The sequence below is a fragment of the Enterococcus sp. RTP21361st1_A6_RTP21361_211029 genome, from assembly GCF_040910045.1.
GTDB classification, from domain to species: domain Bacteria; phylum Bacillota; class Bacilli; order Lactobacillales; family Enterococcaceae; genus Enterococcus_D; species Enterococcus_D gallinarum.
The window spans coordinates 1-51,117 of record NZ_JBDGBK010000012.1 but is presented as its reverse complement, the minus strand read 5'-3'; the positions used below and the strand labels follow the sequence as shown (position 1 = coordinate 51,117).

General features: G+C 39.9%; 59 protein-coding genes, 1 tRNA gene and 1 pseudogene. 45 read left to right on the top strand and 16 right to left on the bottom strand.

What is annotated here, in order from left to right:
* The first annotated feature begins 149 nt into the window (after nucleotides 1-149).
* The 37 genes and pseudogenes from AB5Z52_RS03715 to AB5Z52_RS03535 all read left to right on the top strand — a co-directional run bounded on the left by AB5Z52_RS03715 (nucleotide 150) and on the right by AB5Z52_RS03535 (nucleotide 24,516).
* Complete coding sequence (locus AB5Z52_RS03715) at nucleotides 150-491, top strand: hypothetical protein (RefSeq protein ID WP_368243255.1); 342 nt, start codon at nucleotides 150-152, stop codon at nucleotides 489-491.
* 2 nt (nucleotides 492-493) lie between these two features.
* Nucleotides 494-865 (top strand): hypothetical protein, encoded by a 372-nt coding sequence (locus AB5Z52_RS03710; RefSeq protein ID WP_368243256.1) that lies wholly within the window; start codon nucleotides 494-496, stop codon nucleotides 863-865.
* Nucleotides 865-1,068 carry a hypothetical protein gene (locus tag AB5Z52_RS03705; RefSeq protein WP_368243257.1) on the top strand — a complete coding sequence of 68 codons (204 nt, stop codon included), beginning with the start codon at nucleotides 865-867 and terminating at the stop codon, nucleotides 1,066-1,068. The genes AB5Z52_RS03710 and AB5Z52_RS03705 overlap by 1 nt, the downstream gene beginning before the upstream one ends.
* Before the next feature lie 38 nt (nucleotides 1,069-1,106).
* Complete coding sequence (locus tag AB5Z52_RS03700) at nucleotides 1,107-1,301, top strand: hypothetical protein (protein WP_368243258.1); 195 nt, start codon at nucleotides 1,107-1,109, stop codon at nucleotides 1,299-1,301.
* 1 nt (nucleotide 1,302) lies between these two features.
* A pseudogene (locus AB5Z52_RS03695) lies at nucleotides 1,303-1,482 on the top strand (YopX family protein); the annotation flags it as partial.
* Nucleotides 1,483-1,543: 61 nt separating this feature from the next.
* Nucleotides 1,544-1,708 carry a YopX family protein gene (locus tag AB5Z52_RS03690; RefSeq protein WP_368266832.1) on the top strand — a complete coding sequence of 55 codons (165 nt, stop codon included), beginning with the start codon at nucleotides 1,544-1,546 and terminating at the stop codon, nucleotides 1,706-1,708.
* Nucleotides 1,698-1,886 carry a hypothetical protein gene (locus AB5Z52_RS03685; RefSeq protein ID WP_368243260.1) on the top strand — a complete coding sequence of 63 codons (189 nt, stop codon included), beginning with the start codon at nucleotides 1,698-1,700 and terminating at the stop codon, nucleotides 1,884-1,886. The genes AB5Z52_RS03690 and AB5Z52_RS03685 overlap by 11 nt, the downstream gene beginning before the upstream one ends.
* A 2-nt stretch (nucleotides 1,887-1,888) precedes the next feature.
* On the top strand, nucleotides 1,889-2,068 hold the full coding sequence (locus AB5Z52_RS03680) for a hypothetical protein (protein WP_368243263.1): 180 nt from the start codon (nucleotides 1,889-1,891) through the stop codon (nucleotides 2,066-2,068).
* Nucleotides 2,069-2,091: 23 nt separating this feature from the next.
* Nucleotides 2,092-2,808, top strand: a complete 717-nt coding sequence (locus tag AB5Z52_RS03675) for an ORF6C domain-containing protein (protein WP_368243266.1) — start codon at nucleotides 2,092-2,094, stop codon at nucleotides 2,806-2,808.
* A 257-nt stretch (nucleotides 2,809-3,065) separates the two neighbouring features.
* Complete coding sequence (locus AB5Z52_RS03670; RefSeq protein ID WP_368243267.1) at nucleotides 3,066-3,464, top strand: ArpU family phage packaging/lysis transcriptional regulator; 399 nt, start codon at nucleotides 3,066-3,068, stop codon at nucleotides 3,462-3,464.
* A gap of 600 nt (nucleotides 3,465-4,064) precedes the next feature.
* Nucleotides 4,065-4,151 (top strand): putative holin-like toxin, encoded by an 87-nt coding sequence (locus AB5Z52_RS03665; protein ID WP_221180308.1) that lies wholly within the window; start codon nucleotides 4,065-4,067, stop codon nucleotides 4,149-4,151.
* 206 nt (nucleotides 4,152-4,357) lie between these two features.
* Entirely contained in the window at nucleotides 4,358-4,711 is a 354-nt protein-coding gene (locus tag AB5Z52_RS03660) for a phBC6A51 family helix-turn-helix protein (protein WP_317738656.1), read from the top strand.
* The gene (locus tag AB5Z52_RS03655) at nucleotides 4,704-5,957 is read left to right on the top strand and encodes a PBSX family phage terminase large subunit (protein WP_368243302.1); all 1,254 of its coding nucleotides are present in this window, start codon (nucleotides 4,704-4,706) and stop codon (nucleotides 5,955-5,957) included. The genes AB5Z52_RS03660 and AB5Z52_RS03655 overlap by 8 nt, the downstream gene beginning before the upstream one ends.
* A 20-nt stretch (nucleotides 5,958-5,977) precedes the next feature.
* Nucleotides 5,978-7,477, top strand: coding sequence for a phage portal protein (locus AB5Z52_RS03650; protein ID WP_368243269.1), 1,500 nt, complete (start codon nucleotides 5,978-5,980; stop codon nucleotides 7,475-7,477).
* On the top strand, nucleotides 7,437-8,342 hold the full coding sequence (locus AB5Z52_RS03645; RefSeq protein WP_368243270.1) for a phage minor head protein: 906 nt from the start codon (nucleotides 7,437-7,439) through the stop codon (nucleotides 8,340-8,342). Before AB5Z52_RS03650 ends, AB5Z52_RS03645 begins: the two co-directional genes overlap by 41 nt.
* 2 nt (nucleotides 8,343-8,344) lie before the next feature.
* Nucleotides 8,345-8,668, top strand: a complete 324-nt coding sequence (locus AB5Z52_RS03640) for a hypothetical protein (RefSeq protein ID WP_368243271.1) — start codon at nucleotides 8,345-8,347, stop codon at nucleotides 8,666-8,668.
* Entirely contained in the window at nucleotides 8,665-8,859 is a 195-nt protein-coding gene (locus AB5Z52_RS03635) for a hypothetical protein (RefSeq protein WP_060792013.1), read from the top strand. The genes AB5Z52_RS03640 and AB5Z52_RS03635 overlap by 4 nt, the downstream gene beginning before the upstream one ends.
* 129 nt (nucleotides 8,860-8,988) lie before the next feature.
* Nucleotides 8,989-9,576 carry a phage scaffolding protein gene (locus tag AB5Z52_RS03630; RefSeq protein WP_208788034.1) on the top strand — a complete coding sequence of 196 codons (588 nt, stop codon included), beginning with the start codon at nucleotides 8,989-8,991 and terminating at the stop codon, nucleotides 9,574-9,576.
* A gap of 19 nt (nucleotides 9,577-9,595) precedes the next feature.
* Complete coding sequence (locus tag AB5Z52_RS03625; RefSeq protein WP_368243274.1) at nucleotides 9,596-10,576, top strand: major capsid protein; 981 nt, start codon at nucleotides 9,596-9,598, stop codon at nucleotides 10,574-10,576.
* A gap of 11 nt (nucleotides 10,577-10,587) precedes the next feature.
* A complete protein-coding gene (locus AB5Z52_RS03620; protein ID WP_368243276.1) occupies nucleotides 10,588-10,860 on the top strand; it encodes a hypothetical protein in 273 nt (90 codons plus the stop codon).
* 33 nt (nucleotides 10,861-10,893) lie between these two features.
* Complete coding sequence (locus tag AB5Z52_RS03615; RefSeq protein ID WP_368243278.1) at nucleotides 10,894-11,427, top strand: hypothetical protein; 534 nt, start codon at nucleotides 10,894-10,896, stop codon at nucleotides 11,425-11,427.
* A gap of 8 nt (nucleotides 11,428-11,435) precedes the next feature.
* On the top strand, nucleotides 11,436-11,753 hold the full coding sequence (locus tag AB5Z52_RS03610) for a phage head-tail adapter protein (RefSeq protein WP_368243279.1): 318 nt from the start codon (nucleotides 11,436-11,438) through the stop codon (nucleotides 11,751-11,753).
* On the top strand, nucleotides 11,753-12,151 hold the full coding sequence (locus tag AB5Z52_RS03605) for an HK97-gp10 family putative phage morphogenesis protein (RefSeq protein ID WP_368243280.1): 399 nt from the start codon (nucleotides 11,753-11,755) through the stop codon (nucleotides 12,149-12,151). Before AB5Z52_RS03610 ends, AB5Z52_RS03605 begins: the two co-directional genes overlap by 1 nt.
* A gap of 3 nt (nucleotides 12,152-12,154) precedes the next feature.
* On the top strand, nucleotides 12,155-12,535 hold the full coding sequence (locus AB5Z52_RS03600; protein ID WP_368243281.1) for a hypothetical protein: 381 nt from the start codon (nucleotides 12,155-12,157) through the stop codon (nucleotides 12,533-12,535).
* Nucleotide 12,536: 1 nt separating this feature from the next.
* Complete coding sequence (locus AB5Z52_RS03595; protein WP_242387752.1) at nucleotides 12,537-13,226, top strand: hypothetical protein; 690 nt, start codon at nucleotides 12,537-12,539, stop codon at nucleotides 13,224-13,226.
* Complete coding sequence (locus tag AB5Z52_RS03590) at nucleotides 13,219-13,755, top strand: hypothetical protein (protein WP_221686096.1); 537 nt, start codon at nucleotides 13,219-13,221, stop codon at nucleotides 13,753-13,755. The genes AB5Z52_RS03595 and AB5Z52_RS03590 overlap by 8 nt, the downstream gene beginning before the upstream one ends.
* 113 nt (nucleotides 13,756-13,868) lie before the next feature.
* Nucleotides 13,869-14,072 (top strand): hypothetical protein, encoded by a 204-nt coding sequence (locus tag AB5Z52_RS03585; protein ID WP_368266831.1) that lies wholly within the window; start codon nucleotides 13,869-13,871, stop codon nucleotides 14,070-14,072.
* Nucleotides 14,062-16,221 carry a phage tail protein gene (locus AB5Z52_RS03580; RefSeq protein WP_368243283.1) on the top strand — a complete coding sequence of 720 codons (2,160 nt, stop codon included), beginning with the start codon at nucleotides 14,062-14,064 and terminating at the stop codon, nucleotides 16,219-16,221. Before AB5Z52_RS03585 ends, AB5Z52_RS03580 begins: the two co-directional genes overlap by 11 nt.
* Nucleotides 16,211-16,945 carry a phage tail protein gene (locus tag AB5Z52_RS03575; RefSeq protein ID WP_368243285.1) on the top strand — a complete coding sequence of 245 codons (735 nt, stop codon included), beginning with the start codon at nucleotides 16,211-16,213 and terminating at the stop codon, nucleotides 16,943-16,945. Before AB5Z52_RS03580 ends, AB5Z52_RS03575 begins: the two co-directional genes overlap by 11 nt.
* Nucleotides 16,942-19,839 (top strand): phage tail spike protein, encoded by a 2,898-nt coding sequence (locus AB5Z52_RS03570; protein ID WP_368243287.1) that lies wholly within the window; start codon nucleotides 16,942-16,944, stop codon nucleotides 19,837-19,839. The genes AB5Z52_RS03575 and AB5Z52_RS03570 overlap by 4 nt, the downstream gene beginning before the upstream one ends.
* A gap of 11 nt (nucleotides 19,840-19,850) precedes the next feature.
* The gene (locus AB5Z52_RS03565) at nucleotides 19,851-21,911 is read left to right on the top strand and encodes a hypothetical protein (RefSeq protein WP_368243288.1); all 2,061 of its coding nucleotides are present in this window, start codon (nucleotides 19,851-19,853) and stop codon (nucleotides 21,909-21,911) included.
* 19 nt (nucleotides 21,912-21,930) lie between these two features.
* The gene (locus tag AB5Z52_RS03560; protein ID WP_156137044.1) at nucleotides 21,931-22,119 is read left to right on the top strand and encodes a hypothetical protein; all 189 of its coding nucleotides are present in this window, start codon (nucleotides 21,931-21,933) and stop codon (nucleotides 22,117-22,119) included.
* The gene (locus AB5Z52_RS03555; RefSeq protein WP_368266829.1) at nucleotides 22,055-22,561 is read left to right on the top strand and encodes a hypothetical protein; all 507 of its coding nucleotides are present in this window, start codon (nucleotides 22,055-22,057) and stop codon (nucleotides 22,559-22,561) included. The genes AB5Z52_RS03560 and AB5Z52_RS03555 overlap by 65 nt, the downstream gene beginning before the upstream one ends.
* Before the next feature lie 74 nt (nucleotides 22,562-22,635).
* Nucleotides 22,636-23,103 (top strand): hypothetical protein, encoded by a 468-nt coding sequence (locus tag AB5Z52_RS03550; RefSeq protein ID WP_317738675.1) that lies wholly within the window; start codon nucleotides 22,636-22,638, stop codon nucleotides 23,101-23,103.
* Nucleotides 23,104-23,115: 12 nt separating this feature from the next.
* The gene (locus tag AB5Z52_RS03545) at nucleotides 23,116-23,418 is read left to right on the top strand and encodes a holin (protein ID WP_317738676.1); all 303 of its coding nucleotides are present in this window, start codon (nucleotides 23,116-23,118) and stop codon (nucleotides 23,416-23,418) included.
* 43 nt (nucleotides 23,419-23,461) lie between these two features.
* Nucleotides 23,462-23,593, top strand: a complete 132-nt coding sequence (locus tag AB5Z52_RS03540) for a hypothetical protein (protein WP_368243290.1) — start codon at nucleotides 23,462-23,464, stop codon at nucleotides 23,591-23,593.
* Nucleotides 23,594-23,805: 212 nt separating this feature from the next.
* Nucleotides 23,806-24,516: an NlpC/P60 family protein gene (locus tag AB5Z52_RS03535; RefSeq protein ID WP_368243291.1), complete on the top strand. Its 711-nt coding sequence runs from the start codon at nucleotides 23,806-23,808 to the stop codon at nucleotides 24,514-24,516.
* A 45-nt stretch (nucleotides 24,517-24,561) separates the two neighbouring features.
* Here AB5Z52_RS03535 and AB5Z52_RS03530 read toward each other — a convergent pair whose 3' ends face one another.
* From AB5Z52_RS03530 to AB5Z52_RS03510, 5 genes are all read right to left on the bottom strand, one after another.
* A complete protein-coding gene (locus AB5Z52_RS03530) occupies nucleotides 24,562-25,038 on the bottom strand; it encodes a DUF3139 domain-containing protein (protein WP_368243292.1) in 477 nt (158 codons plus the stop codon).
* Nucleotides 25,039-25,052: 14 nt separating this feature from the next.
* Nucleotides 25,053-26,015, bottom strand: a complete 963-nt coding sequence (locus tag AB5Z52_RS03525) for a hypothetical protein (protein ID WP_368243294.1) — start codon at nucleotides 26,013-26,015, stop codon at nucleotides 25,053-25,055.
* Between the two features lie 265 nt (nucleotides 26,016-26,280).
* Entirely contained in the window at nucleotides 26,281-26,838 is a 558-nt protein-coding gene (locus AB5Z52_RS03520) for a GNAT family N-acetyltransferase (protein ID WP_137264352.1), read from the bottom strand.
* A gap of 17 nt (nucleotides 26,839-26,855) precedes the next feature.
* Nucleotides 26,856-27,038, bottom strand: a complete 183-nt coding sequence (locus AB5Z52_RS03515) for a hypothetical protein (protein ID WP_137264353.1) — start codon at nucleotides 27,036-27,038, stop codon at nucleotides 26,856-26,858.
* A 640-nt stretch (nucleotides 27,039-27,678) separates the two neighbouring features.
* A complete protein-coding gene (locus AB5Z52_RS03510) occupies nucleotides 27,679-28,188 on the bottom strand; it encodes a Panacea domain-containing protein (RefSeq protein ID WP_113849467.1) in 510 nt (169 codons plus the stop codon).
* Between the two features lie 289 nt (nucleotides 28,189-28,477).
* Between AB5Z52_RS03510 and AB5Z52_RS03505 the strand changes: the two genes are divergently transcribed.
* Both AB5Z52_RS03505 and AB5Z52_RS03500 read left to right on the top strand, forming a co-directional pair.
* Entirely contained in the window at nucleotides 28,478-28,729 is a 252-nt protein-coding gene (locus AB5Z52_RS03505) for a hypothetical protein (protein ID WP_113849468.1), read from the top strand.
* Nucleotides 28,730-28,994: 265 nt separating this feature from the next.
* A tRNA-Ile gene (locus AB5Z52_RS03500) sits at nucleotides 28,995-29,068 on the top strand.
* Between the two features lie 79 nt (nucleotides 29,069-29,147).
* Here AB5Z52_RS03500 and AB5Z52_RS03495 read toward each other — a convergent pair.
* Both AB5Z52_RS03495 and AB5Z52_RS03490 read right to left on the bottom strand, forming a co-directional pair.
* Entirely contained in the window at nucleotides 29,148-29,306 is a 159-nt protein-coding gene (locus AB5Z52_RS03495) for a hypothetical protein (protein ID WP_162787467.1), read from the bottom strand.
* Between the two features lie 545 nt (nucleotides 29,307-29,851).
* Complete coding sequence (locus AB5Z52_RS03490; protein WP_003125932.1) at nucleotides 29,852-30,586, bottom strand: NADPH-dependent oxidoreductase; 735 nt, start codon at nucleotides 30,584-30,586, stop codon at nucleotides 29,852-29,854.
* A 348-nt stretch (nucleotides 30,587-30,934) separates the two neighbouring features.
* Between AB5Z52_RS03490 and AB5Z52_RS03485 the strand changes: the two genes are divergently transcribed.
* A complete protein-coding gene (locus AB5Z52_RS03485) occupies nucleotides 30,935-33,592 on the top strand; it encodes a cation-translocating P-type ATPase (RefSeq protein WP_040013690.1) in 2,658 nt (885 codons plus the stop codon).
* 96 nt (nucleotides 33,593-33,688) lie between these two features.
* On the opposite strand, the gene AB5Z52_RS03480 is transcribed toward AB5Z52_RS03485, so the two are convergent.
* From AB5Z52_RS03480 to AB5Z52_RS03460, 5 genes are read right to left on the bottom strand one after another with little or no spacing between them, the layout of a single operon-like run.
* Nucleotides 33,689-34,714, bottom strand: coding sequence for a transglutaminase domain-containing protein (locus AB5Z52_RS03480; protein WP_288551639.1), 1,026 nt, complete (start codon nucleotides 34,712-34,714; stop codon nucleotides 33,689-33,691).
* A complete protein-coding gene (locus AB5Z52_RS03475) occupies nucleotides 34,659-35,843 on the bottom strand; it encodes a transglutaminaseTgpA domain-containing protein (protein ID WP_368243296.1) in 1,185 nt (394 codons plus the stop codon). Before AB5Z52_RS03475 ends, AB5Z52_RS03480 begins: the two co-directional genes overlap by 56 nt.
* On the bottom strand, nucleotides 35,840-36,868 hold the full coding sequence (locus AB5Z52_RS03470; RefSeq protein ID WP_368243297.1) for a DUF58 domain-containing protein: 1,029 nt from the start codon (nucleotides 36,866-36,868) through the stop codon (nucleotides 35,840-35,842). The genes AB5Z52_RS03475 and AB5Z52_RS03470 overlap by 4 nt, the downstream gene beginning before the upstream one ends.
* Nucleotides 36,868-37,806: a MoxR family ATPase gene (locus tag AB5Z52_RS03465; RefSeq protein WP_003125938.1), complete on the bottom strand. Its 939-nt coding sequence runs from the start codon at nucleotides 37,804-37,806 to the stop codon at nucleotides 36,868-36,870. Before AB5Z52_RS03465 ends, AB5Z52_RS03470 begins: the two co-directional genes overlap by 1 nt.
* A gap of 58 nt (nucleotides 37,807-37,864) precedes the next feature.
* Nucleotides 37,865-39,709 (bottom strand): FAD/NAD(P)-binding protein, encoded by a 1,845-nt coding sequence (locus AB5Z52_RS03460; RefSeq protein ID WP_005470862.1) that lies wholly within the window; start codon nucleotides 39,707-39,709, stop codon nucleotides 37,865-37,867.
* 292 nt (nucleotides 39,710-40,001) lie between these two features.
* Between AB5Z52_RS03460 and AB5Z52_RS03455 the strand changes: the two genes are divergently transcribed.
* Nucleotides 40,002-40,382 carry a VOC family protein gene (locus AB5Z52_RS03455; protein WP_003125943.1) on the top strand — a complete coding sequence of 127 codons (381 nt, stop codon included), beginning with the start codon at nucleotides 40,002-40,004 and terminating at the stop codon, nucleotides 40,380-40,382.
* A gap of 109 nt (nucleotides 40,383-40,491) precedes the next feature.
* On the opposite strand, the gene AB5Z52_RS03450 is transcribed toward AB5Z52_RS03455, so the two are convergent.
* On the bottom strand, nucleotides 40,492-41,487 hold the full coding sequence (locus AB5Z52_RS03450; protein ID WP_137264356.1) for an ROK family protein: 996 nt from the start codon (nucleotides 41,485-41,487) through the stop codon (nucleotides 40,492-40,494).
* Nucleotides 41,488-41,653: 166 nt separating this feature from the next.
* Here AB5Z52_RS03450 and AB5Z52_RS03445 point away from each other — a divergent pair, with 166 nt between their 5' ends.
* Entirely contained in the window at nucleotides 41,654-42,463 is an 810-nt protein-coding gene (locus tag AB5Z52_RS03445; RefSeq protein ID WP_086269078.1) for an HAD-IIB family hydrolase, read from the top strand.
* 23 nt (nucleotides 42,464-42,486) lie between these two features.
* Here the strand turns inward: AB5Z52_RS03445 and AB5Z52_RS03440 are convergent, their stop codons facing one another.
* The 3 genes from AB5Z52_RS03440 to AB5Z52_RS03430 all read right to left on the bottom strand — a co-directional run bounded on the left by AB5Z52_RS03440 (nucleotide 42,487) and on the right by AB5Z52_RS03430 (nucleotide 45,987).
* A complete protein-coding gene (locus AB5Z52_RS03440; RefSeq protein ID WP_021150114.1) occupies nucleotides 42,487-42,642 on the bottom strand; it encodes a hypothetical protein in 156 nt (51 codons plus the stop codon).
* 78 nt (nucleotides 42,643-42,720) lie between these two features.
* Complete coding sequence (locus AB5Z52_RS03435) at nucleotides 42,721-44,898, bottom strand: GH92 family glycosyl hydrolase (protein WP_137264357.1); 2,178 nt, start codon at nucleotides 44,896-44,898, stop codon at nucleotides 42,721-42,723.
* An 18-nt stretch (nucleotides 44,899-44,916) separates the two neighbouring features.
* Nucleotides 44,917-45,987, bottom strand: a complete 1,071-nt coding sequence (locus tag AB5Z52_RS03430) for a LacI family DNA-binding transcriptional regulator (RefSeq protein ID WP_137264358.1) — start codon at nucleotides 45,985-45,987, stop codon at nucleotides 44,917-44,919.
* Between the two features lie 154 nt (nucleotides 45,988-46,141).
* Here AB5Z52_RS03430 and AB5Z52_RS03425 point away from each other — a divergent pair, with 154 nt between their 5' ends.
* Genes AB5Z52_RS03425 through AB5Z52_RS03415 form a run of 3 tightly spaced genes read left to right on the top strand, consistent with a single transcriptional unit; the run spans nucleotide 46,142 to nucleotide 51,011 of the window.
* Nucleotides 46,142-47,431, top strand: coding sequence for a glycoside hydrolase family 125 protein (locus AB5Z52_RS03425; RefSeq protein ID WP_003125950.1), 1,290 nt, complete (start codon nucleotides 46,142-46,144; stop codon nucleotides 47,429-47,431).
* Nucleotides 47,432-47,463: 32 nt separating this feature from the next.
* Nucleotides 47,464-50,148: an alpha-mannosidase gene (locus AB5Z52_RS03420; protein WP_005470872.1), complete on the top strand. Its 2,685-nt coding sequence runs from the start codon at nucleotides 47,464-47,466 to the stop codon at nucleotides 50,146-50,148.
* A 5-nt stretch (nucleotides 50,149-50,153) separates the two neighbouring features.
* Nucleotides 50,154-51,011, top strand: a complete 858-nt coding sequence (locus AB5Z52_RS03415; RefSeq protein WP_005470873.1) for an ROK family protein — start codon at nucleotides 50,154-50,156, stop codon at nucleotides 51,009-51,011.
* Nucleotides 51,012-51,117: the final 106 nt, after the last annotated feature.

Below are 51,117 nucleotides of genomic sequence, written 5' to 3'. Positions count from 1 at the left end.
AAGAACACAGGGAAGAACTAGATGACTTAATTCAAAACTGGTTCATAAAGCACAAATATTTACCTAGCTGGTACAACATTTATGAAATTGATGAAATTAATGTGATTTAGTCAGCTATCCGACGATATAGCAGAAAGCGAGGAATGAATGTGATTGGGAAATTAATCATCCAAGGTAAAGCTTGGGGAGAATTTGAAAGTGCTAAGCGATCAAAAGGAAATATCGAAATCAGTGGATATCGTTCATATGGCGGCACACACACTGTGAGGATGGTAGACCAACCTCAACTCAACGAGAATCAGCAGATTGTGTTGGAGTGGTTGAAAGAAGAAAAAAATAATTCCAAGCTTACAGCATTCGATTGTATTTACTCGTTTATTTATGGGAATCCAGAAGATCTTGTTACAGAAACTTGGGCAGAATTAAATGCAAAAGAAGAAGCTCAAGTTTTAGAAGCATTCGGCCAATGGGTTTTGGAACAGGAGGAATGAATGTGAGTGTAACCAGTTTATCAAAATTAATTTCCACTAGGAAAGAGGAATTGGCAAGACTATTGGAATGGAGAGGAACCAACTTCCCAGTAGTGGAACGCCAGAACGATTTGAGAATCTCATTTATTGAACTTGAACTAGAAGACTTAGAAGAGCTTAATAACCAACCGCAACTTAACGAGAATCAGCAGCAAGTCCTTGATTGGCTAAAAGACTATTACAAAGAAAACAGACCGTTTACTACAGCATTCGGAGCGATCAGGAATATAGCATCTAAACGTTGGATGTTTATCAAACAAAATTTGACGGAGAATCAGCAAGAGCAAGTTTTACAAACATTCATCCAATGGGTTTTGGAACAGGAGGAAGAGTGATGACAAAGTTCAAGGAATTTTTAGCACCATCTATTGATGCTCAGATAACTAACTTTTTTAAAGATCAGGCAGAAAAAAATCCAGATGATGTTTTTGAATATATTGATTTAGTGGCTATTAATAATGACCGAATAATCTTGGTCTATCGTCAAATAAAAAAAAGTGTATATAAGGCTAAGTCTTTAGTAAGAAGTTTACAGTAATTACGCAATCGTCAGTGATAGCAAACAGGAGGGATAAGATGAAATACATCATTACCACTGACCATGAGGAACAAGGCTGGCTTGATTCCTTTAATGATTGGGCAAATTTTTCATACAAAATGAATCAAGAAGTCAAAGAAGAAGATCTGGATTCTGTGAGGAAAAATATTTACAGATTTAATAATGAGTTTGCTTGCGGGCCCGCTATTCGTTTGATTGAACAGGAGGGATAAGATGGTGCCAAGATTTAGAGCGTGGGATAAAGGGCTAGAATTTATGATGCCGGTTGAAAGTATCGACTTTGAATACGAAATGATAAATTTAAACTCCGCTTGGCGGAAGTTCGAAGAAATCGAACTCATGCAATCCACTGGCTTGAAAGACAAGAACAGTGTGGAGATTTTTGAAGGCGACGTTGTAAAAATATCTGACGGGGGCAACGAAGAAGACAGCTACACCAGCGTGGTTAAGAATTATGCGGATGAGGGTTACCCAGCCTTTGATATTGGAGCTCCCAGTTCGTGGCATTACGAAAGCAACGTTTTGTCTACAATTATGGGGGGGAGATTACGAGACAATCGAAGTTATCGGCAACATCTACGAGAACCCAGAACTATTGGAGCAAGCCAATGAATCGTAGCCAAACAATTATCATAACGGTCCTTGTAGTAATAACGCTGAGTTTACTATCCTATACAATAATTGACCAACAGGAACAAATTGAGCAGTTAGAACAGCAGTTACAAGAAGTACAAATGAAGTATGAAATCATCAAAAATGATCCGTTAGCTAAGGATGCGATGGAGGCAGGAGGGTGAAAATGACTGTTGCAGTGTTAGGAGTTGTTGCGTTTATAGTAATTTTTGCCGTAAGCGTGATTGTTGGGAAGGGATTAGATGAAAAGGAGCACAATTACGTTGGGGAAGACGAAATCAAAAATCAAAAAGAAGAAGCGGAAGTTGTTAGAGAAAGCCCAAGCGAATGGGACTGTGAGCGATAAATATTTGAAGAAGGAGAAGAAAAATGAAATTAATACCCATTATTGTAAATGAAAATAATGAGCAATTGGTAAGCGGAAGAGAGTTACATGAGTTTTTAGAGGTAAAAGATAATTACACAGATTGGTTCAAGCGAATGATTAAATATGGCTTTGAAGAAAGTATTGATTTCATCAGTTTCTCGGAAAAATCCGATAAACCTTTTGGTGGTCGCCCGCAAATTAACCATTTTCTAAAACTAGACATGGCAAAAGAAATCTCGATGATTCAGCGAACAGAAAAAGGGAAACAAGCGCGTCAATATTTTATTCAAGTGGAAAAAGAGTATCGTAAAGAATTGAAAAAAACATTAAGCGATCCAAGAGAACAGCTTAGATTGTTCTATCAATTCGGAGAACAAACTGCAGTTCGTGTAGATGCCATTGAGAAAGATGTTTCTATCTTGAAAGAGACCATGCGAATTAGTGGAAAACAAGAGGCAGATATTCAACGAGCAGGCAAGCAAAAAGTGATTGAAGTACTTGGAGGAAAAGAGAGTCCAGCCTACGAATCAATTAGTAAGAAAGTGTTTGCTAATTTTTGGTCAGAGTTTAAACGATATTTTTCTATTCCTAGATATGGGGAATTGCCTTGTAAACAGTTTGATGAGGCGCTGATATTTATTGCTGAATGGCTTCCAGAAACAGCTATGAGAATGGAAATTAACCAATTGAATCGACAAGCACAGTTATTTAGAGCATAAAAAAACGAACCTTCTAGGGATTGTGTGGTGGAAAGTTGAGTAGAAGGTTCGAAAAAAGGCTACAGTTACAAACGAATTTATTCTGAAAAGGGTCCAACAAAGGAATGAGTAGCCTTTTCTATTAGACTAATAGATAAAATTAAATAGTCAATATTATTTAATAAAAAATAGGCAACCGACCACTGGCTGCCTGTACATAGGATATTGAATGGAGTCAAAATCTTTTTTCATTATACCATATCTTGGAGTGATTTGTAATGATTAAAGAAGCTGATATCAAACAGACAAAGGCAAATGCAAAGGCTATTTTAAAACAGTATCGGGGACTAGAACGCAAGGCAGGACGAAGTCCGATCGATATTCGTTCCCCATTTATGAACGATATGCCTAAAGCACCAAAGCATGGAAATATGGTTGAAGATGCATTGATTCAAAATATCGAAATAAAAGAGAAAATTCAAGCGATAGAATATGCGTTAAGTCGGTTAGGACTGATGAGCAGACAGGTATTATACTATACGTATTGTATTAAAGAAGTTATGACAAATGACGAGATTGCGGATAATCTCGGTGTCGCAACTCGCACACTGAATCGCATGAAGTCGGAGGCTTTGTTGGAGTTTGCGGATGTATTCGGAATAGTTGCTTATCGCTGAAAAATTTTGGCGTAAATGGCGCAAATTTGGCGTTTTTGGCGTAAATTTGGCGCAAATTGTCTGTTTTCAGATGTTATTATAGTAGTGTCAGAAGATTAGGAGAGACGGTTGTTGGACTACTCACAATAATCCAAATACCGAAAGGGGGCAATCTCCTTATCGCTTATTCTTCTTTGGCAGAAAACAGGGCAGAAGACGGCAATACTTACAAAGGAGTTGAAACGCTCCTTATCTTCATTCGCCGTCTTTTTTATGTCATTGTTATTGAGATTGAACAAAAGCACGTGGCAATCAGCCCTTGAGTTATCCCAAGGCTTTTGTCGGATAAACAATCTCGTCATTAGGGTTTATAGTCATCCCGACTGCCAGTCAGCGAAAACTTGTTACATAAGCTACACTGCGGAAACAGGAAGTGGCGAGCAACCTAGCATTGTTATATACGTGCCAGATTGGCTAGGCGATTTGGTACAATTTAATCTAGTCTGAGAAAGAAAATTTCGATATAATACATTTTGTAGAAAAGTGAAAAGATGGTGGCTAATCTCTTAATAAAGGGGTGATGCCTATGGTTCATAGCTTTATCCCTAGAAGGGAGTAAGCATGTCTGTATTTGAAGCATTAACGCTGATGATTGCTTTTGCGACATTGGTGTTGCTGATTACAGAGAATAAAAACCAAAAAAAGTAACCATCTAATCCACTTTGGCCAGTAATTAGATGGTTACAATATCAACTGATGAAAGCCACCGTCTTTTTAACGGTTCTACATGGGCGTGTTTGCAGCACGTCCTTTTTCTATATCTATTATATCATGTGAAAATAGAAAATCAATTCAGGATCACTCGCTGAGTGGTCTTTTTTCGTTTTAGTTTTTTTTAGTTTGGGGGCGATTTTTTGAAACTGACTAAGAAGCATGAAATGGCTATACAATTACTATTTGAAGGTTCTTTGAAGCGACAAGAAATCGCTCAAGAACTAAAAATAAGTGAGCAGACTTTGTACAATTGGATGAAGGACGAAAATTTTACGAGTGCTTATGATGATTATGTGAAGGTAATTATGAGCAAATCATCAGGGAAAGCATTGAAAACAATGTTAAATTTACTGAATGCAAAATCTGAAATGGTCCGATTTAATGCTGCAAAAGACATCCTAGATCGTGGTGGATTTATGCCAACAAACAAGCAGGAGATAGATATCAAATCAGTTACTTTTGTGGATGATGTGCCGCTTGATGACGATGACTAATGTAAGAGTATCCATGTCAAAGACATTAGGCAAGGGATACAATCGTTTTTTTCATAGTAAAAATTTTTATCGGGTAGTAAAAGGATCACGCGGTAGTAAAAAATCAAAATCAACAGCTCTTTGTTATATACATGATATTTTAAAATATCCGTGGGCTAATATATTAGTTGTACGTCGTTTTTCTAACACAAACAAACAATCAACTTATACTGATTTCAAGTGGGCGGCAAATCGACTTAAAGTGACCGATTTATTTAAATTCAACGAATCACTGCCAGAAATTACGGTTAAAGCCACAGGCCAAAAAATTCTTTTTCGCGGTTTAGATGACGAACTAAAGATCACATCTATTACAGTAGATGTTGGTGTTCTTTGTTGGGCTTGGTTTGAGGAAGCTTATCAAATTGAAAATCAAGCGAAGTTTGATACAGTCGTTGAATCTATACGTGGTGCGTATGATGCCCCAGACTTTTATAAACAAATCACAGTCACTTTTAATCCATGGAGCGAGCATTCGTGGTTAAAAGGAGCTTTTTTTGATGATGAAACAAGATATAAAGATGTATTTTATGACACAACTACTTTTAGAGATAACGAATGGTTAGATGACCAGGATAGAAACAGGTATTTGGACCTATACAGAACGAACCCAAGACGGGCAGTTGTTGTTTGTGATGGCGATTGGGGAATTGCTGAAGGTTTAGTCTTTGATGGTTGCTACGAAGTCAGAGATTTTGATATCGAAGCGAAGAAACATGAGATAGGTTTGACGATCCACGGCATGGACTTTGGGTTTACAAACGACCCAACGACTTTACCTAGTGCCATTTTTGATGAAAAGAACCAGGAACTGTGGATCTATGACGAACTTTACAAAAAAGGGCTACTAATCAATGACCTGCTTAAAGAAGTTGAGAAAAGGGAACTGACAAAAGCTGTTATTCGTGCAGATAGTGCAAGCCCTCAAATGATTGCTGAATTAAAAAACCGTGGTGTTAGCCGAATTACGGGAGCTGTAAAAGGCAAAGACTCGGTAGAACACGGAATAATTTTTATGCAAGGGCTAAAAATTTACATACACCCATCGTGTGTTAAAACCCTGGAAGAATTCAATACGTATGTTTATCAGCAGGATAAAACAGGTAAATGGTTGAACAAACCGGTAGATGCGAATAACCATATCATTGATGCTTTGCGATATGCATTAGAACCTTACATGAAATCCCAAGGTGGATGGTTATATTAGAGGAAAGGAGCGATTCTTCATTGGATCCAAAATATTTTTTATCTCAAGATCCCAAGATTTTAGCATCTGCAGTACAACGAGCTGTAAATTCAGATCGGACAGCAAGCTATAAGCGCAAAATGCGAAAGGGAGTAGATTATTACCAATACAAACATGACATTTTACACTTCCGATTGTTCTATATGGACAATGAAGGCAAAATACATGAAGAAACTTCCAGAAGCAATATCAAAATACCGCATGGCTATTTGACAGAGCTTATTGATCAAAAGGTCCAATACTTGTTGTCAAATCCTGTTGAAATCAAGACGGAACAAAAAGGACTGCAAGAATTAATTGATCAGTACATTGACGAAGACTTCCAGCTGATGCTGCAAGAATTAGTCGAAGGCGGTAGCCAAAAGGGTTACGAGTTCGTTTATACGAAGCTAGGTGAGGATCGCTTGTCTTTCCAAGTGGCTGATAGCTTAAAAGTAATTGAAATCTATGATGCAGATTACAATTTGATTGCTATTATCCGTTACTACGATACCGACATCTACCAAGATGGCAAGACGGTTCGTGTCACTCGTTCGGAGTTGTGGGATAGTGAGAAAGTCTGGTACTTCATTAGCGAAGGCGGCTATTTACAAAGCTTTAAGCTTGATCCTAAGGTGGAAGTCAATCCTTTGTACCATGACACGAGATTGAACCCTGAGACCAAAGAAGCATATGGGCGATCGATTGGGAATGCGCTTGGCGTTGCTGATTTTATTCCTTTTCTGCGATATGACAACAATAAATACCAAACGACTGATTTAGATCCAATCAAACCACTGATTGATGACTACGATTTAATGGCCTGCGCATTGTCCAATAACTTACAGGACTTTGATCAGCCGTTTTTTGCAGTAAAAGGATTCAATGGTGATGGTTATGAACAATTGATCAATAACCTACGATCTCGCGGAGCCGTGGGTGTTGGAGATAACGGCGGTCTTGATGTCCATACTGTCAACATCCCCGTTGATGCTCGTAAAGCCAAATTGACGGTTGATAAAGAGGGTATCTACAAGTTTGGCATGGGATTTGATTCGTCACAGGTCGGTGATGGCAATGTGACCAATGTGGTTATCCAGTCCAGATACACCTTGCTGGATCTGAAGTGTAATAAAGCAGAAATCCGATTGCGTAAAATCATCAAACAAATGCTTGAACTGATCGTTGCGGATATCAATCAGCGTAACAACACTGCTTATGATACATCTGACCTTGAAATCATAATTACTCGTGACACTATGGTCGATGAAACAGAAGTCGAGGAACGTGAGAAGACCAAGGCAGAGCGCAAACAGATCGAAATTGACAATATCTTGAATGCTGCTGTCCGCTTGGATGACGAAACGGTACTCAAATACATTTGCGAAGTCTTTGATCTAGATTATGAAGAAATCCAAAAGTTGTTGGATGAACAAGACTATGAAGAGGAAGTGATTCCAGGTGTCGAAGTACCAGAAGGAGATAGAGTCATTACTCAATAAGTCAGAATCCAATATTACCAAAGACCTAAAAAAACTCTACAAAGATTTAGCAAATGAAATTACCCAAGAAATTGTTGCCTTAGCCGAACAAATTGAAAAAGACGATAAATTCAGTAAAAAGCTTCAAAAGGAGCGCCTTGAGTCTATTCGTAGTCAAATGTATGCGAAAGCGAATCAGCTTGAAGGGGATCAACAAACAAGCATGTTTGATTTTTTGGCTCATGATGCCGGCACTGCTTATAACGAACTCTTTTACGAGTTTGAAATGAGCGAGAAAATACCTCTTTCCTTTGCTTTGCTGACCGATAAGCAAATAGCTACCATAATCAATACCCCGGTTGCGGGCAGGAAGCTTTCAACTCGTCTAAAGGGGAATTCTACCAAGATGAAGAAAAACCTTAACAGAGTGCTTACAAGGGGTTTTAGTAAAGGGTGGTCAACTCAGAAAATGGCTGCTCAAATAGCTGAAATCGGTGGTGCCAATTATCGAAGAGCCATGAATATCGCTCGAACGGAATCAGGGCGTGTCACAAGTGTCACTCGTCAGCAGTCACAACAGCATGCCAAAAATCTTGGTATCAAGGCGCAAAAGAAATGGATATCAACACTAGATGGTGACACCAGGAAAACTCACAGACAACTTGATGGCCAAATCCGCGATATCGATGATTATTTTGAGATTGCTGGAATGAAAACTTTGCAACCACATATGTTCGGTATTGCCAGCGAGGATTGCAACTGTCGGTGTCGTACTATCAATGTGATTAAAGGATATGAGCCAAGACTGAGGCGTGACAATGCAACTGGTGAAGTTTCAGCTTATAAGAATTATCAAGAATGGATAAATAGTAAGAGGGAGGAATAAGCATGAAGGACTTTCATGAAGCGGTTTTAACTTTAAAAGTACCAACAAGCCTTGCAAGTGCGTACAAAAAAGCTATTGAAGATGAAAATAGTCGATATTTTGTTAAAAATGAACTGAAAGACTCAAACGGCGATGTCACACTTTCGGAGATCAAACCTGTATGGAACGGCAACCATGTGAGTGTACAAATTATTGAGTCTTTCCCTGAATCGACTTTGAAAATTGCTATGATTAGCCATACATTGCCTAACCTACAGCAATCAGTCAAATGGTATGAGACGAACGGCGCTACAGTGGTTCACAAGAGCTGGGAGGAAGGGAGATGAGTCTAGTCAAGGCAGATATGATAGAAAAGAAACAAACATTTTCTATCAATGGCAATCCTGTCACAGCGGGCAAACCATTTGAACCAACATTTATCATAGGAAAACACACAGTAGATATACAGACATTGGAAAAGCTAATCGAGTTTGCCCAAAGCGGTAAATTAGATGAAATTATGTCATCAGAAGATTAAGGACCTGAATGGGTCTTTTTATTTTGTCCTGAATCATGACACTAAACTGATTCACACTGAATTCGGCAGTATATCCGAAAATCCTAAGCGGAACCGACCGCTATATAAATGGTATGGGAGGAAAAGAACATGGAATGGATCAAAAGCATTTTAGAAAAGCATCGTAAGGAAGATGGCACTGTTGATTTAGAGGCAGCAAACAAAGAAATTGACCAAGAATTTCCTAAAAATGCTGTTCCTAAAGATCAGTACAACAATCTTTCTGATAGTTTGAAGACCGCCAAGGACACAATCAAAAGTTTGGAAGGCAAGACAAAGGATAATCCGGATATCCAGAAAGAGCTTGATACTTATAAAACAAAGGCGGAAAGTCTTGAAGCTGAAAACAATCAACTGAAAATTGATTCTCAAGTGGAATCTGTATTGCGTTCGGTTGGTGCTAAGGATTTAGACTATGCCAAATTTAAGCTAGGTTCATTGGAATTAGATAAAGATGGAAAGGTCAAAGATCTAGATAGTCGAGTGAAAGATTTGCAAAAATCTATGCCTGACTACTTTCAAGATAAGTCTGATAACAAAGATAAAGATGCTGCTAAAGACAAATTAGGTGGGTTCCAACGGATTGATGCGAAACCAGGAGAAGGACACCAGTCTAAAAATGAACCAACATCTATTCGTGAAGCAATGGCACAAACAATGGAAGAACAACAAAATTAATTAAGGGAGGGCATACATTATGCCAGTTACATTAGAGCAAGCAAAAGCAACCATGCAAGATAAAATTATCCAATCAGCAATTGACGAATTCCGTCGTAGTTCATTTCTGTTAGATCAGTTGACTTTCGATGATGCCGTGTCTCCAGGCACTGGGGGATCTACATTGGTTTATGGATATACTCAGCTAAAAACACCATCAACGGCTGGTTTTCGTAAAATCAATACAGAATACACACCTAACGAAGCTGATCGTCAAGATAAATCAGTGAAATTAAAAATTTTTGGTGGATCATATGAAGTTGACCGAGTTATTCAAAACACTTCTGGTCAATTGAACGAATCGGCGTTTCAAATGGAGCAAAAAATTAAAGGCGCTGCAAACTTATTTCACTATACTGCGATCAATGGTGATTCTGCAGTTGATGCAGATAGCTTTGATGGCTTAGACAAAATGTTGACAGGATCATCTACTGAATTAGGAACAGATGTAGTGACTGATTTGACGGACGTTACTATGACAAAATACAAAATTCTAGAAACTTTAGATGATTTCTTATCAGAATTAGATGGAAAACCAACAATGTTGCTTGGAAATAACAAATTGATTAATATGATCCAGTCTGTTGCGCGTCAAGCAGGTTATTTCACACGGACTGAAGATGCTTTTGGTAATAAAATCGGCGGATATGACAATATTCCATTAGTTGATTTAGGTTACTTTTATAATGCTACTACCAAGAAAACAGATCCTATCGTCGAAATCGTAGAGCGTACAATCGGTGAAAATAAAGTTGGCGGGTTGACTGACTTGTATGCTGTTTCTTTAGGATTGGACGGATTCCATGGAGTTACTCCGCTTGGAAGTGCTGGAATTACAGCATATATGCCAAACTTCACAACACCTGGTGCAGTTAAAAAAGGTGAAGTGGAAATGGTAGCCGGTGTTGCATTAAAACAAACACGAAAAGCTGGCGTGTTACGGAATTTGAAAGTTAGATAGGGGGATAAATCATGCAAATCAAAGCACCTAACAAATCTTACACAGGTGAATCTTTTGGTGTCATGTTTCAACATGGAATTGGTAAAACAGATGATCCTTGGTTGATTTCTAGATTCAAAGAAAAAGGCTTTGTTGTTGAGGACGAGCCAGAAGAAGTAAATACGGCTGGACTGCAAAAGCAGATTACTAAATTGGAATCTGAAAACAAAGCACTGAAAAAGCAGCTCAAAGAAATTGAAAAAAAATCAAGCGGTACTGAAGTAAAAAAAGAGGATAGCAAATAAGCTGTCCTCTTTTCCTAGAAAGGAGACAGACTTATGATTATTTCCTTAGAAGATGCTCTGAAAATCTGTCCTGACGTTACACAAGAGGATTTAGATGGTATTGAAAAATCAATTCGAGTGTTGACTAACAATCCTTTTCAAAATCGGAGGGTTCGCTTTAAGAGAATAAGATTTGAAAATGAAGCAACTATTGCTATCTTGGACGATATTCAAGGCCTTAGAGCGAATGATACTGTTCAAGTATCTGGTAGCAAATGGAATGACGGATTGTACGTTGTTGACCAAATAGATGGATCAATGATTAATCTAAAAGGAAACTCTAGACTGTTTACAGGAACCGATCCAGATGCATTTTTGACTAAAGTTGAATACCCAGCTGATATCTTATCAGGAGTTAGAAAGCTTTTAGCCTATGATTCAAAAATGCGCGACAAAGTTGGATTGAAATCCAAAACTGTATCTCGGATGTCCGAAACTTACTATGATCAAAACAGTGGAGAATCGGTGAATGGCTATCCAGCTGCTTTAATGTCTTTTATTAACAAATACAAGTTGTTGAAATGGTAGGTGATTCGATGTTTCCTTTTGAAATCAGGCGTGAACAGGAAACTGGTGACAAAGATGAATTGAATCGGCCTATCATTGAATGGCAGACGGTTCATAGAATTTTTGGGTGGCTAGATATGCTTACTGGGTCTGATGAACAAAACTATCAGAATAGTTTATTGGCTACTTCTAGTCACGTGCTTATTACAGAAGACACAAGCTTTGAAATATTATCTACCGATCGCATTCTTAACCCAAGATCAGGCATTGAATACGAAATAACCTATGTCGATGATGTAATGGAATTATCTGATCACCTTGAGATTTATTGTAAGAGGTGGGCTTGATGAAATTTCTTGATCACTCCGATGAAGCCAAAGAAGTTTTGAAACAAGCAACAATCCAATGGCTGTTTCAAGCATGCATGCTAGTTGAAGGTCAAGCCGTAGCATTAGCGGCTGTTCATACATCTAGACTAAGGAATTCCATTGATTATGTTGTTGATGAGGCGGAATTGATCGGTTATGTAGGAACAAACGTTGAATATGCCATTTATGTAGAAATGGGTACTGGTGAATTTGCTGAAAATGGAATGGGGCGTAAAGGCGGTTGGGTGTATCAAGACCCAAGTGGGGAATGGTTCTTTACCTGGGGTCAAGAGCCTCAACCCTATTTGCGTCCAGCTTTTCGGAAAAATAAATCAGAGATAGAAGCGTTAGCAAAAGAAATATTCGGAGGAATTTAGCTGATGAGCCAACGTATTGATGTAATTAACTATTTAACGGGGCTTTTCAGTGCAATTGTCCCCGAAACACATTACCTAAAAAACAAAAATAAAACTGTTGTGTATCCATATCAAACCTTCTCCCTTACAGGTGAGCCCACTCATTTTGCAGGACAAGGGTTTTACATTGATATTGATCTATTTGACAACAATAAGAGCGACGTAGCAATCGAAAAAGCATTATCAGCGATGATGGAATCATTTAACAATGAGCCTTTTTATCAAGTGACTGATAAATTTTTGGTGCAGATACAGTATGATGCGGACAATGATGTACCAACGGGCTCTGACACTTTGCAACGTCGAAATATAAGGCTATATGCCAAATTTGATTGGAGGATTTAGAATGCCAGTTACTAGCGAGACATTACCTAAAAGCGGCTATACCGCAGATACACCAAAACGCTATCTACTAAATGCAGGTGCATTAGTTCGAAATTTAACTTGGGACAGTACGGCAAAAAAATGGACATATGATTTACTTGGTGCAACAAGTGGAGGATCGAAATTGTCCTTGAAAAACAATCTACGTCAAGTAGAAGTTGATGGAGTGTTTGCAACACCTGTTGGCGGGGATATGATCGAATCAAGTGAAGGAACCTTTGAAGTTAATGTTATTGAGCATACACGCGATAATATCAAGATGGCCCTTTTTGCAGATGTACAAGAATCAGATGACACGAAGTATCCCGCAGGATATGATGTAATCACTCCAAAACAGAAAATCGAAGAATCTGATTATATTGAGAACCTTGGATATATTGGTACTATTAGTGGATCTGATAAGCCGGTAATAATTATTATGGATTTTGCAATTTGTACATCTGGTTTGGAATTTGAAGTGAAGGATAAGGCTGAAGCGATCTATCCACTAACTTTTGCAGCCCGTACACCTATGAATGATGTGACTACTACTTCTTTACCGGTTAAGATTTTGATGCCAAAAGAATCGACACAAGAAGCAAGAACAACTAGCGAAACTACCACACGGGTTGATGGAGCTCCAACTGGAACGGAGGAAAATACACATGGATAAAAAAGAAATCTCAAACGAACAATTAGAATCAGAAAAAAAGGCAGCTGAAATCAAAGCTGCTGAAAAAAATAATAAAATTAAAGAACGCTTGATAGGCTATAAGATGCGGGAGCTTCAAGCTGATGACATTTTTAAAGTGATTGAAATTGTAAATATCTTGAATATCACTGAATTAGTTACTGATTTCTTAAAACAAAAAGATGCGGCTAAAATACAAACTCAAAAAGCTCAAGGATTGGCCCTTGTTGCAAGCAAAAAATCAGAATCAGAACAAGAATCCCTTGTGGATCAAGTTAAATCTATTCAATCCGACATTTCGGCTCAAAGCTTTGAATTTGTGGCTAAGGCGGTTAAATTTATTTTAGCTCACTCGAATGAAATCAAAGTCGAATTAAATAGTCTTTTAGCTGACTTAACTGACAAAACACCCGAGGAAATTGGGAAAACTAATATTGTGACCTATGGATTGTTAGTGAAGGATTTTTTCTTAAAGCCGGAATTACGAGAAGCGTTAGAATTGCTCTTTTAATTCAAAATCATGGCGGAATTCATAAATTTAGAGACACGTTATTTAGAAGATATAACGATGTCTCTTTTTTGTTGTCCACAATAAAGTGGAATGACTTTCCAGAGTTTCTTTCTGTGCTATTTGATGCGGAGTTTGATGACCGTCTATGGCAAATCTATCTATTAAATCCTTTACGCACTGATTCATTTAATGATTTTAAACAAAAAATTGTTGAAAGCGTCAAACCAAAGGAACAAGTAGAGTCAGAGGCACAAACAGCCGCTAAAAATGCTTTAGCACTGTTAGAAAGCATGGGAGGTGAAGACTTTGGCATTTAATGTTTTTGAAATGTTTGGGACCATTGATGCTGATAACCAAAAAGCAAATGATGCAATCGACGAAACAACAGGAAAAGCGCAGAAGTCTAGTTCTATGTTTAGTAAGCTAGGTAGCGGGCTTAAAGTGGTGGGAGCCGGTATGGCGGTTGCAGCTGGTGTGGCTGGAGCGGCTGCGGTGGGACTTAGTCAAAAGGTTATATCCGCTTACGCTGATTATGAACAGCTTGTCGGTGGTGTAGATACACTTTTTGGCGGAGTCTCCAAAAAAGTTCAACAGTTTGCAGATGAAGCTTTCCGAACTGCTGGATTATCAGCTAATGAATACATGGAAACCGTCACAGGGTTTAGTGCAAGCTTACTACAATCCTTGGGCGGTGACACTGAAAAAGCAGCAGATGTTGCGAATCAAGCTGTAACCGATATGTCTGATAATGCTAATAAAATGGGATCAGATATTACTAGTATTCAAAATGCTTATCAAGGATTTGCAAAGCAAAACTATACAATGCTTGATAACTTGAAGCTTGGTTATGGCGGTACACAGGAAGAAATGAAACGTTTGTTGGCTGATGCTGAAAAAATTTCAGGGATAAAATATGATATTTCAAGTTTTGCAGATGTGACCGAAGCCATTCACGTTATGCAAACTGAGATGGGCATCACTGGAACTACAGCAAAAGAAGCTACTGAAACTATCAGTGGGTCAATTGCTGGCATGGGATCAGCGTGGCAAAATCTCTTAGCTGGTATGGGGAATGCGGATGCTGATATTGGTAAATTGGTCGATAATCTAGTAGAGCAGTTCGGTTACGTTGTGAAAAATATTACGCCGGTTTTGGGCAATATTATATCAGCTTTACCTCCATTGCTGAATGGACTGCTTAATGCGATCGGGGATTTGTTGCCGACCTTACTTTCTGCTGTCACAGATCTTTTCAGTCAAGTGTTACAAACATTGCTTACGTTGCTACCAGAATTAATTCCAGTCGTAATTGATACACTAATGACATTGGTTCAAACAATTATTGATAATTTACCATTATTTATCGATGTAGCAATGCAAATCATTACAGCGCTAGTTACAGGTATTGCACAAGCATTGCCTACCTTGATTCCGGCAGCAGTTCAAGCATTGATAACGATTGTTCAAGGGTTGATCAGTAACTTGCCAATGCTGTTAGACGCAGCCTTGCAACTGATTTTAGGACTGGCTCAAGGACTTATTCAAGCGTTGCCTATGCTGATTCAAGCATTACCCACCATTATTAATAGCTTAGTAAGTTTCTTTATTGGTTCTATTCCAATGATCATTGATGTGGGAATTCAGCTATTGGTTGCTTTGGTAGAAGCATTACCTACGATCATTCAAGCAATTGTTAAAGCTATACCCCAGATTATCACATCAGTGGTTCGTGCCTTTAGTGATGCAACACCAGAACTAATTCATGCAGGAGTTACCTTGTTTATCGCACTGGTGGAGAATTTACCACAGATCATTATCACTATCGTGGGGGCAATCCCACAAATTATGCTAGCTGTTATTGATGGTTTTTTGAGTTACATTTCTGAATTAGGAAACGTAGGTTGGAAACTGATTACAGGATTCATAGATGAATTCACTTCAGTTAATTGGGGTGAAGTCGGTATGAATATTATCAAAGGAATCGGTCAAGGAATTAGCAACGCTGCTGGTGGACTCTGGGAGGCAGCCAAAGGAGTTCTCGGAGGTTTTAAAGATAATGTTCTTGGTTTCTTTGGTATCCACTCTCCTTCAAGATGGGGACGTGATGCTGTTGGTAAATGGATCCCACGAGGAATTGCAAGTGGAATAGAAAAAGACGCCTACACCATGCAAGATGCATTGACTAACGCTGCTAATCAACTCACTTTTGATACAAGCAGTTTAGGAGCAAATGTAGATTTAAGTCAGATAAATCCGAATGTGGTGAACTCGGAAGCTGTCACGGATGATTTTTCAAATGGCAATGAAAATAGAAAATCAGGGGATATCTTTAATATCACTTTGCAAGCATTAGGTGAACTAACAGACTTCCAATTGATGGATATGGCTAAAAAGCTTGTAAAATTTATAAAGGAATTAAAAGATAGAGAAGATGCACCGAAAGGAGGCGTTTTAGGTGGTATTTAAACCCGGACAATTTAAAATTAATGGGTTGAATAGTGAGGAATTTAATACCTATTTACGCTCAAGGCCACAACGCCTCTCTGCTGGGCGTGTTATAGAATTAAAGCCGAGACCCGGAAATGATTCGGTTGTGGTTGATTTTGCTTACTACAAAAACGTAGAATGGAAAATCCTTTGCAATGCACAAGCGGATAATGTAGATGATGTATCACATTTAGAGGATCGTATTCGGGCTTGGCTAGATATGTCAAACTACTCTGATTTTACCTACAGTTTTGATGAACAGTATATTTACCAAGCGATTGTAGTAAGTCCGCCTGTGTTTACGGGGACACATAAAGATGCCAATTGGATACCGTTTGAGTTCACAATCAGTTTACGTCCTTTCAAGCAGTCAAGAACGGGACTTAGATGGTTGAGCAATGAGACGAAAATACACAATATTGAGCACTATCCTTCGAAGCCTAAAATTCAAATTTTAGGCTCGGGGGATATTTCTTTTTGGATCAATAATGACAAGTTTGAACTGGTCAATATTGGTAATGAGATAATCATTGACTCACAGATTGAAGAGTCTTATCGACTTGTTGATGGTGTTCTAGAATCGCAAGATAGTAAAACGAAGTTTATAGATTTTCCTATATTGCCGACTGGATTGACCACAATTAAATGGCAAGGAAATGTAAAAGAATTTAATTTGATGCCAAGGTGGTGGACTAAAATTTGAAGCCAAGAATCTATAAACCAACGGAAAAAGATTTCAGCCATAATGGGTTGGGAATCATGAGCAATACGACTCGATGTGATGTGACTGAGGACGCGAATGGAAAATATGAGGTCGAAATCGAGCATCCATTAATTAGTCGATTTTCGAACTACTTTGAAAATGGTTATCAAATAAAAGTAAAGCCAAACGATCAAGAAGACTATCATATCTTTGAAATCAAGAATACCTATAAAGATACGATATCAAATACAATCTTAATTTATGGGCAATCACGTACCTATAAATTAGGAAATCGCGAAGTTCGACATGTAGAAATTGACTCTAAAAATGGCGCTGAGACGATGGTGGCCATTGAAAAGGGAATGGATGAGCCAAGTGATGTGAAGTTATTTTCAGACATACAAACGATTTCTAGCACAATCTTTGAAGCTCGTAATGTATTGAGCTGTATCTCTGGAGAACAAGGGAGTATGGTTCAGTATTGGGGTGGAGAAATAAAAAGGGAACCATTTAAGCTTTCTCTATTACGAAGAAGAGGGCGTGACAATGTCGGTACTGTTCGATACGGAAAAGATTTAAATGGACTAAAAATCAAATTTGACTGGTCTAGCATTGTAACAAAGATATTACCTTATGCTGACTTGCAAAACAGTGATGATGGGACGACTGATCGAATTTATGGAGATGCAGTGTTGTCAGAATTAGCGACTAACTATCCAGATGTTTATGCTAAGCATATTCAATTTACGGAGGAACAAGGAGTGAAGGATCTGGCTAGTTTGAATCGAGTTGCTGCAAACTATTTTAAGTCTATCAACCCAGGTTCAGACAAACCAAAAGTTAGTATTGAGTTAGAAATTGAAAAATTAACAGATTCTGAAGAAGCAAAAGAGTTTGCCAAAATCCGAAATTACGGTTTATTTGACACCTTTTCTGTTTATCACAAGCTCTATGATATTTATATCAATACCAAAATCACGAGTGTTGTTTATGATTCATTAACTGAAAAGAATAAAAAAATTTATGCGGGTGATGCTCAAATGGCGTTTTATACGAAACAAAGTTATGAGCTACAAGAAACAATCAAAACCTTGACTAAGAAAGGCTATATGTCTGAATTTGTTGATTACGTAACTAATCTGACCAATGGGGTTGAGGGAGGCAGTGTTTTGCAGTATCCGAAGAATAAACCACACACGACTTACTACATGGATACCGATTCTAGAGATACTGCCAAAGATGTGATTGCACTTAATCATAAGGGCTTAGGATTTTCTAGAACAGGTTGGTTAGGCCCGTTTGTTAATGCATGGAGTATCAACGGAGACTTAAATGCCGATTTTATTCGTGTCGGTAAGATTCGTGCAGCAATTTTCGAGAGTTCATTCAACGCTGTAGGAGATTTGCTTAGAATGGTCTCCGGAACGTTACAACTATGGAATGGCAATAAAAAAATTATGGAATTGACTCGAAAGGGGCTGGAATTTTGGAATTCATCAGGTGCGAATATTGGTACTATCGGTACAACAGATTCTGCAGGTAATCCATTTCCAGATGCAGTCACGCCAACACCTATAGAAGATAACTCCCTAGTAATTCGAACAGAAGGAGATGGGAAATATATTTTGATTTCTTCAAAAACTGGGTATGGTTTTACTTTGCTTGGGAATGGTAAAGCAATCTATCGTGGAGACCTAGATATTCAAGGTGATTTAACGATTAAAGGTCAAAAAGTCATTCCTGGACAAAATGGGGGTCCTGGTCCAGGTGAAGGTGGCACTTTATCTGATGTTTTTGTGCGTGTACTGGCACTGACTGCCAAATATGAAATGGGCGATCGTAGTTCCGGGTATTACCATCCGCCATTAGATGATGGTGCAGGTTGGAACTATGGGAAATATTCTTTCACGCAAGTATATGAGATGGACAATTTCTTGGCATGGTTGGCAAAATATTATCCGGATGCACGAAGTGCTTTAGTGGGTTCTGTTGGCTCGACTGAATTTAACAACTCATGGTCTGCTTATGGGAATGCGAATGATAAACAATTTACAAGAATGCAAGCCGAATACTTCTGTCGCACAAAATTGAAACCGGCAATCGAAGGATTGAAAGCAAGTACAGGCGTTGATTTCAACGATGGCCAAAAATGGCTTGGAACACTTGGCATTCTTGCTTCGATTCAAAACTGGTATCCTGCCGCTGTTTCGAATGGCTTCTTTAAAACCATTACTCAACAATTTGCGAATCGGTGGGATGATGCGGCATTTATTATGACAGTCTGTGATTATATTGTCGCCAATGCGGCTTCTATGGTTGCGCCTGCTTATGTTGAAGGGATTCAAAATCGGTTCAGAAATGAAAAAGCTGATGCACTGAAGCTGACGGATAAAACGTATATCCCTTTCGATGGTGTGACAACCAATCGAGGGTTAGAACACTTAGAAGATTTACTCGGCAAACGGGTCGGCAATGGACAGTGTTATGGACTATCCGCAGAGTATTCTGGTTATATGGGTGGATGTGGTCTTGGTGCTGGTACGCAATATGGTATGAGTCATTTAACTGGAGTGGGAAGTACCGCTGCTGCTAGTGATATTGGTATTGCCTATGATTGGGCCGCTGTCGGCTGGACGGTAATCAAGAATCCAACATATGCCCAATTACAAGTTGGTGCCATCATTAATATTGCACGTGGTGCACCTTGGGCTGGTTGGCCAGGAGGAGTTGACGATACCTATGGTCATACAGGTGTGATCCGCGGATTAGAAAATGGACGAATCCAAACATATGAACAAAATACCGAACAAGGAATGATCGTCGGGAAATTTGACCGTGCGTATACCAGTCCAAGTGGTATTTCTTCCATTGTCATACCACCAATTCAAAAATAGGAGTGATAAACTTGGAACTAGATCAATTTAGAGATGTCGATTTAGTCATTGATTATGCGAACTATACGTTTATAGAAAAGCAATTTGTCTCTCAAGGAGATTACAAAGGGCGAACACTTACTGTTCTGGTAACTAACAAAGGCGTTGTCGGAGAAGTTCCAGGATTGATGTTAAATCTTAATTGGTATAATGAAGCAAGCGGGCTGGCAGATTTGTCAGCTTTTTCTGTTTTAGATAAAGCCAATAGCATTTACCGAATTGAATACCCTCAACATATGATGACACCTGGAAGAGTTATTGCAAGTATTCAGGTAATTCAAGATGGAAAAGTAACAAATTTAAAACAATTTGAGCTGACAGTCCAAAGATTGGCTGGCCAAGCAGTCGGGATTGTTGAAAAAAATGAGTACAGTGCGTTAGTTGCGGTTTTATCCGATGCTAACAAGTTTCGGACGGATATTGACACGCTTGAAATTAAAAAAGCGGATAAAACTGCTTTAGCTCAAACAAATGAAAATATAGAAAATTTAGATTCTACTAAAGCGGATAAAACTGCTTTAGCTCAAGCAAATGCAAGCATGGCGAAGAATTTAGCTACAAAAGTTGACAAAGGCGGAAACGAACAAATCACGATGCCTATGCTGTCCCAAGAGGTCAAAACAGCGATGACCGGTGGAAGCGTGGCTGTTGTAGGTCCAAACGGAGTAAATACGACCAATGTTGCCAATGGCGCAATTACCTCACCAAAGTTGTCCAACAGTTTTAATTATCGAACATTTCTCGCCAGCGGGGCGCTGTTAGACGTCTTAGATGTAAATGGATTCTATCTTTACAGTGCCACAACCATTTCGGATTCGCCGTTTGCAACTGGCGCAGGGATCCTAGAAAATATCAAAACAGATGATTATATCATCCAAAATGTTACAGAATTTGCGACGGGGATTAAGTATTTCCGCACGGTTCGGCAATCGGTTAGCCGTGTGACAGAATGGGTATCTTCCGAGATCAAAAATAGCAGCATATCACGTTCGAAGCTAAGTTCCGATTTTGATTCAAAAGGACATTTTCAAGATGTTGATCTAAACAGTTTGATCGATAGCGGCACATATCTATTAACTGGCACAACGACAAATATTCCGGTGGGGTTTAATGGCAGCTTATTGTTGACGGTGCAAAAAAATGGACATTGGATCCATCAGACTCTATCGTTGCTGCAAAACCCTAGCCAAAAAGCTCATCGTTATCATTTCGACACGGAAAATCTTTGGGGCGAGTGGGAAATTGCAAGTAATAAACCGCTGTCCGGCAAAGTGGTAGTCAATTTCGGAGATTCGCTTTTCGGCAATACTCAAGGAGCTTCGAGTGTTTCAAATGTCATCTCTAATGTGACTGGTGCAGTAGTTTACAACTGTGGTTTTGGAGGTTGTCGAATGGCTGGAGGACAGGAAATTGAGGCTTGGCAATCGTTTAGCATGTTTAGACTTTCGGATGAAATCGTCAAAGAAAATGATGATCCCACAAAATGGAATCTGCAAGATGCAGCGGTTAACAATGAAAAATGGAACAACAAGCCTACTTATTTCGATAACACGCTTAGTGTTTTGAAGGGAATTGATTTTAATTTAGTAGACTTTATCACCATCGCTTATGGCACGAATGACTACACAGGTGGAAACTTAATAGACGATGAATCAAATCCATTAAACACTGACACATTTTCAGGTGCCTTAAGATATTCGCTTGAAAAAATTATGGCTAAATATAAACAGCTTAAAATATTGATCTGTACACCAACCTATCGCCTTTGGTTTAATCCGGACGGATCAGTAGAATCTGACAGCGACACGAAGGATTATGCTGGTACAGGGTCTTTAATCGGATATGTTGAAAAAACAAAAGATATTGCAAAAGAATACAAAGTTCTTTGTATAGATAATTATTATGAACTTGGTATCAATAGATTTAATGCGCTAAATTTCTTTACAGTTCAAGACGGAACTCATCACAATTCTGTAGGAAGAAAAGTATTGGGAGAAAAAATAGGTGCTAACTTACTATCATTTTTTAGTTAGAAAGCAGGGTGGAAATTTAGTGAAAATCGAAAACTTATCTTCTAAAGTGTTTGACGAAAATAGAACAGAGGAAAGAAAGTTAATGAACCAATTTATTGATTTTCTTAAAGATGATATCATTGTCATAAAAACTGAAGGAGACAATGATGGAAATTTTAGGGATGAAAGAACAAAAGATAAAGATACTAGATACTCCGTTAGGAAATAAAATATCTATAAGCGCAGATTTTGAGTTGCCAGAAAAATTAAACATGGAAATACTAATAGCCATTAAACTAGTCGAGTTAGAAATGGAGTTTCAAGGAATCAATATTGAAAAAATAAAGGGAACGAACTTAATCATCCTCTCCTCAGGAATAATTGAATTAAAAATGAGTAGTATAGGGAATTACATTCGTTTCTCTGTCATTGATTACTCTAAACTAATAAACATTAGTAATGAGATCGCTAGAATTGCGGTGATAATCGAAGAGTTAGTCCATAATTTTTGGAATTATAGCGATGAAGAAAAAATTAAACTGATTGATATTAAAATTCTAAAGAGGTTGGATCAGAATGTTGAGATTGAGGATATATTTGACTTAAGTACCATACAAGAGACTGATAAGGGAAATTATCTCGTCCTTACACCTGAATATTTTGATAGTTAATAGAAAAACGCGCCTCTTTGAGTGTGATTTTTATTTTAGGAAAGTTGGTGACGTATGTTCAGTTGGGGGAATACATGGTGAAAGATTTTTTGGAGCTAAACAGTTTATTTGTGACTTTATTTGGAGGTGGCTTATTAGCTACTTTATGGCGAGTTGGAAATTGGATTGCAAAATTAGTAAAAGCTAAAAGGGCAGAAAATGAACTAAGAGAACAAACAATTAATGCTTTAGAAGCTGCGAACAAAGAGCAAGACAAACGTCTGCAAAGCGTGGAAGAATACCGGGTGATGGCCGAAGCCCGGAGTCAAAAAATCGTCAAGGCAGAGAAAGCTTCTTTGCATAACCAAATATGGAATAAAGCTGATGAATATATCACGAGAGGGTATGTCACAGTTGGAGAGTTAAATAATTTTATTTATTTGTTTGAAGCATATAAGAATCTTGGTGGTAACGGCACAGGTGACACGTTACATGCCAAGGTTCTTTCTTTATCTGTAAAAGATGAGGGCATTTTACAACAAAAAGAAATTGATCAACCTTAGGAGGAATTGAATATGGAACACATTTTAACAGCAGCAACAGTGATTGTAGGGGTCATAATGGCAGTAACAGGATTAGTTAAGAAGATGATCCCAGATAATAAGTGGTTACCAATTATCAATATTGTATTAGGAGTAGTTATCGGTCTGGCTTATGCGGCTTCGATGGTGCCAGATCAATTGGTGGTATTTGGTTGGGCAGGATTCTTATCAGGACTAGCAGCAGGTGGCTTCTATGATTTAGGAGCTGGATTAGTTAAGAATGATGCAACGCCAAAAGATTATGGCGATGGCCAAGAGTTCACAGAAAAGAAGTAGTAGCCAAAACGGCTGCTCCTTTTTTATAGAAAGGATGATAAACATGGAAAGCAAACAAAATAAAGTAACCATTCCCATGAAGACTGGGGTATGGGAATGGTCAGCTAAAGGTTTTGGTTTTAAGAAATATCAAAAGCGAAACGATCTGGAGCAATCTCTTTCAAAGGGTAATTAGTATAGTAATAAACTTTTCCTTCTGTTACACCAGAAATTACGAGTATTTTTACACCGTTTGAGTATTCGATGAAATTACCTTGTGAATAAATACTCATGAGTCAATTCATCTTGACTAGTCATAGTTTTCACCTCCTTATCAGTTATTTCAGTGGACCACTCACTGATAAGGAGAGTATATCAAAAATTTTTAATGAAAGTGAGGCGGTACATATGAGTGGAAGTATCAAAAAATTTATCGAACGCATGAACTATTGGTGCCAAACAGTTAGCCTTGGCTATGACCAAAGCAATCGGCAAGATTTCCGAGATGGTGGAGAAACGGATTGTTCTGCATTAGTGATTCACGCATTGAAAGAAGCAGGCTTTGACACTGGATCAGCTACATATACCGGCAATATGCGCTCTAATCTGACAAAACGTGGCTGGAAAGTTGTAGCAAACAATGGTCGACCTCAAGCAGGAGATATCTTGTTAAACGATGTAAACCATGTGGCAGTGTATATTGGCGGTGGGAAATTGGCGCAAGCATCGATTGATGAGAGAGGTCGAATCACTGGTGGTCGCGGTGGGGATCAGACAGGATGGGAAACCAATGTTCGCTCCTATTACAACTATCCGTGGAATTGTTATTTGCGTTACGTTGCCGCAACAACCAGCTCTAAGCAAGCCACAGGAGGATGGATTGCGGAAAAGGGACATTTTAAATTGAATGCAGCAATCAAACTTCGAAAAGGTCCATCAACGAAAAATGGAGAAATTGCGACGATAAGTGCTGGTTCTGTGATCATTTACGATGCATATAAAATCGATCCGAACGGTTATGTGTGGATTCGTCAGAAACGTGGGAATGGTTATGGCTATATGGCGACTGGTAGAAGTAAAAACGGAAGACGTATTGACTACTGGGGAAGATTTTATTAAGAACAAAAATAAATAGCCCGTCTATATGGCGGGCTTAAACATTATTTATTCTTCTGGATAATCAAAAGGAATATCCGGATACGCAAAATTTTCTTTGATTATTTTTTTACTGTTTATATAACCGGTTCCAGTGATCACGTAAGAAAATTCAACTTTTTTATCTGGGAGACGACACACAAAGCTATAAATTAATTCACAATCTTCTACTTTCGGTAAATAGTTTTTAGGTAGGCGATCTCCATTATAAAATTTTCCATTTTTTTTAATTTCTTTTTTCCATTTTTCAAAATCTTTTTTAGTAGTAATATCTTTTGAAAAATTTGTTTCCTGTTTGGTTGATTGTCGATAAATATCTTTTACCAATAGGATTTCTTTTTTAGGAATTTTATCTATCTGGGTTATAAAGTCATCAATCTTTTTGTCAGATGTATATTCATGATATTTAAAATAACCGACATATAACAATAATCCAGCTATTACAAAAAGAACAAATCCTATTAAAAAGAACCTGATTTTTTTCATAAATAAACACTCCTTCAATAGGTTCCAACTTTATAGGGTTTGTAGGAACTAGTAAATAAATTAGGTAGAGCACTCGGAGCAATGAAAGTAAGTCCTGAAGCATAGTTTTGCATGACTGGTGCTGAACCGCTACCATACCAAAAAGCATGAAAGACCAATTTTGAACAGTAAGTTGGATTCAAAGATAGCGTGTTAGGTCCAATGAAATAGTCATAGTAACGATTCTTTTTGTATCCACCAGATGAGTTCCAAAATGTTTTATCGGCATAAGTTGCACACTGATTAGCCATCCCTTTATTAGGAATACGCCAGATTTGTATCCACTTATCTATATTTTTGTTAGGACTCACACCTTCTTGATCCTTTTTTCCCCACAGCCAATTATGCTTTGAATATTGATGATTATTATTTTTCATGACACCAGTCGGCCATTTATCTATTACTTTTCCCCCAGTCATTTCCAAAATATAGTTATCACTAGTGGCGATTGCGGCATGCCCCATACCGCCACTGACAACAATAATATCTCCCTTACGAAGATCACGCTTAAATCGATCCGCATTTTCTCGCTTTGAAGCGCGTTCTTCAAACATTGCTTTTTTTTCACTAGGAGAGTGTCCTTCACCATCAGGAAAAGCTGCGTAATTTAAGATTTCCGCAAACCAATTATCATAGGAAGAATAATTAGGAAATAGATCTTTCATTTCTTCATAAGTCTCTTTATTCAACAGATAGTTTTCCTTAAACGCTTCAAACTGATAGTTTTCTCTACTGATTTTTCCCAAAGCAATTCCTTGTTCGTATAGCTTTTGTATATTGTCTTGTGGGGTTGGTGACTCAACAACAGATGAGATGCTTGTACCTTCTGATAAATCAGTTTTTGTTTCTTCAGCGCTAGCGGGAAAAAGAATAATGAGACTTCCTAAAAATAAACATGCGGCAACAAATAACAACAATACTTTTTTTGATCGTAACATTTTATCACTCCTTTTAAAATATTTTTTTATTAGTATACACCTAGGATTTGATTTTATGAATTCCCTTTCAATAAAAATTATAGAAAACGATTCCAGTTTCTATTGAAAAAACTTATTTTGTGGTTTAAAATATGAGTATCTAAAAAGTGTTCATTTATTCTTCTTTCAAAATCGCCCACTCTTCGGAGTGGGTATTTTTTATAAACAAATAGCCCGCTTCGGCGGGCTTGTACATAATAAAAAAAGATATTCAAGGGAATATCTTTTAATCTTCGATAAAAAGCTGATTAGTTGTGTAGGCCATACTAATGTTACAATCTCTAGTTTCACCAGTTTTTTCAAATCCTATTTTTTTATAGAAATTCTGGACATCTTTTTCACTTTGAACTGTGATTAAGCATGAGCCAACATGAGGCAAAATTGTATATTTTATAAACGAAAAAATATAAAACATTAAATTGATACCATAATTCTGTTTTTGCAATTCTTTTTTTACAGCAAAATGATGAATTTGAATCCCTGGTATAGACTGTCGTTTTACAGGATTATCCCATTTTTTTAAATTTTTATGTATGTTTGACTTATTAGTAACCAGAACTCTATCAGTTGTTAAGGTGAAATACCCCACTAATTGTTTGTTACCTTTAATTTCCATAAAAAATAGAAAAGTTTTTGTAATGCCAAATAGTAAATCTTCTAGAGCATCATTTTTCAAGTAATCATCAATATGAGGTTTTCCACAAGAAAAAGCCTGTACTAAGGCTTTTTCTTCATCATCAATGTTTGAAAGCTTCTTAATTTGTACTTCATTATCAATAAACATATGATTTTAGTAACCTCTTAGATTTTGTAAGATTTTCCATCGATATTGAGTGTTTTAATAGCATTCACTCTTTTTGCTGTTTTTTTTGCATTTTCATTTGTAAATTGTTTATCTTTGCCAAAAATACTATCCATAAATCGGTTATAGCTTTTAGAGTCAGTAAAAACCATTTCTGTACATTTGATAGATGTATTGGCCATATTATTTCTCCCCTTTCTATTGTATTAAGAATATCATCGGTAAAAAAAATAATCAATAATTTTTCATCGCCTAAAGACTACTTGTTGATTTTACTGAAAACGCTGATTTTTGATAAGATCGATATTGAAAAAATTCATTTTGTATTTTAAAATCTAATTACCCAATAAACAATTTTTTCATTAATCTCCTTTCAAGGAAGCCCACTCTTTGGAGTGGGTATTTTTTATAAACAAATAGCCCGCTTCGGCGGGCTTGTACATAATTTTAAAATAGAGTATTGATAAAAGTTAAATAGCAATCAATTACACGATTATAGGTATCTGGATATTCTAAATCTAAATGAACTGGTGCACTACAGTACATAGTTGAACTATTCAATGTCATCACTTTGTGAGTTCTGATGTATTGTTTAGGATATTGCATGTTTAGTCTAGGATGGTTATGAGTAGTTATTTCGACATCGTAATTTGGATTGATTCGATTTGAACAAGTTACTCTTGAAATAGGTAAACAAGTATAGTCACATTTACCATCTATATCTTCTTTCCCTATAACTAAAATAGGTCTAATACAACTTTTATTGCCTATATTTAACATGCTTGCACAAATAGTCCCTACTGGAATTTCGTGACGTCGCACCTATGTTAAAATCCTTTCGTGAGGAATTTCATCAAATTCATCTAAATACATATCATAGTTATAATCGTATACTCTAATGTTAGCTGCATCAAACTTTATATCATCAATAGATATATCAACATTGCCATTTTCATTTTCGTCTAGACCTTGCCTCGAATTTTTCCAAGAGGTTTCCTCATGCGTTAAATCTACCAATGATCGAGCAGTCATATTGCCGAATTCGTAGATTACACTTTCGATAATGAATTTTTCCTCAACTGTCAATTCGCCCTGAATTTCATTTGGAATGGTATTATGTTGAAAACATTTTCGTAACTCCGGAAGCACAGGACCTAAAATCCATCCTTTAAAACTTTCTTCAAAAAGGGGCTCGTTTTGTAGTGCTAAATGTTGTCTTTGAACGAGATACATTAATTTTTGTAATTTTAATTCACTATCGCCAAAGTCATGTCCGTAAATTTGTTTGTAAGACAGCAAAAGAAAGCTTGCAACATCCATAACTTTTGACATTTCAATTCCTCCTTTGTTTCACAAGTGTTCCACACCTTTATTATATATATCATATGACTAATAGTAAATTAAAATACGCAAGTTATACAAAAAAATATATTTGTAAATCTTTCTAGAAAATAATTCCACCCCATCCTACTTCTGAGTGGGCATTTTTATTTATCTAACATGACATAAATACAGTAAAAATCATCATAAGAAAACCCTCACAAGTGCTAGTATTTCATTTGCAAATAAAAAGCATCGGGAGTACACTTTAGTTACCAAATACTTAAGGAGTGTGTCAATTATGTCAAACTATGAAGAAAAAGAAGCAAAAGCATTGGTCAAAATTGGAGAAGTATTGAACAAGTTAGACCGCGATTTAGAGGAACTAGATTCTCTAAATGATGATGCGAAGAAACATAGTATGAAGAAATGGATTGTAGAGAAAAAAGCAATGCATGAGATCAAAAAGATTGCGCACGAAGCAGGTAAGTATGAAAAGTATGATGAGAAAGAACTCCAAAAAGAGATTGAACACGTAGAACAATACATGTAATAAAAAACATGTTATTTTTAATACGAATATGTATTGAAAGAATAAAACGTGCGAGTTAAAATTTATGTACCAGTCCTTTCTGATTAACTCTCTGTTTACCCACTCTACGAGTGGGTATTATTGTTTCTTTAAAAGCTATAAAAAAACGTATATTTTAAAAAAACTGATATTGAAAAATATAATTTCACGTTTTAAAATATACTCAGCTGAGATTTTTTCATTAATCTCCTTTCAGGGAAGCCCACTCTTCTGAGTGGGTTGTTTCGTACCTTTAGCTCAGTTGGTCAGAGCAGACGGCTCATAACCGTCCGGTCGTAGGTTCGAATCCTACAAGGTACATAAAAACTCTTGCTCAGTTAGAGTAAGAGTTTTTATTTATCACTTTCTAGTGGTCTATTAATAGTATTTTTAGAATCATCTAAAGGGGATAGAAATACAAAACTTCATAACTATCTTTGTCTGTGAGTGAATAGAGCATATCAAAATCATAAATTTTGTCTTGATAAGTAAAATTACCGATTGCACTATAAACATTTTTGTACTCTTTACCAGTATCGGAGTTTTTATCATACGGCATACGGTACACTTTAAATGTATCATTAATAAAATTAACTTCCAAATTATCTATCTTATAGTGTTTTTTCAGAACATTCTCTGCAATTATTGAAGCCTCGGATCGTTCCTCATTGTCAGTTTTTTTCACTATTGAATTTGTCTCACTGTAATTTCTAGATTCTTCTGCTGAGTCGGAGTTAGTACAAGCGCTCAGAAATAAAACTGAAAGTAATAATCCAGCGACTAATTTTTTTCACTTTTATCCCTCAATTCATTTTTTCTTTTATTTTATTAAATATTCACAATTGATGTAAAGGTAAAAATAGTTTGTTTCAATCCATAACAATGAAAAGCATTTTGTCCAGGAAATTTAGTGTGATTTTGGTGTGATAAAATAATATTTTTGGGTTTAATCGTTGATTTATTAACGTTTATATAGTTTTGCTATCTACCGTTTGGCAAAATAAAACAACTCGAAACACCTCATGAAGAACTTCTTCATGAGGTGTTTTTTTGATGGAGACAGTCTAGCGACCGGTAACAAGGAGCAGCTGCTTGTTTTCGTACTTACTGTGTCAAAAAGCCTTGCCTTTTCAAAAATTTTTCTACGTCCGGACGGCGAGGTTCTTGGAAAAAGCCAGTCATTTTGGTTTGCCAATCCGTTTTTTGTTGATTGCTTCTCCGATGGGCATAGTAGTCCGCGGTAGTTTCATTGTAGCGAGCAACGAGGTCTTCGGTCAGGGGCTGATAGTGGTCGACACTTAACACAGCGGATTGCGGTAAGCGAACTTTCGGCTCATTTTTCGTTGCGGGATAACCGATAGTCAACCCAAACAATGGCAGTGTATACGGGGGCAGCTCCGTGAGTTCAGTGATACGGAACAAGTCATTCCGGATTCCGCCAATGTAACAGATTCCCAGACCTTGGGTTTCTGCAAAGGCTGCCATATTTTGAGCAGCAATCGTGGTATCTACCACAGCAACTAGAAGGGCTTCCATATTCGACAACCCATCACTAGGCAAATTTGCTTGTTGCAACAATTGATGGTGTTTATATAAATCTGCTACGAACAGATAAAAGACACCCGTCTGTGTGATATAGTGGGGAGCACCGGCGATTTTCTCGATTTCTGCTAATCTTTTAGGATCTTTGATCTCGATGATTGAATAGGCTTGAACGAAATTTGAACTTGAACCGCTTTGTGCTACTTTGACAAGTTGTTGCTTCATTTCTGCTGATAAAGACTTTTTTTGGAAGTCTCTAACCGATGTGTGACTTGTAAAAAAATCAATGGTTTCCATTATTGTTCCTCCTCTGTCACGCTTGTTACGCTGTAGATTAGTGTAACAGAAAAAAGAAGCTTTTTTCAAAAAAATATATCTGAGAAAAGACAAATTTGTGCATAAAGGTTGCTATCTTCAAAAAATTTCGTTATGATGATTCTACATTCTGATAAACCCTTAGGGGAGTAACCAGTGGCTTCGGCTGCGATAATATCAACAGTAAGTAAACTGGCGACAGTTTTCTGGTATTATATGAAATGGTGAGACCTAAGACAAGCATCCACTTGTCTTAGGTCTCTTTTTTTCTAAAAAAGGACTCATGCAAGGGATAGCAACTATGAAGGAGAGAAATCATTGGCAAAAGAAATGTATCAAAAAGAAATCACAGAGGTTATGAACGAGGTAAACAGCAGTCCATCTGGATTGTCCCAGCAAGAAGCGGCAAAGCGCTTAGAAAATGGCTTGAATCAGCTGAAAGAAGCTCCCAAAAAATCAAGTTTGATACTCTTTTTAGAAACCTTCAAAGATGCGATGGTGATCGTTTTGCTGATCGTGGCTATCGTTCAGATGATCATGGGCGCCCATGTTGAATCGATTGTCATTTTTGCTGTTTTGCTACTGAATTCGGTTGTTAGTGTCATCCAAACGAAAAAAGCAGAAGGATCGTTAGATGCATTGAAAAGCCTCTCGGCACCCAATGCAAATGTCATCCGAGATGGAAAGGAACAAACGGTACCGGCAAAAGAATTGGTAGTGGGTGATATCGTTATTCTAGAAGCAGGGGACTATGTACCTGCTGATGGCCGTCTGATTGAAGAAGGGGCATTGAAAGTCGATGAAGGAATGCTGACCGGTGAATCGACACCTGCTGAAAAAGAACTTGGGGTTATTGACCGCACAGCGCCTATTGGAGACCGCGATAACATGGTCTTTAGTGGAACGATCGTGACTTACGGCCGTGGACGTTTCATTGTGACTGCCACAGGAAATGTGACAGAAATCGGGCAAGTCGCTGGTTTATTAGAAAACACAGTGGAACACAAGACGCCATTACAACGCGGGCTGGATCGCTTCAGCAAAAAATTGAGCTTGGCGATCCTCGTTCTTTCCTTGATTATTTTAGGTGTCCAAGTTGCTCGGCTATTTTTAGGTGATGGGTCTGGCGATATGACCGCCGATCTAGTCAACGCTTTTATGTTTGCAGTCGCTGTTGCGGTGGCTGCTATTCCTGAAGCACTCCAATCGATCGTTACGATTGTTTTATCGATCGGTACCAAACAAATGGCTCGTCAACATGCGATCATTCGTAAGTTGCCGGCAGTTGAAACACTAGGTTCTACTAGTATCGTTTGTACAGATAAAACAGGAACATTGACCCAAAATAAAATGACGGTCGTTGATTTTTATTTGCCAAATGGACAGACGGGTGAATTTTCTGAGAATCCTGCTGAATGGACAGTGCCTGAACGTCGCTTGATCGAGATCAGTGTGCTTGCAAATGATGCGGCAATCAGTCCCGAAGGAGCTAAACTAGGAGATCCCACAGAGATTGCCTTTCTTGATTATACAGAAAAATTGAATCAACCGTATCGTGAGATTCGTCAACAATACCCGCGATTACAAGAATTGCCTTTTGATTCCGATCGGAAATTGATGTCCACATTGCATACCATTGATTCGGAACAACTCCTTTTGACAAAAGGGGGACCGGATATTGTGATCGGAAGAAGTACAAAGGTTCTTATCAATGACGAAATCGTTCCACTGACTGAGGAAATCAAACATCAGTTGCAGCATCAAAATGAAGAATTCTCTAAACGAGCGCTGCGGGTTTTGGCTTTTGCTTATCGTCCGCTGACAGTGTCTGAAGACGAAGAACTGCATTTAGGTCTCGAAGAAGAGTTGATCTTTGTTGGTTTGATGGCGATGATTGATCCCCCTCGGAAGGAAGTCAAGCAAGCCGTGGCAGACGCGAAATCGGCTGGCATCAAAACAGTGATGATCACTGGTGACCACAAAACGACGGCTGTGGCCATTGCTCAGGAGATCGGGATTGCGCAAGAAGGTGACTTAGCATTGACTGGTACAGAGCTTGATGCACTGTCGGAAGAAGAACTGACGAATCAATTGGAGAAAATCACTGTCTACGCCCGCGTCTCTCCTGAGAATAAAATCCGCATTGTGCGAGCATGGCAAGGTAAAGGGAAAATCTCTGCTATGACCGGTGATGGCGTAAATGATGCACCAGCATTGAAGCAAGCGGATATCGGGATTGCGATGGGGACAGGAACGGACGTTGCAAAAGATGCAGCAGCAATGGTCTTGACAGATGACAACTTTGCTTCAATTATTCGAGCGGTAGAAGTTGGCCGCAATGTGTTTGATAATATCAAAAAGGCGATTTCTTATCTTTTTGCTGGTAACCTCGGCGCGATTATCGCCATTGTGTTTGCTTTAGTAATGGGCTGGGACAATCCATTTACAGCCTTGCAATTGCTGTTTATCAACTTAGTGAATGATTCGCTTCCTGCTATCGCTTTAGGGATGGAAAAAGCGGAACCAACTATCATGCAAAGAGAACCTAGAAATCCTGATGCTGGCATCTTTTCTGGTAAAACGCTGATCTCAGTTACTTATCGTGGGATCTTGATTGCGGCAGTGGTGATTATAGCGCAATGGATCGGGATGAATCAATCGCCGGAGTTAGGTGTTGCAATGGCATTCTCAACTTTGATCTGGAGCCGTACATTACAAACATTGCCTGCTCGTTCCAATACAGAGACTGCTTGGCAAGCTGGATTGTTTGCGAATAAAATGGTTTGGCTGGCGATCGTGGTTTGTGGTCTGCTTTATAGTGTGACATTGCTACCTGGAATTCGGGAAGTCTTTGCGATTCCAGAAACCTTTACAATGAACCATGTTGGCTTAAGCATAGCTATGGCAGCTGGTGCTGTCTTGATGATGGAAATCACAAAACTGATTATTTTAGCGGTACAATCTCGAGGGAACAACACGAACTCATGATACTTGCGGGAGTGTTTTCGCTAATCAGATGAACAAAATAAGAACCGAAGGCGCAGCATGCAGCACTGCGTCTTCGGTTCTTTTTCTTGCTTTCATTTAATGGACTTGATTGATTTTCTTTAATTGACTGATTTGCTGGGCGACATGAAGAATCAGCTGTTGTTGGCCGTCTATTGGTTTCCCACCGTAAAGATAATCTGCATAGGTTGCCGTCAGTTGGATAAAACTCCCGTGGAAAATAGGATAAACAGCTTCCAATCGGCTGGCGTACTCACTAAGAGGTTCCGAATCAGCATGGAAAAGAACTTTTGCTGCTTGTTTCATCAAGACAGGATAGGCGGTTGGTAATGGTTCGGAACGAAAGCGAGCAATCAACCAGATGCGAATTCGGAAAAAGTAGCGGCGCAAAAGATACAGTAATCCCAAGAAAACCAAGCATGCGATACCTTGCAGAAAAGAACGGATCCATTGCCATGTTTCAGGTGAGAAAAGGTGTTCTTCTGCTGGCGCAACAGTTGTCGTCGTTGTTGTGGAACTGCTGGTCTCACTACTGCTGCTGGTAGAAGACTCGCGACTAGAACTGCTCGTTTCAGGTAATACTTCAGAAGAGACAGTTGTTGTTTGCAATTCGGGACGATCAGGATTTTGAAAGTTCGGCGTCGGCTCAAACGGTACCCAGCCAAAACCGGCAAAATAGACTTCCGCCCACGAATGCGCGTTGCGGTTTCTCACGGTAAATGTTGTCAGGCCATTTTCAGTTTGAGCATCTCCTGGCGAAAAACCCTTGACCCAGCGCGCCGGAATATCGAGCGTTCGTAATAATACCACCATCGCAGTCGAGAAATTATCACAATAGCCAACTTTTGATTCAAACAAAAATTGATCGACATAGTCTTGTTCTTCTGCTGGATAGACGGCATCCGTTTTTGAATAACGGAATTCAATTGAATTTTTCAAGTGATTTTCAATGGCTGTGACTTGTTCGAAGATGGTACTTTGATCTTCTGTGATTGAGCGCGCAAGCTGCCGAATCCGTGCAGGAAGGTTCTCAGGTAATTGTGTATAGTCAACAGGAGTATCTGGCTTGTTGCAGCGGCAAGGATTGCAATGTTTCAGCGGCATAGTCCGCTGGCTGCCAAGCCAGTGAAACTTCAATCTGTTGTTGCGGCTCCATTAGATCGACTCGTTGAACCGCATCATCCACAATAAAACCAGAGGCTCCTTCTTCAATAGTGAGGTGATTGCTTCCATAAGGTAATGGCAAATAATCTCCCTGATTCTGCAAATAAAGCTGGACTGTTTCTTCTTTAAGATAATCTTGTTGATAATTATCATCTGCAATCCGCAGGGAATCAGGCACTGTTCGCAGATCTTCTTCCCGTATCGTGTTGATCCAACCCTTGCCAGAATAAAAATCTTTGCTTTCTACTCGCCAATAATGGCGGGTATCTTGTTGGGCTGTAAATAACACGGTATCATCGTCTAATAAGGGACCGCCTAATTGCCGATCATTTTCGCTAAAGCCTGTACGGGACCCGCTAGGTGCACCATGTTCTTCGATAAACTGATAAAAGCCGCGTTGATTCGCTTGTGTGCGTATACCAGTGGTAGCTGCTACCAAGCGATCGCGAATCGCGGTTCTTGGCAGCAGTGTTGCTCCAACCAACAGCAACGAACATAGCAGGGTGAGCCCCAGCCAGAACGACCATTCTCGTACTGTTTTCAGCTGTTGGGTTTTGATCAGGCTGCAAAGAACTCCGCAAAAACACACCCCCAACAAATGCCACGTTAGATTGAAATCATTAAAAATCACGACAGTCAGCAGATAGAGACACATTGCACCGTAGACAATATAAAAATGCTGGATGTAGATCGAGAACACAGCAAACAGAAGAATGCCGGTGACGATAATGGTCACTGCAACAAGTTCAGTGATATAACCGACTTTGCCAGCCAGAATCTCGCTGAGAGCTGTTTGCAAATCATAAAAATATCTTTGGAACCAAGTGAAGGAAAATCCTTCACCATAAGGAAAAAAGCGGTAAAGAGTGACAAACCAACCTACGATGTAAAAAGGCAGACTGTAGCGAAGACGAGGACTTAAAATACTCACAAAGCAAATCAGAAAGGCGTACAGAAGCAACGTAGTTTGGTGCCCCAAGTGGTAGACTGCTAAAAACGGCAGCACCGTCAAAATGATCGCAATGTAAGTCAGAGCTCCGATTATGGCTTTTTTGATCAAAGGATTCATTCAGACACCTCTTTGTTCGACAGTCGTTGGATCAGGTCATGATACGTATAAACTTGCAGCATGTTGCTTGGCGTCAAGGATTCCAGATAGTCTTCTAAGGATTGCGAGACAGCCGGTGTGATGATAATCACCTGACGCCCTGAGATTTTGGGCAATGGTTCTGGGACTGTGATAAATGGCTGAATCGCTGCGAAAGCTCCAGCATGGATTTGATAAGGAGAATCCAGGTCCTCGCCGATCAATAGTTGCTGAAAAGGCATCTTTTTAAGCAAGAGATTTTGGAGCGAAAAGAAGATCGCCAATGTGTCTTCAAAAGCAGGGTGAGATTCACCCCAAAACAACAAAGTCAACTCCTGTTGTTTTTCCGTTTCGTGTTCTCGATAAATCAGTTCTTGCTGTTTACTGGAGAGCTTCCAGTCAATATGCTTTAATGAATCCCCTTGCTGATAGTTACGGTAGTTTCGAATGGTGAAATTTGATTCCCCGTAAGTATATTTTCGCGGCTTTTTTTCAAAAAGTGTCATCAAGGATAGGACCTCGGGTCGATATTCTGGCAAAATGAGGATTTCTTGTTGGATTTTCATTTGCCGCCTTTTTCTGAAGAATCCCCAAAGTTCCTGACTTGTGAGGGTCAATGGCAGTCCATTATATGCTCCTCGAGCGGTAGGAAGCCACAGCACCTCTAAGCGGATGGATTCGCCCCGATAAAAAGTGAGCGTCTGTTCCTGATTTTGAAAGAGCAAAGACAGCTTTGGGATTGGCAACAGCGTTGGCCGATACTTGAAAACTTGCAGCGGCAAAGGCGTTTCTTTGTTTATTTGTGTTTGGATCGATTCTTCAAGAGTCACTTGGATTTTATTAAGGGAAGGCAGAATGAATAACAAGTCTGCTAGTACCAATAAAGTAACAAAAAAGAGGAGACTCCAACCTGCTTCATTATTGAAAACGATACAATAGCTTAGTAAAAGAAAATAAGTAACAAAAAATACCAGATATTTTCCCAATAACCGCTGTTTGCTCATCATCAGCGCCTCACTGGTACAGGAACGCGTTGGATCATTTGCTTCATGATCTCAGAGAGACTTTCCTGGCTGGCAGTAATCCCGCCTTTTAATAATAAGCGATGACCAAAAACGGCTGGCAAAATTCGTTGCAAGTCTTGCGGTGTCACATAGGTTCTTCCTTCGGTCAAAGCCAATGCTTTTGCCCCTTTCAAAAAGGCAATGCCGCCACGAGGGCTGATGCCTAAATCAATGGCATTATGGTTGCGGCTAGCTTGGACCAGCTGCAGCGCATAGCGAGCAACTTGATTGTCCACGAAAACTTGATCGACCATTTGTTTCAATGCGGTAACTTCCTGCGAGGTCAATATTGTCTGAATTTGATTGAGGGATTGCTGGCGTTGTCCAATCAGTAAAGCAAGCTCATCTTGAAAAGCAGGGTAGCCAATGTGTAATCGAAACAAAAAACGATCCAGTTGTGCTTCCGGCAAAGGATAGGTTCCTTCATATTCGATTGGGTTTTGAGTCGCCAACACAAAGAAGTGAGGGCTTAGCGCGTAGGTTTGATTATCGATGGTCACGTGATTCTCAGACATTGCTTCCAATAATGCTGCTTGTGTACGAGGTGTTGTGCGATTGATTTCATCTGCTAATAACACAGAAGTAAAGATAGGTCCCGGTCGAAATTCAAATTGCTGGTTTTCTGAATTGAAGATCGATACACCTAAGATATCATTGGGCAAAAGATCTGGGGTAAACTGAACACGCTTATAGTCGCTTTGGATGGCTTTTGCCAATGATTTGACTAGCATCGTTTTCCCTACTCCGGGAATATCTTCAAACAAAACGTGACCACCTGCCAATAATGCCGCCACAGTTAATTGGATCACATCACGTTTTCCTAAAATCACTTTCTCGACTTCATTGATCAACGCATCGATCTTTTGTAGTTCATCTGCCATTTTTCAACCTCCTTGAGCCTTTTCTTTTATTGTATCGGTTTTTATTTGCAATCGCAATTTATTGAAGGCAGCGCCTATCCCCAAGAAGAGAACTAGTCAAGCAATGGGCAGCAATCTGATCTGCTTGTCGTAAATTAAAAGCATTGGTTCCCGGTTGTGCTGTGGCGGCGGTTAGCCAGTGAATGCCTTCTGTTGGGATACCAAAACAGTAAAGTCCTTCTTGAATCTGATCATTTGGATCAAGCAACTGGCTTGTGGCCGGATCAAGCGCAATGGCACCTGTGTAAAACGGAGCCTCCTTAGGAATGTATAACTTATGAGGACTGGCAATGCCATCAGCTAGTAATTGTCTTAACAATGGATTAGCGGTACGACGAATATCCGTCGATTGAATCCGAGCTTCCAATACCTGCTTAGCGGCGTATCGTTGTTGGGGATAGCTGGCTGAATAAGCCACAAAGGTGCCGCTTCCTTCAACGATCATCTTTGGACCAAGAATCGTGACGATATCCGCTTCGATCAGTGCGATCAATTCACGAATGCGCTGAAGTGGGGGGCCAATCGATAAAAAGGCGTTCAATGGAACGAAAGACTGCCAGAATTTTTCTTTTAATGCTTTTGGCGAAAACAATTGCTGATCAAGCATAAAGCGAACCGGATCACGCAAATCTTTTAACAATTCAAACATACTACTGATCGGACTTGTTAAATTTCCTTTGGCCGCTTCTGTAACATCCCAAGTAAGATAGGTCAACAGAAAGTCGCGAATCGATTGGCTCTCTTTTCTTTTGTAAGGATCGAAGATATAGCGCCAGTCCAACCAATTTTGGCGAGGAATTTGGAAGTCTGTCAAAACATCGGCGGCGCCATTTTGGCGGACAAATTGTTCAGTAAAAGCCGCTTGATCATCTTCAGACTCTTGAGACAGCCAGCGTTGATAATAAACAAGTTCCATTTCTTTCTGCAAATAAAAGAAAAACTCAGTGGACTGATCTTGCCCTTTCGCTTGCCAAGAGCGGAGTCGTTCCGTTGTCAAGAAGCGAGGCAGAATCTGTTCTGTTGGATGCTTCTGATTGGCTCCTCGTGCGTGGTATGGCAAACCTCTTCCTGATCCGGCAATGATTGTTGGTTCATTGCCAGAAGGAATGTAGCGAAGGCGATCAGAACCAATAAAGACACCGCCGCGATCAGTGGTCAAACGGGTGACATAATCAAAGAACGCCAATCCTAGACCTCGGAGAATAACGTGTTCTCCGCCTTTAACTTTATTAAAATCGACATCCGCTGCATTCTGAGGCGGAGAATACAAAAAGCCTTTTTGGCGGGCGAATTCGTTTAATCGATCTTCTTCTTCAGTGAGCGAGACTTGATGATGCCCAACTGCTAGAATCACTCGGTCCGATTGAAGAGAGTGCCTGTCTGTTTTTAGTAAATAGTGCGTTTGTTTCGGTATTAGGCCAATGGCGTTTTCCTGCAAATACGTGAATGTGATGAATGGGGGCAATGTTTCAATCAATTGCTGATAAAACCATTTCTGATACAGCCCGTATAATGCGCGAGAACAATGACCGTCAGGATCCAACTTGTCAATTTCTGATACCAGTGAGGGCTGATTTTTTTTAGCAAAATTCCTACCGTCTTTTTTTGCCCATTCGTAAAGACTGGGACCGGGGTTGATCGGGCCACCAGTTTCTAGCGTTTCGTCAGTAAAAAGGGTGACTTGACTGGTCACAGAATTGAGTAGCAAACTTTGCGGTTGATTCGTTTGCCAAATAGCGCCTCCAGGGGGATAGGGATCAATCAATGTGAGAGATAGAGACTGCTGATTGATACTTGCTTGAGCAATCAACCTTTCACATAGTGACAGTCCTCGTGGTCCAGCACCGATGATTGCGATGTTCATTTTCATTCCTCCTTCGCAAACTGGAGAATCTTTTTTGATCGATGACTTATTTTCTTTCACTTTAGAGAAATTTTTGAGGAACTGCAACTATTGCGACTGGTTTCAGAAAAACCATTCAAGTAATGGCTTAAAATATGAGGAAATAAGAAGAAAGAGGATTGCTCTGTGATAGGACTAAAATTGCTGGAAAGAAGAAACTTCGATACAATGAATAAGAGAAGAATTTGGATGTGCATGATTAAAGGACAAGTAAAATGGATTCTTTTCATAAAAAAGCGAAAAGAGGGATACAATGTTTGTGGAACACATTGCCATTTGGGTTCGTGATCTAGAAAAAATGGCCGAATTTTATGAAACGTATTTTGGTGCCCAACGTTCTGAAAAATATCACAACACCAAGACTGGGTTTCAATCTTATTTTTTGCGTTTTGATTCTGGCAGTCGTATCGAATTAACGACAAAGCAGCACCTTCACCCTGGTGGAACAGATACACTGGGTTACACGCACTTAGCGATGGCTCTGAAAAGCCAAGCGGAAGTGGATGCTTATGCCCAACGTTTTGTCTCAGATGGCTTTCCTCTGCTGAGCGGTCCCCGCACAACAGGGGATGGTTATTATGAAGCGGTGATCCAAGATCCTGAAGGGAATTTGATCGAAATTACTGTTGCGTAAACAAAAAACGAACGGTGATCCCCTGATTTGGCGTAACTTTTCGCCTGCAAAAAGGAGAGATCTACTCGTTCGTTTTTTTGGCGCAACTCCCAATGCCCAACGGAAAGGTTTAGCAAGATAGATCGTAGGGGGTATTGCGGAAAAGCAGCCAGTGCATACCCAAGATCATGGCTTGGTCGAAGTCGTGAACAAAGGTATATACAGGATGATTCGGCTGTTTGGTAATAAAAGGGTCGTGAGTGATAGCCGCTAGCAAGTCTTCTTCTATTGCTGCTGTACTGGCAAAAACAAAGCAATCAGGAGCAAAAGCAGCATTATAAAAAGGCACTAAAGCAGATAAGCGGGCCACCAATTCTTGAGTACTTTTTGGAGCACCTTTGTCGATAAAGCCTGGTAAGTATTTTGCTTCTCCAGCAAGCGCATTTTGGCCTTCTAACAGAGAAGCATTGAAGATCAACGTGATCCCTGGCATGCTGTTTTCGGGATTATAAATACCTACGATGTTTTCCGAGAGAGAAATCTGCTTGGCGATACAATGGCCAACGGTCAGCAAATGGGCATCATTTTGATAAAAGCAAGGAATAGGCGTAATCTCCTTGAATAACTGGTCAAGATCCCATCCATCAAACTTTTCATACCAGCTGGAAGTCACGACACCCTCACTGATTTTTCCTGGCAACAGCACAGCGATCTGTTCGACATCAGCGAAAGCTTCGATAGATTGTCGGACAAGATTCTGAAAGGCTGTCGGTGTGATCTCGGAAAAAGCTTGGTGCTGCGCAGCTAAGATCGTTCCTTTCAAATCGATGTGGTAGCTTCTCAACTCCAATTGACGATTTACTTCTATCAAAGCGAGCAACAATGATTTTGAGTACTTATAGTTAAAGCAATATTCGATAGCTGGGCGCCCAATCTCTCTTTGAACGAGCTTGCCTTTCGTTACCATTCCCTCTGAAACAAGATCTTTTAATAAAGAATTGATCGTCACCATGCTGATGCCGGTCTCTTTTACCAGATCGGATGCAAAAGAGGTCCCTTTTTGAAACAATTCTTTTAAGACGACTTGAATATTCTGGTGGCGAATCAAGTTTTTATTGGCAGACATGTTATTGCCTCCTTTAGTGAACCTAGTTTATTAAGTATAGCGATGAAGCGCAGCAATGTAAAGAAAGTTCCTAAAGCGATTGACGGTTTTCAGTTAAATAAGTATATTTAATTAAGGTAGTTAAATAAATAGAGCGGCAGCGACGCGGCGAAGGATGTGGAATGAGATGATCAAACTGATCATTACAGATTTAGATGGAACATTTTTAAATAGCCAGGGGGCCTTTGATCAAACCTATTTTGATAAAGTCAGCCAGATGATGGAACAAAGAGGGATAGCCTTTGCCGCTTGTACTGGCAAGCAGTGCGAGCGCGTAGAAGAACTGTTTGGGGATCAAGCAGCGAAAATCTGGATATTAGGGGATAGTGCCACACGAATCAAACATCAAGGAGGCTATGTGTTTGAATCCTTACTTCCAAATGCATTGGGGCAGCGTTTGATCCAACGATTAGAAAAAATAGCAGATGACCATGTGATCATTGCCTGTACCCCAACAGCCGCTTATATCAAGGAAACGACAACGGAAGAAAAGGCAGCCCGGGTTCGAGGTTCTTATCGTGTTGTCAAAACGGTCACCAGTTATAGTGAGATCCAAGAAGACTTCGTGAAAGTGACGGTATATGATCCTAAGTTACGTTGTTTCGATAGCGTCAAGCAGCTGTCTTCTTTTGCAGCAGATGCCTACATCGTTGCTTCAGAAGCTGCGTGGATCGATATCACTAATCAAGGTGTCCATAAAGGGACAACAGTAGCCCAATTACAGAATTTGCTGGCAGTGAGTCCCCAAGAAACGATGGTCTTTGGGGATGGATTGAATGACAGCGAATTAATGGCCGCTGGCACCTACAGCTTTGCAATGAAAAATGCTTTTGAGGAAATCAAGGAAGCTGCAGCTTTTGTGACCCGCTCCAATGATGACAATGGTGTGCTGCGAACCATTGAACTGATTTTGGCGTTACAGGAATCTAATCATTGATCTAATCGATTTAGGCTATCGGTTCATTGATTGATAGCTGCAAAAGAGCAACCAGCAAAAAAGGTCTGCAACATAAGTTCTTCAACAAACTGACTATCTGAAGGTTGTTGTAATTGTCCGGCGGTCAGCAGGGTATCTCCATAAGTGGGAAATACCTCACGCAATTCAATTACTGTCATTCAGATAGTTTAGTTTGGTTGATCCTTATGTCGCAACCTTTTTTTCTTTCGGTATTGCTCGTTCTTTAAAAAAGGTACCTACCGATTTTCATTATGGTCTTCATTCGACTCTTGACTATGCGACAGACTATAAGGATAAGCTTCCGCTGACCAAGTCTTACTGCGGGGAACGATGCCTAGAGTATAGCGGATCGTCGAACCAGCGATCAGTTCATCATGAGTAAAGAACAACCGAGAGTGTTGTTTACCATTTAGAGTCACATTGTCGATAAATTGCTGCTGCGGCTGATTTGGCGTGCTGTGGACTTTAAGTTCTTTTCCATTCGACAAAAAGAGTGTCGCTTCGTCAAGCAAAGGCATCCCCAAAACGTATTCGCCGGTACCAGGAGTGACAGGATAGAAACCTAATGCGTTAAAAACATACCAACCGGACATGCTGCCATTGTCCTCATCTCCAGGATACCCTTTTGGAGAATCATCGAAACATTGGGTCAGCAATTGTTTAATCAATGGTTGTGCCATTTCTGGTTTGCCAATGTAACTAAAGAGATAAGGATAGTGGAAACTAGGCTGATTCGAGATAGCTAACTGACCAAAATCCAAAGCCGCCATTTCACTCATTTCATGAATCTCAAAACCGTAGCCCTCGGTAGTATAATGGGGAGCTTGATTGCACAAATCCACCAGTTTTTGTTCAAAGGATTGTTTGCCGCCATGAGCTGCGATCAGGCCAGCAAAATCATGGAACACAGCAAAGCTACTTTGCCACGCACTCCCTTCTGCATAATCACGACCCCAACGATAGGAATCAAAATCCGTCCGAAAATCACCGGCTTTGTCTTTTGCTCGCATAAAGCCTGTTTCTGAATCAAAGATCGCTAAATAGTTTTTTGCTTGCTGCTGATAGTAGCTTGCTTCAGGGTCAGCCAGAGAACTTGCCACTTGGGCAATGCAAAAATCACTGTAACAATAATCAAGGGTATGATTGACAGATTCATGGTACTCACTAGGAACATAGCCGTATTTCAAGTAATCGGCAGTTCCTTGCCGGCCGTAATTTGGATTTGGACTCTGAATGGAGGCTGCTTTCTTCATAGCTGTTAAGAACTCTGGCATCAAGTCAGGTCGAATTCCTTTGACGCAGGCATCAGCGATCACAGCATCGATCAATGTACCTGGCATCAGCCCTCGCTCATCAGGTGATAACCATTTTGGCAAGAATCCGCTTTCTTTAAAGCTGTTCAAAAATCCTTCCAACATATCTTCTAGCTGCTCGACCGCAATCAGAGAAAAGAGTGGGTAGACTGTTTTGTAAGTATCCCAGAAACCATTGTTTGTATAAAGCGGTCCTGGTTTGATGGTCTTGGCAAGTGTATCGTAATGGATTTTTTGACCAGATTGATCTCGTTCATAAAAAGTCTGTGGGAATAAAAACAACCGATAAAAATTATGATAAAAAGTTGAAACTTGTTTTGGATCGTGGTGCTTGATATCTATTCGATTCAAGTAATTTTCCCATGATTGCTGCGCATTAGACAAGTAGTCAGCTGTTGTTTGATCCAACTCACGGCTGAGATTCAGAAAGGCTTGCTGAGAACTTAAAAAGGATGTCCCCAAACGGATCGTTTGCTGATTTTTTTCTTCAAAACGAATCACCACAAAGCCATTTTCTCCTGATAATTCCCCTTCAATCGCATGAACAGCTGTTTCAAAACGCAAGATGAAGTGAAAAGCAAAGTCATTGTCTTCACAGCCAGAGTAATTGATGACCTGTCCTTTGACGGTCTGTTCGTCGACTTGCTGCAGCTGATAGCGCCCAGGCAAAGAGATTCCTAAGCCAGGATCAGTCACTGCACCATCTAGAGCCAGAATGCCTCCGTACATGCTTGGGATCAATGTTGTAGTGAGTTGGTAGCGTTGGCTTTTCACTTGTAAACAAGCTGGATTGAAGACACTTTCTTCTGGACGATAGGAACTTTGGGCATGAAATAGTGTATTTTCTGATAACTTCCCATTAATAGGCAAAAAAGTAAGGTGACTAAAATCGCCCATCCAAGGGCTTGGCTGATGGGTCAGTCGAAATCCTTGAAACGTACGGTCTTCAGGATGGAACCACCAACTTCCACGTTGGTCGCTTGTTTGAGGGGCAAAATAGTTCATGCCAAACGGAACCCCTGTATAAGGGAGACAGTTGCCGTGAGAAAAGCTGTATTGATTATCTGTCCCATGCCTCGTATCGATCATTGTTACTTTCATTTTGTTTGCTCCTTTATGTCATTGTTTTTGGTCAATTGTTGAATCTCTGACAACTAAAGTGACTGCGACTTTCTGATTCGCTGTTGCACACTCATCTTCTTTGGCGAGCGGAGATAAGTCGGCAGCAGTTGACTGAATCAACTGTACTAATTTTGTACCAGCCAAACGACCCAACTCGGCAAAATTTTGTTTTACAGTGCTGAGAGGTGGATCCACCAATGCAGCCGCTTGAATGTCATCGAAGCCGATCACAGCAAACTCTTTTGGAACCTGAACCCCAACTTGTTTCAATTGGCGCATCAATTCGATGGCGACAAGATCATTCTCGCAGACAGCTCCAGTCAACTGATTCTCTTGAATATAACTAACAGCTGATGACAAAAGTGCCTGAGGATCATCAAGTTTTGTTCGAAAAGACGACTGTTGCTTTTTTAATTGATCCACATAGCCTAGATAACGTTGGCGGACAGACTGTGGATGGTGACGTTCACCAAAAATATAGCCAATGCGTTGATGACCTTGTGCCAAAAGATGTTCAGTCGCTAACTGTCCTCCTTCAAAGTTGTCTGCCAAAACAGCTGGGAATGAGAACTCATGCAGTGCTTTATCAAGTGTGACGACAGGGAACCCTTGTGAAGCCAGTTCGAAAAGCAGATCATAATTTGAATTCGTGTTGTTAGCGTAGTAGATCATTCCGTCAAATTCTTCTGTCAAAGCTTCGGCCGTGGTTTGCTCCAGATAATCAACAGGTGTCAGCATCAATTCGAATCCCTGTTCCTGCATGACTGGATAGATGCCTTCCGTAAAATTGCCAAGGGAAAGGTCATTCGCGAAGGGTAAAATAAACAGCACTTTCCCCTTTGATTGTGGTTGGATTGGTCTACGAACAAAACTGCCACTTCCTTGAATACGATAGATCAGCTGATTTTGTTCCAATTCAGTTAAGGCTCGCTTGGAGGTGATGCGACTCACTTGGTATTTCTCTGACAATTCCTTTTCAGTAGGGACACGGCTTTCCGGAGCTAACTCACCGCTTTGAATCTGCTCATACAATTCGTGATAAATTTTTTTGTATAATGGTTCTTTCATGAGTTGATCTCCTTTTTTGATATATCATATTCACAGGATAGCATATTCGTTCAAAATTGAAAATAGAGTTTTGTCAAATTGAACTAGACAATGCTGAGAAACATCGTTATACTGAATTCGTAAAATGATATATCAAATTTAGGATGGTGACCAAATGGCTTATCAAGAAATACCAAATTCAGTTGCAAACTTTATGCAGGAAATAACCGAACGTTGCGGAAGTGAACATGCGGATTGGGCAAAAAACTTCAATGCTGCTTTTGCTAACACATTGTTGACAACGGTCAAACGCCATGAAGATGGCACAACATTTCTACTGACAGGGGACATTCCGGCGATGTGGTTGCGAGACTCAACCGCGCAGGTACGGCCTTATTTAGTAATTGCCAAGGAAGATGAAGAGCTGGCAGCGATGATCAGCGGATTAGTCAAGAAGCAATTTTTTTATATCAATATCGACCCTTATGCCAATGCCTTTAATGAAGCAGCAAATGGCGCCGGGCATCAAAGCGATTTGACAGAGATGAATGATTGGATCTGGGAACGAAAATATGAGATCGATTCTTTGTGTTATCCCATTCAATTGGCGTACCTGTTGTATAAGAATACTGGCAGAACAGATCAGTTTAATGACGATTTTGTGAGCGGTATCAAAAAAGCCCTTCATGTTTTTGCCACGGAACAAAATCATCAAGAATCTCCTTATCGCTTTGAGAGAGAAACATGGCGTAAAGAAGATACCTTGATCAATGACGGGAAAGGAGCGCCTGTCGTACCAACTGGTATGACCTGGTCGGGATTTCGTCCCAGTGACGATGCATGTGCTTATGGTTATCTGGTTCCTTCGAATATGTTTGCTGTAGTGGTTTTAGGCTACATTGTTGAGATTTTTAGTTCTATCTTGAATGAACCAGCGATTGTTACTCAAGCAAAACAGCTCCAATCAGAGATCCAAGCAGGGATCGATGCGTTTGGCAAAACCACCAATCAAGCGGGTCAAACGATCTATGCCTATGAAGTCGATGGTCAAGGCAATGCCACTGTGATGGATGATAGCAACGTACCGAATTTGGTTGCCGCCCCTTATTTAGGTTACGGATCAGATCAAGATGAAACCTATTTAGCCACACGCAAAACGTTGCTCAGTTCCGAAAATCCTTACTTCTATGAAGGAAAATATGCGAAGGGAATCGGAAGCTCTCATACACCAGAAAACTATGTGTGGCCGATCGCGATGGCAATGGAAGGCATGACGACACCAGATAAGGCGGAGAAAGAACGAATCCTCAATCAATTAGTTGCAACCGATGCTGGCACCCATTTGATGCATGAAGGATTCGATGTGGATGATCCGACGAAATATACCCGGGAATGGTTCTCATGGGCCAATATGATGTTTTGTGAGCTTGTCATGGATTACTTTGATATTCGAGTAGAAAAATAAGCATCTCCGGCAAAAACGAGAGGAGTTAGACAATGAAAAAACAAATTTATATCGTATCTCATAGTCATTGGGATCGTGAGTGGTATATGCCTTATGAGCAACACCATATGCGCTTGATTGAATTGATGGATGATCTATTGGAATTGTTTGAGAAAGATCCTGAGTTCCACAGTTTTCATTTAGATGGTCAGACCATTATCCTAGATGATTATTTGGAAGTTCGTCCGGAAAAGCGGGCAGCGGTCAAACGAGCAATCGATCAAGGAAAATTACAAATTGGTCCCTTTTATATTCTTCAAGATGACTTTTTGATTAGTTCAGAGTCCAATACCCGCAACATGTTGATTGGGATGGCTGAAAGCAAAAAATGGGGAACACCCGTCATGCTGGGCTATTTCCCGGATACATTCGGGAATATGGGCCAAACACCGCAAATGATGAAGCAAGCCAACTTACACAGTGCAGCTTTTGGTCGAGGAGTTAAGCCAATCGGGTTTGATAACGAAGTTTTACCGGATGATCAGTTTACCTCCCAATACTCAGAAATGAATTGGCGAGGTCCAGATGGCAGTGAGATCTTTGGTCTACTTTTTGCCAACTGGTATTCCAATGGCAATGAGATTCCGGTTGATCGGGAAGAAGCACACCAGTTTTGGACTCAAAAATTGCAAGATGTTGAGAAATTTGGTTCGACAAATCATTACTTGATGATGAATGGGGTGGATCATCAGCCTGTCCAAAAAAATATCAGTGAAGCGATCCGCTTAGCGAATGAATTGTTCCCTGATTATGAATTCAAGCATGCTGGGTTCACAGAATACCTTGCAGCAGTTCAAGCGGATTTGCCAGCAGACCTTGGGACCGTGAGCGGCGAATTGACAAGTCAAGAGACAGACGGCTGGTATACGCTAGCCAACACGGCCTCCTCGCGGGTTTATTTGAAACAATGGAATACGCGCGTCTCACGTCAATTGGAAAATGTGGCTGAACCATTAGCAACGATGGCGTATGAGGTAACGAAGAAGTATCCCCACGATGTGCTGGACCACGCTTGGAAACTGTTGATGCAAAATCATCCTCATGACAGTATTTGTGGCTGTTCGGTGGACGAAGTGCATCGGGAGATGATGCCGCGGTTTGAAAAAGCCAATGAAATCGGCAAATATGTCGCTGATGAAGCAGTAGCACAGTTGCTAAATGTCATCGATACTTCCGCTTTTCCAAAAGAAAGCCGACCATTTGTAGTCTTTAATACCTCAGGGACGACACGTTCGGGCATCGTTGAAGTGGAAGTAGAACTGAGCCGGAAAACATTCCGAGAAGGGCTTCCTAGCCGGTTATATCAAGAGTTGCAGCAACAGCCTAAAGGTTCTTACCAAATCATTGATTCTGAAGGAAAGATCTTACCGGCAAAAATCAGCGAAGAAGAAGTGCTTTTTGACTATGAATTACCGAAAGACGCTTTTCGGATTCCTTTTATGAAGCGTTTTGTCAATGTACAAGTCCAAGTGGATCAAATGCCGGAATTTTCATGGCAGACCTTTGCACTGATTGAGGCTGACAAGCCACAAGTAGCATCTACGACAGAAAAAATCGTTTCAGCAGATGGTCGTGTTTTAGAAAACGCGTTTGTCCAAGCAACGATCACTTCAAACGGCAGTCTGACCATCAAAGAAAAAGCAACCGGGAAAGAATTGACGGATTTATTGGTTTTTGAAGATGTTGGCGATATCGGCAATGAGTATATTTTCAAACAACCTGAAGGGGACCGCGCCATTTACTCAACAGCTTTTCCTCATCAAATTGAGGTCATCGCAAATTCTGCTCTTTATGGCGTCGTTAAAGTAACGCAGATGATGCAAATTCCAGTATCGGCTGATGAGCAATTACTTGAAGAACAAAAAGCAGTCGTCGATTTCCGTTTCCGTAAAGCACAAAGGGCGCAACAAACAGTGCCATTTACCTTGGAAACAGAAATTCGCTTGGACTGCAACAGTAAACGAATCAGTTTTAAAACGACAGTGAACAACCAAAGCAAAGACCACCGGTTACGGGCGCTTTTCCCTACGGGTATCCATACGGATCAACATGAAGCTGATAGTATCTATGAAGCAGTTAGAAGGCCGAATCAAGTCTCTAGCCATTGGCAAAATCCGACAAATCCGCAGCATCAACACGCATTTGTTAATTTACATGAGGAAGATTTCGGCGTCACAGTTTCCAATACTGGATTAAATGAATACGAGATCGTAGAAGACAAAATTTGTTTGACATTGTTACGATGCACAGGAGAACTTGGCGATTGGGGCTATTTCCCAACACCAGAAGCGCAATGTATCGGTAAGCATACGTTTGAGTACGGGATTGAGTTGCATGCTCAAGCCAACGAACGCTACGAAACCTATCGACAAGCACAAGCAGCTCAAGTGCCTTGGATCGCCCGGCAAACAGCCATCCACTCAGGTCTATTAGAAAAACAGTCACAATTCGTGGAAGCCAATGGCGCTACAGTGGCGATCACGGCTCTTAAACGTCGTCGCCAAGATGACTTGCTCGTTCTAAGAGGGTACAATCTTGCCGATACAGCAACACCTTTTGTCGCGAAGAAAGAAAAGACAGATCGTTGCCTGCTTAATTTGTTGGAAGAAGAACAGCCTCAATCAGTTGGAGAAACACTGGCTGCTTATGAAATTCGAACAATCGGTTTGAAGGAGTGAAAAAGATGTTTTATGGTGCAATTGAAGCCGGTGGAACAAAAATGAATTGTGCGGTCGCTGATGAACGATCTATCATTGATGAGTGCTCACTACCTACGACGACACCAGAGGAAACGATGGCTGCTATTTTTGCTTTTTTTGATAAGTACACCTTAGCCACCATGGGGGTAGGATCATTTGGTCCGATTGGGATCGATCCTCAACAAGAAACGTATGGCAAAATCTTAGCAACACCCAAAAAAGGCTGGCAGCAGTTTGATTTTTTAGGGACTTTGAAAAAACGGTATCCCGCCACTCGTTTTGCCTGGACGACAGATGTCAATGCTGCGGCTTTTGGGGAACTGAAACAAGGTGCAGCACAAGGAATGCGCAGCTGCGTGTATCTAACTATTGGCACTGGTATTGGAGCTGGAATCGTAATCAATGAGGAAATCTTCCAAGGCGCAGGTCATCCGGAAGTTGGGCACACTTTTGTGAAACGGCATCCGCAGGACGATTATGTCGGCACCTGTCCCTATCACAAAGATTGTCTGGAAGGGTTAGCAGCTGGTCCCTCACTGGAAGCACGGACAGGTATCAAAGGACAACATTTGCCAAAAGATCATGAGATTTGGGATTTACAAGCCTTTTATATTGGGCAAGCACTTGTGAATATCACTTTGACAGTTGCCCCTGATCGAATTGTATTAGGAGGCGGAGTGATGAACCAACCGCATCTTTTGACGAAAATCCACGATCAGTTTACTGAGCAAATGGCTGGTTACATGGAAACACCGACAGTCACAGAATACATTGTTGCTTGGGGGCTGCCGAACAAAAGCGGCATTATTGGCAGTCTGTTATTAGGAAAAGAAGCCCAATAAAAAAAGTAAAAAGCAGCAATACGTGCTGCTTCAGACTGTAGACAAAAGCTGTTCCAAACTCGTAACTCGAGCTTGGAACAGCTTTTTATCTACTTCGTTTCGAATT

What these genes read in the sequence shown, in the direction of transcription:
- AB5Z52_RS03550 (WP_317738675.1), top strand. Translation starts at nt 22,636, where the DNA reads ATGGTGAAAGATTTTTTGGAGCTAAACAGTTTATTTGTGACTTTATTT.
- AB5Z52_RS03635 (WP_060792013.1), top strand. Translation starts at nt 8,665, where the DNA reads ATGAGTCTAGTCAAGGCAGATATGATAGAAAAGAAACAAACATTTTCT.
- AB5Z52_RS03495 (WP_162787467.1), bottom strand. Translation starts at nt 29,306, where the DNA reads ATGCCGTATGATAAAAACTCCGATACTGGTAAAGAGTACAAAAATGTT.
- AB5Z52_RS03655 (WP_368243302.1), top strand. Translation starts at nt 4,704, where the DNA reads ATGACTAATGTAAGAGTATCCATGTCAAAGACATTAGGCAAGGGATAC.
- AB5Z52_RS03535 (WP_368243291.1), top strand. Translation starts at nt 23,806, where the DNA reads ATGAGTGGAAGTATCAAAAAATTTATCGAACGCATGAACTATTGGTGC.
- AB5Z52_RS03490 (WP_003125932.1), bottom strand. Translation starts at nt 30,586, where the DNA reads ATGGAAACCATTGATTTTTTTACAAGTCACACATCGGTTAGAGACTTC.
- AB5Z52_RS03525 (WP_368243294.1), bottom strand. Translation starts at nt 26,015, where the DNA reads ATGTTACGATCAAAAAAAGTATTGTTGTTATTTGTTGCCGCATGTTTA.
- AB5Z52_RS03540 (WP_368243290.1), top strand. Translation starts at nt 23,462, where the DNA reads ATGGAAAGCAAACAAAATAAAGTAACCATTCCCATGAAGACTGGGGTA.
- AB5Z52_RS03445 (WP_086269078.1), top strand. Translation starts at nt 41,654, where the DNA reads ATGATCAAACTGATCATTACAGATTTAGATGGAACATTTTTAAATAGC.
- AB5Z52_RS03450 (WP_137264356.1), bottom strand. Translation starts at nt 41,487, where the DNA reads ATGTCTGCCAATAAAAACTTGATTCGCCACCAGAATATTCAAGTCGTC.
- AB5Z52_RS03555 (WP_368266829.1), top strand. Translation starts at nt 22,055, where the DNA reads ATGATGGAAATTTTAGGGATGAAAGAACAAAAGATAAAGATACTAGAT.
- AB5Z52_RS03485 (WP_040013690.1), top strand. Translation starts at nt 30,935, where the DNA reads ATGTATCAAAAAGAAATCACAGAGGTTATGAACGAGGTAAACAGCAGT.
- AB5Z52_RS03705 (WP_368243257.1), top strand. Translation starts at nt 865, where the DNA reads ATGACAAAGTTCAAGGAATTTTTAGCACCATCTATTGATGCTCAGATA.
- AB5Z52_RS03675 (WP_368243266.1), top strand. Translation starts at nt 2,092, where the DNA reads ATGAAATTAATACCCATTATTGTAAATGAAAATAATGAGCAATTGGTA.
- AB5Z52_RS03470 (WP_368243297.1), bottom strand. Translation starts at nt 36,868, where the DNA reads ATGATGAGCAAACAGCGGTTATTGGGAAAATATCTGGTATTTTTTGTT.
- AB5Z52_RS03415 (WP_005470873.1), top strand. Translation starts at nt 50,154, where the DNA reads ATGTTTTATGGTGCAATTGAAGCCGGTGGAACAAAAATGAATTGTGCG.
- AB5Z52_RS03670 (WP_368243267.1), top strand. Translation starts at nt 3,066, where the DNA reads ATGATTAAAGAAGCTGATATCAAACAGACAAAGGCAAATGCAAAGGCT.
- AB5Z52_RS03630 (WP_208788034.1), top strand. Translation starts at nt 8,989, where the DNA reads ATGGAATGGATCAAAAGCATTTTAGAAAAGCATCGTAAGGAAGATGGC.
- AB5Z52_RS03680 (WP_368243263.1), top strand. Translation starts at nt 1,889, where the DNA reads ATGACTGTTGCAGTGTTAGGAGTTGTTGCGTTTATAGTAATTTTTGCC.
- AB5Z52_RS03480 (WP_288551639.1), bottom strand. Translation starts at nt 34,714, where the DNA reads ATGCCGCTGAAACATTGCAATCCTTGCCGCTGCAACAAGCCAGATACT.
- AB5Z52_RS03425 (WP_003125950.1), top strand. Translation starts at nt 46,142, where the DNA reads ATGGCTTATCAAGAAATACCAAATTCAGTTGCAAACTTTATGCAGGAA.
- AB5Z52_RS03625 (WP_368243274.1), top strand. Translation starts at nt 9,596, where the DNA reads ATGCCAGTTACATTAGAGCAAGCAAAAGCAACCATGCAAGATAAAATT.
- AB5Z52_RS03610 (WP_368243279.1), top strand. Translation starts at nt 11,436, where the DNA reads ATGTTTCCTTTTGAAATCAGGCGTGAACAGGAAACTGGTGACAAAGAT.
- AB5Z52_RS03475 (WP_368243296.1), bottom strand. Translation starts at nt 35,843, where the DNA reads ATGAATCCTTTGATCAAAAAAGCCATAATCGGAGCTCTGACTTACATT.
- AB5Z52_RS03595 (WP_242387752.1), top strand. Translation starts at nt 12,537, where the DNA reads ATGCCAGTTACTAGCGAGACATTACCTAAAAGCGGCTATACCGCAGAT.
- AB5Z52_RS03520 (WP_137264352.1), bottom strand. Translation starts at nt 26,838, where the DNA reads ATGTTTATTGATAATGAAGTACAAATTAAGAAGCTTTCAAACATTGAT.
- AB5Z52_RS03605 (WP_368243280.1), top strand. Translation starts at nt 11,753, where the DNA reads ATGAAATTTCTTGATCACTCCGATGAAGCCAAAGAAGTTTTGAAACAA.
- AB5Z52_RS03700 (WP_368243258.1), top strand. Translation starts at nt 1,107, where the DNA reads ATGAAATACATCATTACCACTGACCATGAGGAACAAGGCTGGCTTGAT.
- AB5Z52_RS03455 (WP_003125943.1), top strand. Translation starts at nt 40,002, where the DNA reads ATGTTTGTGGAACACATTGCCATTTGGGTTCGTGATCTAGAAAAAATG.
- AB5Z52_RS03665 (WP_221180308.1), top strand. Translation starts at nt 4,065, where the DNA reads ATGTCTGTATTTGAAGCATTAACGCTGATGATTGCTTTTGCGACATTG.
- AB5Z52_RS03505 (WP_113849468.1), top strand. Translation starts at nt 28,478, where the DNA reads ATGTCAAACTATGAAGAAAAAGAAGCAAAAGCATTGGTCAAAATTGGA.
- AB5Z52_RS03460 (WP_005470862.1), bottom strand. Translation starts at nt 39,709, where the DNA reads ATGAACATCGCAATCATCGGTGCTGGACCACGAGGACTGTCACTATGT.
- AB5Z52_RS03690 (WP_368266832.1), top strand. Translation starts at nt 1,544, where the DNA reads ATGCGGATGAGGGTTACCCAGCCTTTGATATTGGAGCTCCCAGTTCGT.
- AB5Z52_RS03620 (WP_368243276.1), top strand. Translation starts at nt 10,588, where the DNA reads ATGCAAATCAAAGCACCTAACAAATCTTACACAGGTGAATCTTTTGGT.
- AB5Z52_RS03615 (WP_368243278.1), top strand. Translation starts at nt 10,894, where the DNA reads ATGATTATTTCCTTAGAAGATGCTCTGAAAATCTGTCCTGACGTTACA.
- AB5Z52_RS03440 (WP_021150114.1), bottom strand. Translation starts at nt 42,642, where the DNA reads ATGACAGTAATTGAATTGCGTGAGGTATTTCCCACTTATGGAGATACC.
- AB5Z52_RS03465 (WP_003125938.1), bottom strand. Translation starts at nt 37,806, where the DNA reads ATGGCAGATGAACTACAAAAGATCGATGCGTTGATCAATGAAGTCGAG.
- AB5Z52_RS03530 (WP_368243292.1), bottom strand. Translation starts at nt 25,038, where the DNA reads ATGAAAAAAATCAGGTTCTTTTTAATAGGATTTGTTCTTTTTGTAATA.
- AB5Z52_RS03545 (WP_317738676.1), top strand. Translation starts at nt 23,116, where the DNA reads ATGGAACACATTTTAACAGCAGCAACAGTGATTGTAGGGGTCATAATG.
- AB5Z52_RS03515 (WP_137264353.1), bottom strand. Translation starts at nt 27,038, where the DNA reads ATGGCCAATACATCTATCAAATGTACAGAAATGGTTTTTACTGACTCT.
- AB5Z52_RS03640 (WP_368243271.1), top strand. Translation starts at nt 8,345, where the DNA reads ATGAAGGACTTTCATGAAGCGGTTTTAACTTTAAAAGTACCAACAAGC.
- AB5Z52_RS03420 (WP_005470872.1), top strand. Translation starts at nt 47,464, where the DNA reads ATGAAAAAACAAATTTATATCGTATCTCATAGTCATTGGGATCGTGAG.
- AB5Z52_RS03685 (WP_368243260.1), top strand. Translation starts at nt 1,698, where the DNA reads ATGAATCGTAGCCAAACAATTATCATAACGGTCCTTGTAGTAATAACG.
- AB5Z52_RS03590 (WP_221686096.1), top strand. Translation starts at nt 13,219, where the DNA reads ATGGATAAAAAAGAAATCTCAAACGAACAATTAGAATCAGAAAAAAAG.
- AB5Z52_RS03510 (WP_113849467.1), bottom strand. Translation starts at nt 28,188, where the DNA reads ATGTCAAAAGTTATGGATGTTGCAAGCTTTCTTTTGCTGTCTTACAAA.
- AB5Z52_RS03430 (WP_137264358.1), bottom strand. Translation starts at nt 45,987, where the DNA reads ATGAAAGAACCATTATACAAAAAAATTTATCACGAATTGTATGAGCAG.
- AB5Z52_RS03600 (WP_368243281.1), top strand. Translation starts at nt 12,155, where the DNA reads ATGAGCCAACGTATTGATGTAATTAACTATTTAACGGGGCTTTTCAGT.
- AB5Z52_RS03435 (WP_137264357.1), bottom strand. Translation starts at nt 44,898, where the DNA reads ATGAAAGTAACAATGATCGATACGAGGCATGGGACAGATAATCAATAC.